This window comes from Thermus composti (genome assembly GCF_014647535.1).
GTDB classification, from domain to species: domain Bacteria; phylum Deinococcota; class Deinococci; order Deinococcales; family Thermaceae; genus Thermus; species Thermus composti.
This window is the reverse complement of sequence record NZ_BMPJ01000007.1, coordinates 1-53,712: the sequence shown is the minus strand read 5'-3', so window position 1 is coordinate 53,712 and position 53,712 is coordinate 1. Positions and strand designations below refer to the sequence as shown.

The 53,712-nt window shown below is 67.8% G+C and carries 58 protein-coding genes and 1 tRNA gene (1 of these 59 only partly in view); 25 read left to right on the top strand and 34 right to left on the bottom strand.

What is annotated here, in order from left to right:
• Positions 1–287, bottom strand: the start of a protein-coding gene (locus tag IEX93_RS03970) for a DEAD/DEAH box helicase (RefSeq protein WP_188846720.1). 1,909 nt of this gene lie to the left of the window's left edge; only the first 287 of its 2,196 coding nucleotides appear in the window; its start codon is at positions 285–287; its stop codon lies beyond the left edge, outside the window.
• Between the two features lie 17 nt (positions 288–304).
• Here IEX93_RS03970 and IEX93_RS03965 point away from each other — a divergent pair, with 17 nt between their 5' ends.
• Entirely contained in the window at positions 305–628 is a 324-nt protein-coding gene (locus IEX93_RS03965; protein ID WP_188846718.1) for a heavy metal-binding domain-containing protein, read from the top strand.
• On the opposite strand, the gene IEX93_RS03960 is transcribed toward IEX93_RS03965, so the two are convergent.
• Positions 625–1,248, bottom strand: coding sequence for a GNAT family N-acetyltransferase (locus IEX93_RS03960; RefSeq protein ID WP_188846716.1), 624 nt, complete (start codon positions 1,246–1,248; stop codon positions 625–627). The two genes, IEX93_RS03965 and IEX93_RS03960, sit on opposite strands and share 4 nt — an antisense overlap.
• Positions 1,249–1,282: 34 nt before the next feature.
• Between IEX93_RS03960 and IEX93_RS03955 the strand changes: the two genes are divergently transcribed.
• Positions 1,283–2,359, top strand: a complete 1,077-nt coding sequence (locus IEX93_RS03955; RefSeq protein WP_188846714.1) for a PIG-L deacetylase family protein — start codon at positions 1,283–1,285, stop codon at positions 2,357–2,359.
• Here IEX93_RS03955 and scpB read toward each other — a convergent pair.
• Together scpB and IEX93_RS03945 are read right to left on the bottom strand one after the other, a co-directional pair.
• Complete coding sequence (gene scpB, locus IEX93_RS03950; protein WP_188846713.1) at positions 2,306–2,833, bottom strand: SMC-Scp complex subunit ScpB; 528 nt, start codon at positions 2,831–2,833, stop codon at positions 2,306–2,308. The two genes, IEX93_RS03955 and scpB, sit on opposite strands and share 54 nt — an antisense overlap.
• On the bottom strand, positions 2,834–3,418 hold the full coding sequence (locus tag IEX93_RS03945) for an L-threonylcarbamoyladenylate synthase (RefSeq protein ID WP_188846711.1): 585 nt from the start codon (positions 3,416–3,418) through the stop codon (positions 2,834–2,836).
• Between IEX93_RS03945 and pilC the strand changes: the two genes are divergently transcribed.
• On the top strand, positions 3,417–4,637 hold the full coding sequence (pilC, locus tag IEX93_RS03940) for a type IV pilus assembly protein PilC (protein ID WP_188846709.1): 1,221 nt from the start codon (positions 3,417–3,419) through the stop codon (positions 4,635–4,637). The two genes, IEX93_RS03945 and pilC, sit on opposite strands and share 2 nt — an antisense overlap.
• On the opposite strand, the gene IEX93_RS03935 is transcribed toward pilC, so the two are convergent.
• Positions 4,612–5,064, bottom strand: coding sequence for an EVE domain-containing protein (locus IEX93_RS03935; RefSeq protein ID WP_188846707.1), 453 nt, complete (start codon positions 5,062–5,064; stop codon positions 4,612–4,614). The genes pilC and IEX93_RS03935 overlap by 26 nt on opposite strands.
• A 72-nt stretch (positions 5,065–5,136) precedes the next feature.
• Between IEX93_RS03935 and IEX93_RS03930 the strand changes: the two genes are divergently transcribed.
• The 3 genes from IEX93_RS03930 to IEX93_RS03920 are packed head-to-tail and all read left to right on the top strand — an operon-like array spanning position 5,137 to position 7,969.
• Positions 5,137–5,607 (top strand): hypothetical protein, encoded by a 471-nt coding sequence (locus IEX93_RS03930; protein WP_188846701.1) that lies wholly within the window; start codon positions 5,137–5,139, stop codon positions 5,605–5,607.
• A gap of 12 nt (positions 5,608–5,619) precedes the next feature.
• Positions 5,620–6,972: an FAD-binding oxidoreductase gene (locus tag IEX93_RS03925; RefSeq protein ID WP_188846699.1), complete on the top strand. Its 1,353-nt coding sequence runs from the start codon at positions 5,620–5,622 to the stop codon at positions 6,970–6,972.
• A 46-nt stretch (positions 6,973–7,018) separates the two neighbouring features.
• A complete protein-coding gene (locus IEX93_RS03920; protein WP_188846696.1) occupies positions 7,019–7,969 on the top strand; it encodes a GGDEF domain-containing protein in 951 nt (316 codons plus the stop codon).
• On the opposite strand, the gene IEX93_RS03915 is transcribed toward IEX93_RS03920, so the two are convergent.
• The 8 genes from IEX93_RS03915 to IEX93_RS03880 form a co-directional block, all read right to left on the bottom strand.
• The gene (locus IEX93_RS03915; protein ID WP_188846694.1) at positions 7,961–9,040 is read right to left on the bottom strand and encodes a prephenate dehydrogenase/arogenate dehydrogenase family protein; all 1,080 of its coding nucleotides are present in this window, start codon (positions 9,038–9,040) and stop codon (positions 7,961–7,963) included. The genes IEX93_RS03920 and IEX93_RS03915 overlap by 9 nt on opposite strands.
• Positions 9,037–10,071 (bottom strand): 3-deoxy-7-phosphoheptulonate synthase, encoded by a 1,035-nt coding sequence (aroF, locus tag IEX93_RS03910; protein WP_188846692.1) that lies wholly within the window; start codon positions 10,069–10,071, stop codon positions 9,037–9,039. Before aroF ends, IEX93_RS03915 begins: the two co-directional genes overlap by 4 nt.
• A gap of 135 nt (positions 10,072–10,206) precedes the next feature.
• Positions 10,207–10,986 carry a VOC family protein gene (locus IEX93_RS03905; RefSeq protein WP_188846690.1) on the bottom strand — a complete coding sequence of 260 codons (780 nt, stop codon included), beginning with the start codon at positions 10,984–10,986 and terminating at the stop codon, positions 10,207–10,209.
• A complete protein-coding gene (locus IEX93_RS03900; protein ID WP_188846688.1) occupies positions 10,986–11,516 on the bottom strand; it encodes a YceI family protein in 531 nt (176 codons plus the stop codon). The genes IEX93_RS03905 and IEX93_RS03900 overlap by 1 nt, the downstream gene beginning before the upstream one ends.
• 66 nt (positions 11,517–11,582) lie before the next feature.
• Entirely contained in the window at positions 11,583–12,395 is an 813-nt protein-coding gene (locus IEX93_RS03895; RefSeq protein ID WP_188846686.1) for a menaquinone biosynthetic enzyme MqnA/MqnD family protein, read from the bottom strand.
• On the bottom strand, positions 12,396–13,514 hold the full coding sequence (gene mqnE, locus IEX93_RS03890; RefSeq protein WP_188846684.1) for an aminofutalosine synthase MqnE: 1,119 nt from the start codon (positions 13,512–13,514) through the stop codon (positions 12,396–12,398).
• A gap of 10 nt (positions 13,515–13,524) precedes the next feature.
• A complete protein-coding gene (locus tag IEX93_RS03885; RefSeq protein ID WP_188846682.1) occupies positions 13,525–14,190 on the bottom strand; it encodes a hypothetical protein in 666 nt (221 codons plus the stop codon).
• A gap of 3 nt (positions 14,191–14,193) precedes the next feature.
• Positions 14,194–15,228: a substrate-binding domain-containing protein gene (locus IEX93_RS03880; protein ID WP_188846680.1), complete on the bottom strand. Its 1,035-nt coding sequence runs from the start codon at positions 15,226–15,228 to the stop codon at positions 14,194–14,196.
• Between the two features lie 76 nt (positions 15,229–15,304).
• Between IEX93_RS03880 and IEX93_RS03875 the strand changes: the two genes are divergently transcribed.
• From IEX93_RS03875 to purD, 5 genes are read left to right on the top strand one after another with little or no spacing between them, the layout of a single operon-like run.
• Positions 15,305–15,835 (top strand): glycerol-3-phosphate acyltransferase, encoded by a 531-nt coding sequence (locus IEX93_RS03875; protein ID WP_188846678.1) that lies wholly within the window; start codon positions 15,305–15,307, stop codon positions 15,833–15,835.
• A gap of 10 nt (positions 15,836–15,845) precedes the next feature.
• On the top strand, positions 15,846–16,640 hold the full coding sequence (locus tag IEX93_RS03870; RefSeq protein ID WP_188846676.1) for a fumarylacetoacetate hydrolase family protein: 795 nt from the start codon (positions 15,846–15,848) through the stop codon (positions 16,638–16,640).
• Entirely contained in the window at positions 16,634–17,533 is a 900-nt protein-coding gene (locus tag IEX93_RS03865) for an MBL fold metallo-hydrolase (protein WP_188846674.1), read from the top strand. The genes IEX93_RS03870 and IEX93_RS03865 overlap by 7 nt, the downstream gene beginning before the upstream one ends.
• Positions 17,534–18,409, top strand: coding sequence for a phosphoribosylglycinamide formyltransferase (gene purN / locus IEX93_RS03860; protein WP_188846672.1), 876 nt, complete (start codon positions 17,534–17,536; stop codon positions 18,407–18,409).
• Positions 18,406–19,650: a phosphoribosylamine--glycine ligase gene (gene purD, locus IEX93_RS03855; protein ID WP_188846670.1), complete on the top strand. Its 1,245-nt coding sequence runs from the start codon at positions 18,406–18,408 to the stop codon at positions 19,648–19,650. The genes purN and purD overlap by 4 nt, the downstream gene beginning before the upstream one ends.
• Here purD and IEX93_RS03850 read toward each other — a convergent pair.
• The 10 genes from IEX93_RS03850 to IEX93_RS03805 all read right to left on the bottom strand — a co-directional run bounded on the left by IEX93_RS03850 (position 19,640) and on the right by IEX93_RS03805 (position 33,156).
• Complete coding sequence (locus tag IEX93_RS03850; RefSeq protein WP_188846668.1) at positions 19,640–21,529, bottom strand: 3'-5' exonuclease; 1,890 nt, start codon at positions 21,527–21,529, stop codon at positions 19,640–19,642. The two genes, purD and IEX93_RS03850, sit on opposite strands and share 11 nt — an antisense overlap.
• Entirely contained in the window at positions 21,526–21,885 is a 360-nt protein-coding gene (locus IEX93_RS03845; RefSeq protein ID WP_188846666.1) for a response regulator transcription factor, read from the bottom strand. Before IEX93_RS03845 ends, IEX93_RS03850 begins: the two co-directional genes overlap by 4 nt.
• Positions 21,809–24,349 carry an ATP-binding protein gene (locus IEX93_RS03840; RefSeq protein WP_188846664.1) on the bottom strand — a complete coding sequence of 847 codons (2,541 nt, stop codon included), beginning with the start codon at positions 24,347–24,349 and terminating at the stop codon, positions 21,809–21,811. The genes IEX93_RS03845 and IEX93_RS03840 overlap by 77 nt, the downstream gene beginning before the upstream one ends.
• A complete protein-coding gene (locus IEX93_RS03835; protein WP_188846663.1) occupies positions 24,346–24,519 on the bottom strand; it encodes a hypothetical protein in 174 nt (57 codons plus the stop codon). The genes IEX93_RS03840 and IEX93_RS03835 overlap by 4 nt, the downstream gene beginning before the upstream one ends.
• Entirely contained in the window at positions 24,516–26,264 is a 1,749-nt protein-coding gene (locus IEX93_RS03830) for a DUF294 nucleotidyltransferase-like domain-containing protein (RefSeq protein ID WP_188846661.1), read from the bottom strand. Before IEX93_RS03830 ends, IEX93_RS03835 begins: the two co-directional genes overlap by 4 nt.
• Positions 26,218–26,589, bottom strand: a complete 372-nt coding sequence (locus tag IEX93_RS03825) for a hypothetical protein (RefSeq protein ID WP_188846652.1) — start codon at positions 26,587–26,589, stop codon at positions 26,218–26,220. Before IEX93_RS03825 ends, IEX93_RS03830 begins: the two co-directional genes overlap by 47 nt.
• A gap of 55 nt (positions 26,590–26,644) precedes the next feature.
• On the bottom strand, positions 26,645–28,315 hold the full coding sequence (locus IEX93_RS03820; RefSeq protein ID WP_188846650.1) for a sodium:solute symporter family protein: 1,671 nt from the start codon (positions 28,313–28,315) through the stop codon (positions 26,645–26,647).
• A 9-nt stretch (positions 28,316–28,324) separates the two neighbouring features.
• Positions 28,325–28,576: a DUF4212 domain-containing protein gene (locus IEX93_RS03815; protein WP_188846648.1), complete on the bottom strand. Its 252-nt coding sequence runs from the start codon at positions 28,574–28,576 to the stop codon at positions 28,325–28,327.
• A 187-nt stretch (positions 28,577–28,763) separates the two neighbouring features.
• Positions 28,764–30,647, bottom strand: coding sequence for an acetate--CoA ligase (locus IEX93_RS03810; protein ID WP_188846646.1), 1,884 nt, complete (start codon positions 30,645–30,647; stop codon positions 28,764–28,766).
• Positions 30,625–33,156 (bottom strand): AMP-binding protein, encoded by a 2,532-nt coding sequence (locus IEX93_RS03805; RefSeq protein ID WP_188846644.1) that lies wholly within the window; start codon positions 33,154–33,156, stop codon positions 30,625–30,627. The genes IEX93_RS03810 and IEX93_RS03805 overlap by 23 nt, the downstream gene beginning before the upstream one ends.
• A gap of 130 nt (positions 33,157–33,286) precedes the next feature.
• Between IEX93_RS03805 and acs the strand changes: the two genes are divergently transcribed.
• Entirely contained in the window at positions 33,287–35,233 is a 1,947-nt protein-coding gene (acs, locus tag IEX93_RS03800; RefSeq protein WP_188846642.1) for an acetate--CoA ligase, read from the top strand.
• Between the two features lie 44 nt (positions 35,234–35,277).
• Here acs and IEX93_RS03795 read toward each other — a convergent pair whose 3' ends face one another.
• From IEX93_RS03795 to IEX93_RS03785, 3 genes are read right to left on the bottom strand one after another with little or no spacing between them, the layout of a single operon-like run.
• Positions 35,278–35,664, bottom strand: coding sequence for a nuclear transport factor 2 family protein (locus IEX93_RS03795; RefSeq protein WP_188846640.1), 387 nt, complete (start codon positions 35,662–35,664; stop codon positions 35,278–35,280).
• A gap of 9 nt (positions 35,665–35,673) precedes the next feature.
• Complete coding sequence (locus IEX93_RS03790; protein WP_188846638.1) at positions 35,674–37,218, bottom strand: acyl-CoA mutase large subunit family protein; 1,545 nt, start codon at positions 37,216–37,218, stop codon at positions 35,674–35,676.
• A gap of 9 nt (positions 37,219–37,227) precedes the next feature.
• The gene (locus IEX93_RS03785) at positions 37,228–37,365 is read right to left on the bottom strand and encodes a hypothetical protein (protein ID WP_188846636.1); all 138 of its coding nucleotides are present in this window, start codon (positions 37,363–37,365) and stop codon (positions 37,228–37,230) included.
• A gap of 65 nt (positions 37,366–37,430) precedes the next feature.
• On the opposite strand from IEX93_RS03785, the gene IEX93_RS03780 reads away from it, so the two are divergent.
• From IEX93_RS03780 to IEX93_RS03740, 9 genes are all read left to right on the top strand, one after another.
• Entirely contained in the window at positions 37,431–37,739 is a 309-nt protein-coding gene (locus IEX93_RS03780; protein ID WP_188846634.1) for a winged helix-turn-helix transcriptional regulator, read from the top strand.
• The gene (minD, locus tag IEX93_RS03775) at positions 37,736–38,539 is read left to right on the top strand and encodes a septum site-determining protein MinD (protein WP_188846632.1); all 804 of its coding nucleotides are present in this window, start codon (positions 37,736–37,738) and stop codon (positions 38,537–38,539) included. Before IEX93_RS03780 ends, minD begins: the two co-directional genes overlap by 4 nt.
• Positions 38,539–38,760, top strand: a complete 222-nt coding sequence (gene minE, locus IEX93_RS03770) for a cell division topological specificity factor MinE (protein WP_188846630.1) — start codon at positions 38,539–38,541, stop codon at positions 38,758–38,760. Before minD ends, minE begins: the two co-directional genes overlap by 1 nt.
• A gap of 11 nt (positions 38,761–38,771) precedes the next feature.
• Positions 38,772–39,851 (top strand): rod shape-determining protein RodA, encoded by a 1,080-nt coding sequence (gene rodA, locus IEX93_RS03765; RefSeq protein ID WP_188846628.1) that lies wholly within the window; start codon positions 38,772–38,774, stop codon positions 39,849–39,851.
• A gap of 75 nt (positions 39,852–39,926) precedes the next feature.
• Entirely contained in the window at positions 39,927–40,991 is a 1,065-nt protein-coding gene (locus tag IEX93_RS03760; RefSeq protein ID WP_188846626.1) for an ABC transporter ATP-binding protein, read from the top strand.
• Positions 40,984–41,844 (top strand): ABC transporter permease, encoded by an 861-nt coding sequence (locus IEX93_RS03755; RefSeq protein ID WP_188846624.1) that lies wholly within the window; start codon positions 40,984–40,986, stop codon positions 41,842–41,844. The genes IEX93_RS03760 and IEX93_RS03755 overlap by 8 nt, the downstream gene beginning before the upstream one ends.
• Positions 41,841–42,620: an ABC transporter permease gene (locus IEX93_RS03750; RefSeq protein WP_188846622.1), complete on the top strand. Its 780-nt coding sequence runs from the start codon at positions 41,841–41,843 to the stop codon at positions 42,618–42,620. Before IEX93_RS03755 ends, IEX93_RS03750 begins: the two co-directional genes overlap by 4 nt.
• Positions 42,617–43,669, top strand: a complete 1,053-nt coding sequence (locus tag IEX93_RS03745) for a polyamine ABC transporter substrate-binding protein (protein ID WP_188846620.1) — start codon at positions 42,617–42,619, stop codon at positions 43,667–43,669. Before IEX93_RS03750 ends, IEX93_RS03745 begins: the two co-directional genes overlap by 4 nt.
• 35 nt (positions 43,670–43,704) lie before the next feature.
• A complete protein-coding gene (locus IEX93_RS03740) occupies positions 43,705–44,082 on the top strand; it encodes a c-type cytochrome (protein WP_188846618.1) in 378 nt (125 codons plus the stop codon).
• Here the strand turns inward: IEX93_RS03740 and ilvD are convergent.
• The 6 genes from ilvD to leuC are packed head-to-tail and all read right to left on the bottom strand — an operon-like array spanning position 44,079 to position 50,085.
• Positions 44,079–45,746 carry a dihydroxy-acid dehydratase gene (gene ilvD, locus IEX93_RS03735; protein WP_188846616.1) on the bottom strand — a complete coding sequence of 556 codons (1,668 nt, stop codon included), beginning with the start codon at positions 45,744–45,746 and terminating at the stop codon, positions 44,079–44,081. The two genes, IEX93_RS03740 and ilvD, sit on opposite strands and share 4 nt — an antisense overlap.
• Complete coding sequence (locus tag IEX93_RS03730; protein WP_188846614.1) at positions 45,743–46,477, bottom strand: SDR family NAD(P)-dependent oxidoreductase; 735 nt, start codon at positions 46,475–46,477, stop codon at positions 45,743–45,745. The genes ilvD and IEX93_RS03730 overlap by 4 nt, the downstream gene beginning before the upstream one ends.
• Entirely contained in the window at positions 46,474–47,007 is a 534-nt protein-coding gene (locus IEX93_RS03725) for a Uma2 family endonuclease (protein ID WP_188846612.1), read from the bottom strand. Before IEX93_RS03725 ends, IEX93_RS03730 begins: the two co-directional genes overlap by 4 nt.
• Positions 47,008–47,016: 9 nt before the next feature.
• The gene (gene leuB / locus IEX93_RS03720; protein ID WP_188846610.1) at positions 47,017–48,054 is read right to left on the bottom strand and encodes a 3-isopropylmalate dehydrogenase; all 1,038 of its coding nucleotides are present in this window, start codon (positions 48,052–48,054) and stop codon (positions 47,017–47,019) included.
• Positions 48,051–48,656, bottom strand: coding sequence for a 3-isopropylmalate dehydratase small subunit (leuD, locus tag IEX93_RS03715; protein ID WP_188846608.1), 606 nt, complete (start codon positions 48,654–48,656; stop codon positions 48,051–48,053). The genes leuB and leuD overlap by 4 nt, the downstream gene beginning before the upstream one ends.
• A 10-nt stretch (positions 48,657–48,666) precedes the next feature.
• Positions 48,667–50,085, bottom strand: a complete 1,419-nt coding sequence (gene leuC, locus IEX93_RS03710) for a 3-isopropylmalate dehydratase large subunit (RefSeq protein WP_188846606.1) — start codon at positions 50,083–50,085, stop codon at positions 48,667–48,669.
• Between the two features lie 192 nt (positions 50,086–50,277).
• Here leuC and IEX93_RS03705 point away from each other — a divergent pair.
• From IEX93_RS03705 to IEX93_RS03695, 3 genes are all read left to right on the top strand, one after another.
• Positions 50,278–50,364, top strand: a tRNA-Leu gene (locus tag IEX93_RS03705).
• A 44-nt stretch (positions 50,365–50,408) separates the two neighbouring features.
• Positions 50,409–51,422: a tryptophan--tRNA ligase gene (gene trpS, locus IEX93_RS03700; protein ID WP_188846604.1), complete on the top strand. Its 1,014-nt coding sequence runs from the start codon at positions 50,409–50,411 to the stop codon at positions 51,420–51,422.
• Complete coding sequence (locus tag IEX93_RS03695; RefSeq protein WP_188846602.1) at positions 51,419–52,075, top strand: chromosome segregation protein ScpA; 657 nt, start codon at positions 51,419–51,421, stop codon at positions 52,073–52,075. Before trpS ends, IEX93_RS03695 begins: the two co-directional genes overlap by 4 nt.
• Here IEX93_RS03695 and IEX93_RS03690 read toward each other — a convergent pair.
• Positions 52,072–52,548, bottom strand: coding sequence for a kinetochore Spc7 family protein (locus tag IEX93_RS03690; RefSeq protein WP_188846600.1), 477 nt, complete (start codon positions 52,546–52,548; stop codon positions 52,072–52,074). The two genes, IEX93_RS03695 and IEX93_RS03690, sit on opposite strands and share 4 nt — an antisense overlap.
• Before the next feature lie 43 nt (positions 52,549–52,591).
• Here IEX93_RS03690 and IEX93_RS03685 point away from each other — a divergent pair, with 43 nt between their 5' ends.
• A complete protein-coding gene (locus IEX93_RS03685; RefSeq protein ID WP_188846598.1) occupies positions 52,592–53,146 on the top strand; it encodes a Uma2 family endonuclease in 555 nt (184 codons plus the stop codon).
• Between the two features lie 125 nt (positions 53,147–53,271).
• Here the strand turns inward: IEX93_RS03685 and IEX93_RS11845 are convergent, their stop codons facing one another.
• Positions 53,272–53,631 (bottom strand): type II secretion system protein, encoded by a 360-nt coding sequence (locus IEX93_RS11845; RefSeq protein WP_188846596.1) that lies wholly within the window; start codon positions 53,629–53,631, stop codon positions 53,272–53,274.
• Positions 53,632–53,712: the final 81 nt, after the last annotated feature.

Genomic DNA, 53,712 nt, shown 5'->3' with positions numbered 1-53,712 from the left:
GCGGCCTTGAGGACCGGGACCTGGAAGACGAGGCTTTTCCCGGCGGCGGTGGCGTAGGCCATGACCACGTTCTTTCCCTCGGCCACCCGGTCTAAGGCCTCCTGCTGGTGGCGAAAGGGCCTAAGGCCCAAGGCCTCCAGGACCCCGGCGAAGGGCCCCCGGGGCGGGACGGGCCTGGGGGGGGTTTGGGGAAGGAGGTGGGCGAAGACGATGCGCCCCCGGAACTCGGGGTCGGCCTCGAGCCACGCCCGGTAGTTCTCCCACCCCCTTAGGGCCTCGGGCAACACGCCTTTATTATGGAGGCATGATCCTGACCACCACGCCCGAGGTGGAAGGGCGCCGGATTGAGGCCTATCTGGGCATCGTCTTCGGCGAGGCCATCGTGGGGGCGAACCTCTTTCGGGACCTCTTCGCCCAGATCCGGGACATCGTGGGGGGGCGGAGCGGGGCCTACGAGGCGGAGCTTAGGCGGGCCCGGGAGATGGCCCTAAAGGAGCTTGAGGAGGCGGCCAAAGCCCTTGGGGCCGACGCCGTGGTGGGGATTGACGTGGACTACGAGGTTTTAGGCCAGGGCAACTCCATGCTCATGGTCACCGCCAGCGGCACCGCCGTGCGCCTTTCGCCCTAAAGCTCCTTTACCCAGACCTCGTGGATCACCGGGTGGCCGTGGTAGGGGGCCCAGAAGGGGCTCGCCTTCTTGGCATAGAGACGGAAGCCCAAGCTTTGGTAGAGTCTCCGGGCCGCCTGGTTGGCCCGGGTGGTGGCGAGCTGGACTCCCGGCACCCCCTTGGCCCGCAGACAGTCCAGAAAGGCCACAAGGAGGAGCCTACCCACGCCCTTGCCCCGGGCCTCGAGGCCCACGGCGATGTGCAGGTGGGCGGGGTAGCGGCCCAGGGGGGCCTTGGGACCCGGGAAGCGAAGGAGGCGCAGGAGGTAGCGGAGGTGGGGAAGGGGGGGGCCATAAACCCCTAGGCCGATCCGCAGGAGGAGCAGGGGAAGCCGGGGCAAGAGGTCCCAAAAAAGGGCGAAACCCGAGCAGGCCCCCAGGATGTAGCCCAAAACCTTCCCTTCCTCCTCGGCCACCAGGTTGCAGCACCCCGCCCGCAGGTAAGGGGCCACGAAAACCTCCCCCCAAAGCCTTTCGCTGGGAAAGACCCAAGGGGCTTCCCGCCCCAAAAGGAGGGTGGCGTGGGAAAGGCGGGCGATGGCGGGGAGGTCCTGGAGCGTGGCTGGCCGCAGGGTGGGCACCCCTTCCAGTCTAACCCGGGTAGAATGCCCTCCCGTGAGGCGCCTTGCCCCCTGGCATTGGTTTTTGCTCCTCCTTGGGGGCTACTTTCTCCTTACGGAGGCGGTGCGGCTTTGGCTGGGCCTCCTCTGGGCCGAGCGCCTGGCGGTGGTGCTGGCCGCCTTGGGGGTCTGGGCCTTCGTCAACGGGCGGTTCCTCTTCGCCTACTACCACGCCTTCTTGGCCTCCTTGCGGGTTCGCCGCCTTCCCCCCTTGGCCTTAGGACCCGGGGAGCACCTTCTGGTGCTGGCCCCCCATCCCGACGACGAGGTTTTGGCGGCGGCGGGGCTCATGGCCCGGGTGGCCCGGGAGGGGGGGCGGGTGAGCGTGGTCTACCTCACCTCGGGGGATGCCTTTGACCTGGCTGCGGGAAGCCCCCTTCCCTCCCAGGAGGCCCTGCGCCGCCTGGCCCTAAGGCGCATGGTGGAGGCCAGGCGGGGCCTACAGGCGCTGGGGCTTTCCCAGGACTCGGCCATTTTCCTGGGCTTTCCCGACCAGGGGCTTTTTTCCCTCTTCACCACCCACTACTACCTGCCCTGGGAGAGCCCCCACACCGGGCTTAGGGCCGTGGCCTACCCGGGCGCTTACCGCCCGGGCCTACCCTACACGGGCAAGGCCCTGGAAGGGGTCTTGGGGGAGCTTTTCCGGGAGCTTGGGCCAAGCCGCATCCTCCTGCCAAGCCCCCTGGACGCCCACCGGGACCACCAGGCCACCGCCTACTTCGGCATGCAGGTGGCGGCCGCCTTGGGGATGGAGGACCGCCTCCTCTTCTACATCGTCCACGGGGGGTACCAGTACCCCCTGCCCAAGGGGCTCCACCCCCGGCTTCCCCTCTACCCGCCCCCGAGGGGCCGGGGGCTTCCTTGGCGGCGCTTTCCCCTGTGGGAGGAGGAGGTGCGGCTTAAAGAGAAAGCCATCCGGGCCCACCGGAGCCAGATGCGCCTTCTGGGCCGGTTTCTTCTAGCCTTCGTGCGCCAAAACGAGCTTTTTAGCCCCCTTCCCGTCCCGGCCAAGGAGGTGCTAGCCGCGGAGGAGGAGGGGTGGGCCCCCTTCCAGGGGCGGGAGGTCCTCTAGGCTTTCCAGGCCGAAGACCTCGAGGAAGCGCTCCGTGGTGCCGTAGAGCTTGGGGCGGCCCGGGGCCTCCTTCTCCCCCACCACCCGGATGAGCCCCCGTTCCAGGAGGCTTTCCAGGACGCCCTCCACGCTCCTGCCCCGCATGGCCTCAAGCTCCGCCCGGGCGATGGGCTGGTGGTAGGCGATGAGGGCGAGGACCTCCAGGGCCGCCTTGGAGAGCTTTGGGGGCGAGGGCTTGAGCACCTTCTCCACGGCGGGCAGGGCCTTCTCGTGCACCACGAGCCGCCACCCCCCCGCCACCCGCTCCAGGGCCACCCCCAGCGCCCCGCCTTGGAGGTCGGCCTCGAGGGCCTTCAGGGCCCTTAGCACCGCCTCCTCCGGGTGGCCCAGGGCCTTAAGCTCCTTAAGGGCCACGGGCCTTCCCGCGGCGAAAAGGACCGCCAGGATCTCCGCCTTGAGGCTAGGGCCTGCCATCTAGGCGAGGTAGGCCAGCAGGGCTTCCTTGGGGATGGCCCCTTCCCTTAAGACCTCCCCGGTGCGCAGGTCCACCACGCTGGAGGCGAGCCCTCCCGCCTCCCCGGGAAGGACCAGGTCCACGGCGAAGGCCTTGGCCTCCTCGGCGGTGCGCACCGGGGGCTCGCCGCTTTTGTTGAGGCTGGTGGCGGCGGCGTACCCCCCCACCCGGCGGAGCACCTCCCGCACCAGGGGGTGGTCGGGCATCCGGAGGCCCACGGAGCCATCCCGGCTGATCCAAGGGGGGATGCCCCACCCGGGGACTACCACGGTGAGCCCCCCGGGCCAGAAGGCCTCGGCCAGGCGCAGAAACTTTTCCTTAAGGGGTCCAAGGTCGGCGAGCCTCAGGGCGCTTTCCAGGTCCGCCACCAGGACCTGGAGGGGCTTGTCCTCGGGCCGCCCCTTGACCTCGTAGATGCGGCGGCAGGCGGCCTCGTCCTCCATCCGGGCCAAGACGCCGAAGACGGTGTCCGTGGGCAGGGCCACGAGGCCCCCCGCTTTGAGGGTTTCCGCTGCCCTTTGGGCCATCCGGTATACTTCTTCCATGCCGGTCTACCAGTATAAGGCCCGGGACCGCCAGGGCCGCCTGGTGGAGGCCACCATTGAGGCTGAGGACCTCCGCACCGCCGCGAGGCTCCTCCGCGACCGGGGCCTCTTCGTGGCCGAGATCAAAGAGCCCGGGAAGGGCCTGCAGGCGGAGGTTCGGATCCCCGTCTTGGAGCGGGGGCCAGGCCTTAAGGACCTGGCCATCTTCTCCCGGCAGCTTGCCACCATGCTGGGGGCGGGCCTCACCCTCCTCCAGTCCCTGGCCATCCTGGAAAAGCAGACCGAAAACAAGAAGTTCCGAGAGATCCTCAAGCAGGTCCGGACGGATATTGAAGGGGGCATGGCCTTTTCCGAGGCCCTGGCCAAGCACAAGCTCTTCTCCCGGCTTTACGTGAACCTGGTGCGGGCGGGGGAGACCTCGGGGGGGCTAGACCTCATCCTGGACCGGCTTGCGAGCTTCTTGGAAAAGGAGCTGGAACTAAGGGGCAAGATCCGAAGCGCCATGACCTACCCCGTCATCGTCTTCGTCTTCGCCGTGGGCGTGGCCTATTTTCTCCTCACGGGGATCGTGCCCCAGTTCGCCCAGATCCTCACCGACTTAGGCTCGGAGCTACCCCTCCTCACCCGCTTCCTCATCGCCCTTTCCGACCTCTTGAGGGCCGCCACCCTGCCCCTTCTCCTCCTCGCCGTGGTCCTCTACTTCGTCTACCGCTGGTACTACGGCACCCCCCAGGGGCGGAAGGTCATTGACCGGGTCAAGCTCCGCCTTCCCGTCTTCGGCAACCTGAACCGCAAGACCGCCGTGGCCCGCTTCTCCCGCACCCTGGCCCTCCTCCTCGCCAGCGGGGTGAACATCGTGGAGGCCTTGGACATCACCAAGGGCACGGCGGGCAACCGCGTGGTGGAGGAGATCGTGGAGGCCGCCAAGCTCAAGATCCAGCAGGGCGACCCCCTGAACCTCACCCTGGCCCAGCACCCCTTCGTCTTCCCCCCCATGGTGAGCTCCATGGTGGCCATCGGCGAGGAGACCGGGGCCCTGGACACCATGCTTTCCAAGATCGCCGACTTCTACGAGCGGGAGGTGGACGAGGCGGTGGCGAGCCTCACCGCCGCCATAGAGCCCCTCATGATCATCTTCCTGGGCGTCATCGTGGGGATGATCGTGGCGGGGATGTTCCTGCCCCTCTTCAAGATCATCGGGACCCTCTCCGTGCAATAAGGGCCTTCGCCACCTCCGGGGGAACCGGCATCACACTAAGCCGGTTCCCCCGCCTTACCAGGGGGTGGTCCCTGGGGAAGAGGGCCTTGAGCTCGGCGAGGGGGACGAGGGGCCACTTCTCCACGAAGGCCACCTCCACCGTGTACCACCGGGGCTTTTCCGGCGTGGCCTTGGGGTTAAAGTAGGGGCTTTCCGGGTCAAACTGGGTGGGGTCGGGGACCTGGGTGCGCACCACCCGGCAAAGCCCGGCGATCCCCGGGGGGGTGGTGCTGGAGTGGTAGAAGAAGCAGAGGTCGCCCTCTTGCATCTGCATCAGGTAGTTGCGGGCCTGGTAGTTCCGGACCCCGTCCCAGATCGCCTTTCCTTCCCGCTCCAGGTCGGCGATGCTGTAGACCTGGGGCTCGGATTTGAGGAGCCAGTAGGCCATGGCCTAAAGTCTAAAGCCCCCTTTAGCGGGGCGTCACCCCGGGGGATAGGGCTGGGCCTTACCTTGGGATGTATGTGGGCGCGTTTAGGGTTGTTGCTTCTTGGGGCGCTCCTTGGGGGGTGTGCGATCGTCATCACCCCCCTTCCCCCGGAGATCCGGAACCTCTGGAGCCAGGACCGCTACTGCACCTATAGGACCACCCGGGTGGACTTCGGCTTTGACTTCTCGGGGTTGATAGACCGCCTCGAGGTCTACCTCCTGGCCGAGGGCCAGCACCCTTGGGAGGCCCGCCCAGGGCAGAAGGTGGCGGACCTCAACACCTTTATCCTTGGCGAGGGCCGGGTCACGGGGTACGTGGACGTGACCCCTTCCCAGACCCAGCAGTCCCTAAGCCCTCAGGGCATCATCGTGGAGCCCGTGGACAACAAGGTGCTTTGGGTAAGGGGGTTCCACGGGGGCGCAGCCTCGGACTACGTGCGAAGCTCCGTGGTCATGGTCCCCGACAGCTCCTCGGGATGCGACCCCTACGAGACGGCGCCCTAGTAGCCTAAAGGCATGGTGGCCTCCCCCAAGGCTCTGTTGGACGAGCTCAAGCGCCTCTTCGGCCCGAGGGTTCTCCTTGCCCGCCCCGAGAAGGCGGTTTACCGCTACGACGCCATCCTGGTGGGCGAGGAGCCCTTGGCGGTGGTCCTGCCCGAGACCCGGGAGGAGGTCCAGGCCTTGGTGCGCCTTTCCCGAAATTTCGGCGTTCCCCTGGTCCCCCGGGGGGCGGGAAGCGGCCTGAGCGGGGGCTCGGTGCCCTTGGAGGAGGCCATCGCCGTGGCCTTCACCCGCATGACCCGCCTCGAGGTGGACCCCCGCACCCAGACCGCCTGGGCCGAGCCCGGGGTGACCACCGCCCGGATTTCCGAGGCGGCGAGGCCCTTCGGCCTCTTCTACCCTCCAGACCCCGCCTCCTACCGCACCAGCACCCTGGGGGGGAACCTGGGGGAAAACGCCGGGGGGCCCCTTTGCTTTAAGTACGGGGTCACGGGGGACTACCTCTTGGAGCTGGAGTGGGTGGACGCCTTTGGGGAGGTCCACCGCTTAGACCGCAAGGCCTACGACCTCCCCGGGCTTCTGGTGGGCTCCGAGGGGACCTTGGGCCTCATCACCGGGGCCAGGGTGAGGCTCCTCCCCTTTCCCAAGCACCGGGCCACCCTCATGGCCCTCTTTCCTCAGGTGGAGGCTTTGGCGGAGGCGGTCTCCCGGGCCATCGCCTTGGGGGCGGTCCCGGCCAGGCTGGAGTTTCTGGACGCTTCTTGCGTGGACGCCGTGGAGGACTACCTCCATATGGGCCTTCCCCGGGGGCACGCCCTCCTCCTCGCCGAGACGGACGGGGACGACCCCGAGCTGGTGCAGGAGGAGCTCGCCCTTCTGGAGGAGACCGCCTTGGCTCTAGGGGGAAAGGTGCGGCGGGCCCGGGACGAGGGGGAGGCGGAGGCCCTCTGGCGGGCCCGGCGGGCGGTGAGCCCCGCCTTGGGCCGGATCCGCCCCAAGCGGGTGAACGAGGACATCGCCGTGCCCCGCTCGGCCCTGCCCCAGGTGGTGCGGGAGATTGAGGCCCTGGGAAAGGCCTTCGGCCTCGTGGTGGTCCAGTTCGGCCACATCGGGGACGGGAACCTCCACCCCAACATCCTCTTTGACCCCAGGAGGGAGAGCGAGGAGAAGGTCTGGGAGCTCGCCCACGAGATCGTCCGGGTGGCCCTAAGGCACGGGGGGGTGCTTTCCGGGGAGCACGGCATCGGCTTCATGAAGCGGAAGTTCATGGGGGAGGCGGTGGACCCCGAGACCCTGGGGGCCCTCGAGGCGGTCAAGGAGGCCCTGGACCCTTGGGGGCTTCTGAACCCGGGGAAGGTCCTGCCCTAGGGTTAGCTTTCACAGCTTTTACACACCCCTCGGTAAAAATGCCTCCATGGACCGCTGGGCGAGGGGATTGTACGCGCTGGCCTGGCTTGGTCTTCCCTTGGGCGTCGGCCTTCGGCTCCTTTTTTCCCCGCCCCAGGGGCCTTGGGTTTGGGCCGCCTACGGGGTTTTCGCCCTCCTCTTCCTCCTGGCCTTGCGCCAGGGGCCGAGGCGGGCCCCCAAGCTTCTGGTCCACGCCCTTGGGGCCTACCTCCTCTTTGAGGTTGGGAGGGCCGGGGAAGACTGGCCCGTGGTGGGGTTCTGGTCTTCCGCCCTCTACCTCCTCGCCGCCTTCGCCTACCCCTGGCCCCGGTCCTTGGCGGTGGGGGGGTTTTGGGCCTCGCTCCTGGCCCTGGGGCCGGTGCTTCTGGGGAAACCCTTGGGGTTTTTCTACGGGTACTTCGCCCTAAGCCAGCCCGTGCTCCTCGCCCTCACCCTCCTCCTCGCCCGCTTCCGGGAGTTTTACGGCCAGGTGCGCTTCTGGCGGGAGCAGGCCCTCACCTGCTCCCTCACCGGGCTTCCCAACCGCAGGGCCCTGGAGATGGCCTTGGAGCGGGAGGCAGCCCGGGTGGAGCGGGGCGGGGAGCCCTTAAGCCTGGTCCTCTTGGACCTGGACGACTTCAAGAAGATAAACGACGAGAAGGGCCACCCCGAGGGGGACCGCCTCTTAAGGGAGGTGGGGCGCTACCTTATCGCCCACGTGCGCCAGCAGGACCTGGTGGGCCGGTGGGGGGGCGAGGAGTTCGCCATCCTCCTCCCCAGGACCTCCGGGGCGCAGGCGACGCACCTGGCGGAAAGGCTCCGGGAGGGGCTAAAGGCCCTGGGGATCACGGCGAGCTTTGGGGTGGCCACCTACCGGGGGGACCTTCAGGACCTCTACCGCCGGGCGGATGAGGCCCTTTACCGGGCCAAGGCGGGGGGCAAGGACCGGGTGGCCCGCGCCACGGAGGAGCTAGGGTAGCCGGTAGCCCGCTTCCCTTAGCACCGCCTTAGCCGTTTCCCGCTCCTCCCGGGTGGCGAAGGAAAGCCTTAGGGCCCCCGCCGTCTCCCGGATGGTGAGGACCTCTATGTCCTTGATGTTCACCCCGGCCTCCCCCAGGGCGGTGGCGATCCGGGCGATCTCCCCGGGGCGGTCCGGCACCTGGACCACGAGATCGTGCATCTCGGGGAGGAGGCTTCGGCGCACGATGGGGAGGCTATCCCGGGTGCGCTTGGCCTCCTCGGCGGCCTTTAGGAGGGCCTCGGGGTTTTCCAGGAGGCCTTCTAGCTCCAGGAGGACCTCCCTTAGCTCCTCTATGGCCCCTTTTAGGGCCTCCTTGTTTTCCACCACCATGTCCCGGCTCATCCTGGGGGAGCCGGAGGCCACCCGGGTGAGGTCGCGGAAGCCCCCGGCGGCCAGGAACATGAGGAGGTCCTTGTGGGGGCTATGGGCCACCAGGCGGTTTAGGGCCACGGCCAGGAGGTAGGGGAGGTGGGAGATGCGGGCCACCAGCTCGTCGTGGAGGAGGGGGGGGACCTCGAGGGGATAAGCCCCCAGGGCCTCCACCAGCCTGGGGATCCCTTCCTTGGCCTTGGGGCTCGTCCTCTCCGTGGGGGTTAGCACCCAGACGGCGTTTTGCAAAAGCCCGGCGTGGGCGTTTTCCACCCCCGCCCGCTCGCTTCCCGCCATGGGGTGCCCCCCCAGGTAGTGGGGGAGGAGGCCTTCTAGGGCGGCCACCACCTTGGCCTTAACGCTTCCCACGTCGGTCCAGAGGCTTTGGGGATGGGCCCAAGGGGCAAGGGCCTTCCCGAGCTCCGGTAAGGCCCCCACGGGGGCCGCGAGGATCCCCAGGGAAAGCTCCCCCACCCAGGGGCCTAGCTCGGTGTGCACCCGGTCCGCCACGCCGAGAAAAAGGGCCTTTTCCAGGGCCAGGGGGTCTTGGTCGTAGGCGTGGACCTCCTCGGCCAGGAAGCGCTCCTTGAGGCACAAGGCCACGCTTCCCCCTAGAAGGCCCACCCCGAAGATCCCTACCTTGCCGAAAAGGGGCTTCATCCTAAGACGGGGGCGGCGAGGTGCTTGCCCAAGGCGGCTGCCAGGCGGCGCACCTTCTCCATGAGCTCGGCGAACTCCTCCTCGTGGAGCTGCTGGGCGGCGTCGGAGAGGGCCTTTTCCGGCTCGGGGTGGGTTTCCACGATGAGGCCGTCCGCCCCCGCGGCAAGCCCCGCCAAAGCCAAGGGGATGACCCAGTCCCTTTTGCCCGCCGGGTGGGAGGGGTCTATCCAGACGGGGAGGTGGGTCCAGCTTTTTAGGACGGGCACGGCGGCCACGTCCAGGGTGAAGCGGGTGGCCTTCTCAAAGGTGCGGATCCCCCGCTCCACCAGGATCACCCGCATGTTGCCCCGGGAGAGGATGTACTCGGCGCTCATGAGGAACTCTTCCAGGGTCATGCTCATCCCCCGCTTGAGGAGGACGGGCTTCCCCGCCTCCCCCACCGCCTGGAGGAGGGGGAAGTTCTGGGCGTTGCGGGCCCCGATCTGGAGGACGTCGGCGTACTGGGCCACGAGCTCCACCTGGTCCGGGGAGAGGACCTCGGTGACGATGGGAAGGCCCGTCTCCCTCTTGGCCTCGGCCAGGATCTTCAGGCCCTCCACCCCAAGCCCCTGGAAGGCGTAGGGGCTCGTCCTGGGCTTGAAGGCCCCGCCCCGGAGCATGTGGCCCCCGTGGGCCTTCACGTAGCGGGCGGCCTTAAGGGTCTGCTCCAAGGACTCCACCCCGCAAGGCCCCGCCGCCACCATCACGTGGCCGCCCCCCGTCTTGCCCGTGGGGAACTCCAAGACGGTGGGGAAGGGCTGGACCTCGAGGCTCGCCAGCTTCCAGGGCTTGGAGATGGGGATGACCTCGGCCACCCCGGGAAGCGCCCGGAAGTGCTCCATGAGTTCCGGGGTGGGCCCCCGGCCGATGGCCCCCACCAGGGTGGTCTCCACCCCTCGGGAGACGTGGGGCCGGTAGCCCACCTTCTCAATCTCCCGGATGACCTCCTCTAGCTCCGCCTCCGTGTGGCCCCGCTTCATCACGATCAGCATGGCTTCCCTCCCAAAAACCTCGGGCGCCCCCTTTTTGGGGGCGCCCTTTTTGCGGTACGGGCCTACGCAGACCGCAGGGCGCCCCCGGCGGGATAATAAAAGCCGAAGTAGCGCCCTAGGGTCCGCATAGTTGGGTTAGAGTCTAAGGGGAAGGGGGGCTTCCGTCAAGACCTCCGCCAAGGCCCCGGTGGGGTCCCGAAAGGCCCCGGGGGCCACGCCGGGAGGGGCGAGGAGGGTGTAGCCCAAAAGCCCCGTGGCCCCTTCCTCCGCCTTGCGCCTCCCCGCCCAGGTGTTCGCCCCCACGTGGTGGTGGTAGCGATCCCAGGCGAAGAAGAGGGCCCCGGGGTAGGTGCGCAAGGTGACCTCCATGCCAAGCCTCCCGGCGAAGAAGGCCTCCGCCGCCGCCAGGTCCTCCACGTGGAGGTGGAGGTGGCCGAGGAGGGTTTCGGGGGGAAGGGGGGCGGGCCTAGGGTTTTCCCGAAGGAGCTTCTCCAGGTCCAGGGGTGCCGTGAACATCAGGGGCCCTTTGGGCCATTCCCCCTGGGGGCGGTCTCGGTAGAGCTCGAGGCCGTTTCCCTCGGGGTCGCGGAAGTAAAGGGCCTCCGAGACCCCGTGGTCCGCCGCCCCCTCAAAGTGGGCCCCCGCCTCCAGAAGCCTGCGGAAGACCCCGGCCAGGGCCTCACGGTTCGGCAGGAGAAGGGCGAAGTGGTAGAGCCCCACCGAGGGGTAGGGCCTTAGGGGGGCCTGAGGGTCGTGGATTAGGTCTAGGAAAAATCCCTTCCCCTCCGGGAAAAGCCGGTAGCGGGGTGGGTCCGCCTCCACCTTTAGGCCCAGGAGGTCCCGGTAGAAGAAAAGGGCGGCCCCGAGCTCCTTCACCCTAAGGCTTAGGCCGAGGAGCCGCCGGGGAAAGGCCATTACTGGGCCACCGCCTCCTTCACCGCCTGGGTGTCCACGCTGAAGCGGACCTCCTCCCCCACGAGAAGCCCCCCGGCCTCCAGGGGCATGTTCCAGGTGAGGCCGAAGTCCTTCCGGTTCAGCTTCCCCTCAAAGTGGGCGGCGATGCGCTCGTTCCCCCAGGGGTCCTTGGCGGGGCCATAGGTCTCCACCTCAAAGGAAAGGGGCCGGGTCACGCCCCGGATGGTCACCTCCCCTTCCACCCGGTAGCGGCCCTCCCCCAGGGGGGTGATCTTCTCGCTCTTGAACACGATCTCCGGGTGGTTGGCCACGTCCAGGAAGTCGGGGGAGCGCAGGTGGTTGTCCCGGTCGGCCACGCCGGTGTGGATGCTGGCCGCGTCCAGCCGGGCCTCCACCCGGATAGGCTTCCCGGTCTCGTCGGTTTCCACATAGCCTTCCTTGAGGTTGATCGTCCCCTTCACCGTGGCGATCATCATGTGGCGCACGGCGAACTCCACACTGGTGTGGGTCGGGTCCAGCTTCCAACGCACGGCGCACCTCCTTTGGGCCAGAGGCCCAGGGGGCATGATAACCAAAGCGCTATAAAAAGTCAAGCGCTATCCAGGGTAATAGACCGGCCGGAAGGGGAGGCCCAAGGCCTCGGCGAAGGCCTGGAGGCCCAGGCGGTCGGGCTCCTCCAGGTGGTAGCGGAAGTTCCAGAGGTAGTGCTGGAGGAGGGCTGGGTGGACGCCAAGCCTTTGGGCCTCGGCCTCGGCCACCTCCCTAAGCCGTCCCAGGCCCTCCCGTCGGGCTTCCCTAAGGGCTTGCACCAGGGGCTTGGGGGGTGGGTTTTCCCGCCTATAGGCCCAGACGGCGAAGACGAAGGGGAGGCGGGTCCTTTGAAACCACAAGGTGGAGAGGTCCGCCACCTCTACCTCCCCGAAGCGGGTGGGGAGGGTGTGGGGCGTTTCGGGGACTTTTGGGAGAAGGGCGGCGTAGGCCCTGATGGCCCGGTCGCCGATGAGGAGAACGCCGTCGTAAGCGGAAAGGAGCTCCAGCTCTCCCTCGGCCCGCTCGTAGGTGGGTTCCAACCCCCTTTCCTTTAGGAGGAGCTTTAGGAGGGCCACGCTGGTGGCGCTTTCCGTGGTGAGGGCGATGCGCTTTAGGTCCTCTAACCGCCCCTTGTGGAAGAGGTTCACCGAGTAGACCCTCCCCAGAACCGCCACGGAGAAGTCGGGAAGGAGCCCCAGGGCCTCCTGGTGCTTGAGGTAAAAGTAGCTGGACACCAGGGAAAGCCCCACCTCTCCCGATAGGAGAAGGCGGTTGAGCTCGGCGGGGACGGCGTAGCGCACCTGGAAGCCCTCGGGTTTAAGGAAGTGGTGGAGGGGGGAGACGTTGGCGTAGCGGGGAAGGCCGAGGACGTAGCCCATCTAGGCCTCCACCCGGTCCCAGATGCGGATCTCCCGGTAGAGGGCGTCCCGCTCCACGGGAAGGCGCCCCGCCTTGAGGATGATCCGGGCCAGCTCCCGCTTGGTGAGGCCCTGGGGGGTGGGGCTTCCCGCCATGTGGACGATCCTTTCCTCAATGAGGGTCCCGTCTATGTCCGTCACCCCCCAGTCCAGGGAAACCTGGGCGAGCTCGGGGGTCAGGGTGGCCCAGTACCCCTTGATGTGGGGGATGTTGTCCAGGTAAAGCCGGGCCACCGCCAGGTTCCTAAGGTCGTCCAGCCCCGTGGTGAACTCCCTTTTGCCCAGTTCCCGGGCGAGCTGGTTCCCGTCGGGCTGGAAGGCCAGGGGGATGAAGCTCATGAACCCCCCGGTCTCGTCCTGGAGGCGGCGCAGGCGGTCCATGTGGTCCAGGCGCTCCTCGAGGGTCTCTATGTGCCCGTAGAGCATGGTGGCGTTGGTGGGGATCCCGAGCTCGTGGGCGATGCGGTGGATCTCCAGCCACCCTTCCGCCGAGACCTTGGCCCGGGCGATCTTTTTACGCACCCGCTCGGCGAAGATCTCCGCCCCGCCCCCGGGCATGGCGTCCAGGCCCGCTTCCTTTAGCGCCTGCAGCACCTCCCGGTAGGGCAGGCGGGCGATCTTGGAGAAGTGGTGGATCTCCGCCGCCGTCCAGGCCTTCACCTGGACCCCGGGGAAGTTCTCCTTGAGGGCCCGCACCAGGTCCAGGTAGTAGGAGAAGGGCCTTTTGGGGTGGTGCCCGGCGGTGAGGTGGATCTCCGTGAGGCCCGGCTGGTAGCGCTCCTTCACCCAGGCCACCACCTCCTCCACGTCAAAGTCCCAGGCCCCTTCCTCCCCGAAGCGCCTTTGGAAGGCGCAGAAGGTGCACCCCACGTAGCAGATGTTGGTCTGGGAGACGCGGATGGAGTGGACGAAGTAGGTCTTGTGCCCGTGCTTTCTCTCCCGCACCCGGTTGGCGAGGCGCATGAGGGTGGGGAGGTCCTGGGTCTCGTAGAGGACGAGGCCGTCCTCAAAGGAAAGCCTTTCCCCCGCCTCCACCTTCTCGGCGATGGGGATAAGCCTTGGGTCCCGGATCCCCTTCACAAGGGGGAGTCTACTCCCCGCCTAGGCGCCTGACCAGGGCCTCCACCTCTTTTTGCCGCCCGCCCACGCTCCTTTCGGGGAGGAGGTTTCGCAGGTAGCGGTCGGTGAGGAGGAGGTCCACGTAGGGGTAGACCGTGGCCGCCATGACCGCGTCCAGGAGGTCCGAGGGGCGGGGCTTGCGGGTGAGGTCGCTTTGCATCCGGGCGAGGAGGTGGGCCAAAAGGCGGGTGAAGGGGACCTCCTTAAGCCCCGTGCGCCCTTGGATCTCCCGGATAGCCCTTTCCCGGGCTTCCGGGTAGGGAAGCCCCCGGAGCTTTTCGGGAAGCCCCAGGAAAGGGGAGAGGTCGGCCGGGGTCTCCCAGTCCCCTCCCCGCCAGAGGAGGTCCTCCCGGTAGAGGCCCCGCCCCTGCCGCCAGGCCACCTCCTGCCAGGGGCGGACCCAGTACCCTTCCGAGAGGGCGGCGAAGACCTCCTTGAGGGCGGGGAGGAGGTAGCCCGCCTTCTCCTCGGGGCCCCTTTGGGGGTAAAGGGTCTCCAGGACGTGGAAGGGGCTTGGCGGGGCGAGGGCTTTACCCTTTAGGGCCTGGAAGAGCTTGCCGAAGGCCTCGTGCCCCCTTTGCCCTAGGAGGTGCTTGGCCATGCGGCTTGCGTGGTTTTGGTCCAGGTAGACCAGCACCCTCTAGGGCACGTAGGGGGCGGAGGGGGGGGTCGCCGTGGAGGCGCGTTCTATGAGGAGGGGCTCAAAGCGCACCTCCCGGGGCGGGCCCTTGTACCCCTCCATCCGCTCCAAAAGGAGCTGGGCCGCCCGGGCCCCCATGGCCTCCACGGGCTGGGCGATGGTGGAAAGCCCCACCTCCTCGGCGAAAGGGTGGCCGTCAAATCCTAAAACCCGCACCTCCTTCCCCGGGGTGAGGCCCAGGCGCTCCGCCTCCTCCAAGACCCCTAAGGCCACCTGGTCCGCCCCGGCGAAGACGTTCAAGGGGGGCGAGGCCTTCTCCAGGAAGTACCGCAGGGCAAGTCTTCCTCCCTCCGGGGAAAGCCGGGTGACGAAAAGGTGCTCCTTGGGGAAGGGGCGCCCCTGGGCCGCCAGGGCCTCGAGGAAGCCCGCCATCCTTTCGCTGAAGACCGTGTGGCGGAAGGCCTTGTCGGGCTCCTCCTCCACCTTGATGGCGAAGATGGCCCCCGGGAAGCGGGCCAGGTACTCCCCGGCAAGCCGCCCTCCCAGGTGGTTGTCCAGGTAGACGGAGTCGTAGCGGGGGCTTTTGGCGTCCACCAGGACCACGGGCCGGTCGGTGGGGAGGCGCCCCCCCTCAAAGTGCTCCGTGAGGTCGTAGGAGGCGAGGATGAGCCCGTCGGTGAGGTAGGCTAAGGTGGTGCTTTCCAGGTAGCGCTTAAGCCGCGCCTGGGAGAGGATGGGGAAGAGGGCTAGGTCGTAGCGCTTTTCCAAAAGCACCCCCTCCACCCCTTCAATGAGCCTTCGGTAGAACTCCGTGGCCACGAAGGGGAGGAGGACGCTCACCGTGTAGCTCCGCCCCCCGGCGATCCGGCGGGCGTGGGGGTTGGGGGTGTAGCCCAGCTCCTCAATGGCCCGGAGCACCCGGACCCGGGTCTCGGGGCGCACCGCCGGGTGGTTGTTCAGGACCCGGCTCACCGTGCCCAGGCCCACCCCGGCCCGGGCGGCGACCTCGTGGATGGTGGGTTTCTTCCTCTTCATGGCTTGTGGAAGCGCTTCATGGAAACTTCCATTCTCAGGATACGCCACCCGGGGGGTTTTCTGCAAGAATGGGGGCGTGGCCTACCTGGTCCTGGCCTACCTCCTGGGCTCCTTGGTGGGAGGACTTCTCTTTTTCCCCGAGGTTCAGAAGAAAGACCTCCCCGGGGGCTCCGGGGTCTTCCGCCGCAAGGGGCCCTGGGCCGCCTTGGCGGTGGTCCTTTGGGACGTGGGGAAGGGGGCCCTTGCCGCCTGGCTCACCCCCTGGGCCTTGCGGCCTTGGGCGGGGGTGGCGGTGGTGGCGGGGCACTGCTGGCCCCTTTTTTTTCGCTTCCGGGGGGGTGGGGGCATCGCCCCTTCCCTAGGGTTTTTCCTGGTGTGGCTCCCTAGGGAAACCCTTCTGGCAAGCGCCCTGGCCCTCTTGGTGGCGGGGCTATACCACCTCCTTTGGTGGCGGAGGCGGGGGGGGATCTACCCCATTCCCTTCGGGGCGGTCTTCGGCTACCTCTACCTCCTCCTCGCCGCCCCTCCGGAGGGGCAGCTTGGGGCCTTGGGGGTGGCGGGGGTGGTGGCCTTGCGGGGCCTGCAAATTCTAAGGGGAAGGTGGTAGCCTTTAGGGCATGAAGATCCTGCGGTTTAACCAGGGAAGCTGGGGCGTTTTGGAGGGAGAGGTGGTCCTGGAGACGGACGGCCCCGGGGGCAACCCCACGGGGAGGCGCTACGATCTCGCCTCGGTGCGCCTTTTGGCCCCCGCCGTGCCCAGCAAGATCGTCTGCGTGGGGCGGAACTACCGGGAGCACATCCGGGAGATGGGGCACGACTTCGGCCAAGACCTGCCCCAGGAGCCCGGGCTTTTCCTGAAGGCCCCCAACGCCTTGGCCCACCCGGGCAACCCCATGGACCCTTGGAACACGGGGGATGCGGTGCCCTACCCCTTCTTCACCCAGGAGCTCCACTACGAGGGGGAGCTGGCCGTGGTCATCGGCGACCGGATGCGGAACGTTCCCCCCGAGAAGGCCTTGGACCACGTCCTGGGCTACACCGTGGCCGTGGACATCACCGCCCGGGACGTCCAGAAGAAGGACCTGCAGTGGACCCGGGCCAAGAGCGCCGACAAGTTCCTGCCCCTGGGCCCCTGGCTGGAGACGGACCTGAACCCCCAGGACACCTGGGTGCGCACCTACGTGAACGGGGAGCTCCGCCAGGAGGGGCACACCTCCCAGATGATCTTCAGCGTGGCGGAGATCCTCTCCTATATCTCCACCTTCATGACCCTCGAGCCTTTGGACGTGGTCCTCACCGGAACCCCGGAAGGGGTGGGGGCCTTGAAGCCCGGGGACCGGATTGAGGTGGCGGTGGAGGGCATCGGCACCCTCCACACCCGCATCGGCCCCAAGGAGGAGAGGCCGTGGTAAAGGTTTTGGACCTCCGCTTCCAGGGGGCCCCCCGGGTCATCGCCAGCTTCCTCCTCAAGACGGAGGCGGGGCCCATCCTCATTGAGACGGGGCCGGAAAGCTGCTACCCCCGCCTGGTGGAGGCCTTGGGGGAAGAGGGGGTGGCCCCCGAGGAGGTGCGCCACGTCTTCGTCACCCACATCCACCTGGACCACGCGGGGGCCGCCTGGCGCTTCGCCGAGCTTGGGGCCACGGTCTACGTCCACCCCAAGGGGGCGCCCCACCTGGTGGACCCCTCGAGGCTTTTGGCCTCGGCGGAGCGCATCTACGGGAACCTCCTCAAGCCCCTCTGGGGAGAGCTTAAGGGGATCCCCCAGGAGCGGGTCCGGGCCCTGGCGGACGGGGAGACGGTGACGGTGGGGGGGGTGCGGGTCCAGGCGGTGGAGACCCTGGGCCACGCCATCCACCACCACGCCTACCGGGTGGAGGGCCTCCTCTTCACCGGGGACGTCGCCGGGGTGCGCATCGCCCCGGGGCCCGTCCTGCCCCCCACGCCCCCGCCCGACATCCACCTGGAAAGCTGGTACCTCTCCTTGGACCGGATCCGCGCCTTGGCCCCGGAGGCCCTCTACCTCACCCACTTCGGGGCCTTCGGGGACGTGGAGGACCACCTAAGGGCCTTGCGGGAGGCCCTCGAGGCCTGGGCGGGCTGGACCCTAAGCCGCCTCAAGGAGGGCCTTTCCCTCGAGGAGATGACCCGGCGGTTTGAAGCCTACTGGCGGGAAGGCCTCCTTAGGGCGGGGGTGGGGGAGGAGGTCTTGCGCCTTTACGAGCTTGCCGACCCTCCCTACATGAACCTCCAGGGCCTTGTCCGCTACTGGCAGAAGCACCACCCCGAGGCGCTGGAGGGCTAGATGGCCTGGCCTTTTCCCTTGGGCCGGAGGGCCCGCCTGGCGGTCCTGGCCTCGGGGCGGGGGACGAACCTGGAGGCCCTCCTCCAGGCCTTCCCCCCGGGAAACCCCTTGGGGGAGGTGGTCCTGGTCCTCTCCGACAACCCCGAGGCCCTGGCCCTGGAGCGGGCCAGGCGGCGGGGCGTGGAGGCTTTCGCCCTCCCCTGGCGGGGGCGGAAGGCCTTTGAGGGGGAGGCCTTGGGCCTCCTTCGGGCCCGAGGGGTGGACGCCGTCCTCCTGGCGGGGTTCATGCGCCTCCTCTCCCCCTCCTTTGTGGAGGCCTGGTACGGCCGCCTCCTCAACATCCACCCCTCCCTCCTCCCCGACTACCCGGGGCTAAACGTCCACCAGAGGGTCCTGGCGGCGGGGGAGAAGGAGACAGGCTCCACCGTCCACTTCGTGGACCAGGGGATGGACACGGGGCCTATCCTCCTCCAGGGGCGGGTGCCCGTCCTCCCCGGGGACACCCCGGAGGCCCTCGAGGCCCGGGTCCTCCGCCTGGAGCACCGCCTCTACCCCAAGGCGGTCCGCCTTCTCCTCCTGGGCCTCGCCCGCCCCCCCGAGGCCTTCGGGCCCCTGGCGGAACCCCTAAGGGCCCTCCCCCCCCGGGAAAGGCCCCTCTACGCCCGGGCCCTAAGCGCCCTGGCCCTTTGGGGCAAGGAGGCCCTCTGGCCCAAGGCCTTTTCCGAGCCCCAGGACCCCTGGGTGCGGGGGGCCTTACTCCTCGCCCACCTCCTCGCCTGCCCCCACCCGGCCCTAAGGGAGGAGCTTTCCACCTTGCCCGAGGGGGTGCGGGAGGCGGCCTTGGGGCTTTGGACCCGGGTAGAATCCCCCTTATGAAGGTCTTGGTGGTGGGGAGCGGGGGGCGGGAGCACGCCCTCCTCTGGAAGGCGGCGCAAAGCCCCCTGGTGGAAAGGCTCTACGCCGCCCCCGGCAACGCCGGCATGGCGGCCCTGGCGGAGCTCGTCCCCTGGAACGGGGACGTGGAGGCCCTGGCGGACTGGGCCCTGGCCGAGGGGATTGACCTCACCCTGGTGGGGCCGGAAGCCCCCCTGGTGGAGGGGATCGCCGACGCCTTCTTGGAAAGGGGGCTAAGGATCTTCGGTCCCACCCAGAGGGCGGCCATGATTGAGGGCTCCAAGGCCTTCGCCAAGGGCCTCATGGAGCGCCACGGCATCCCCACGGCCCGCTACCGGGCCTTCCAGGACCCCCTTCTGGCCCTGGAGTACCTGGAGGAGGTGGGGGTGCCCGTGGTGGTCAAGGACTCGGGGCTCGCCGCCGGCAAGGGGGTGACGGTGGCCTTTGACCTGCACCAGGCCAAGCAGGCGGTGGCCAACATCCTGAACCGGGCCGAGGGGGGGGAGGTGGTCATAGAGGAGTACCTGGAAGGGGAGGAGGCCACGGTCCTCGCCCTCACCGATGGGGAGACCATCCTCCCCCTCCTCCCCTCCCAGGACCACAAGCGCCTTCTGGACGGGGACCAGGGCCCCATGACCGGGGGGATGGGGGCCATCGCCCCCTACCCCATGGACGCGGCCACCCTAAGGCGGGTGGAGGAGGAGATCCTAAAGCCCCTGGTCCGGGGCCTAAGGGCGGAAGGGGTGGTCTACCGGGGGGTGGTCTACGCCGGGCTCATGCTTACCCGGGAAGGCCCCAAGGTCCTGGAGTTCAACGCCCGCTTCGGCGACCCCGAGGCCCAGGCCATCCTTCCCCTTCTGGAAAACGACCTGGTGGACCTGGCCCTAAGGGTGGCCGAGGGAAGGCTTGCGGGGACGGAGCTTTCCTGGAAGGAGGGGGCTTCGGCCTGCGTGGTCCTGGCCGCCCCCGGCTACCCCGAAAGCCCCAAAAAGGGGATCCCCCTCCACATCCCCGAGCCCCCGGAAGGGGTTCTGGTCTTCCACGCGGGGACCCGGCGGGAAGGGGGGCACCTGGTGAGCGCCGGGGGCAGGGTCCTCAACGTGGTGGGCCTGGGGAAGGACCTGAAGGAGGCCCTGGAGCGGGCCTACGCCTTCATCCCGCAGGTGGGCTTCCCCGGGGCGGTCTACCGGAAGGACATCGGCAGGAAGGCCCTCAGTAGCTAAGCCGGGCCAGGGGGAGTTCTTGGCAGGCCTTGAGCACCTCCCCCAGGGTGCGGTACCCCTTTTGCCGGAGGAGGGGGAGCATCCGGGCGAAGACCTCGGCGGTCATGAGGGCGTCCCCTAAGGCGGTGTGCCGCCCCAGGATGGGCACGCCGAAGCGCTCCGCCAGGGTCTCCAGGCGGTGGTCCTTGAGGTCGGGGAAGAGGAGGTGGGCGAGGAGGAGGGTGTCCACCAAGGGGGCGGCCTCGAGGCCCGCCCTTCGCAAGAAGGCGAGGTCAAAGGCCCCGTTGTGGGCCAGGGGCACGGTGTCCGCCAGGAAGGCCCGGAAGGCGGGGAGGATTTCTTCCAGGCGGGGCTTTCCCTTGAGCATCTCCCAGGTGAGGCCGTGGACCTCCGTGGCGGCCTTGGGGATGGGGCGGCCGGGGTCCACCAGGGCCTCAAAGGTCTCGTGGTGCAAGACCTTCCCCCCCAGGAGGTGGACCGCTCCTAAGGCGATGATGGCGTCCTTGGCCGGGTCTAGGCCCGTGGTTTCCAGGTCAAAGGCGGTGTAGAGGAGCCCTTCCAGGGGGGCTTCCTCCAGGGCCTCGGGGACCTGGAGGAGGGCGGGGTCCACCATCTCCGCCCTGGGCGGGGGGGCCTGGGGGGCCCGGAGCCGGGCGGCCTTCCTGGCGGGGAGGAGGAGAAGAAGCCGCCTTCCCTCCACCCAGAGGCTCCCCGAGGCGCTTTCCACCGCCTGGACCAGGTCCTTGGGCGGGGAGGGCGCGGGTCCGGGCAGCTCCACAACCAGGCGGAAGAGCCCTCCTTCCGCCTCGGCCCGGAAGAAGGCCTCCTCCGTCTCGGAAAGGAGGGCGGCCAGGCCCCGGGCCAGGGCGTAGGTGTCCGCCCGGACGAGAAGCCCCCGGGCCTCCTCTTCCAGGGCGAACCCGGGGGAGACCCCGGCCTCCCGCTCCAAGGCCCCGGCCAGGAGGGAAAGGAGGTCCTCCGCCACCACCTCCGCCGCCCTGGGTTCGGGGGCCAGGGTTTGGACGAGGTCGGCAAGCTCCTTGGCGGTGGTCTGGGCGGTCTTTGCCAGGGGCTTTAAGGGTTCCGGGACCTCCCTTTCCAGGGTCTCCACCAAGGCCTTCAGGCCCGAGAGCTTGTCCTTTAGGCGGAAGTAGAGGGCCTCCTTGGCCTTGCCCCCCTCTTGGGCCTCCTCCAGGAGGACCACAAACCCCCCCTCCCCTTCCAAGGGCACCACCCGGAGGGCCAGGGGGCCTTTAGGGCCTTGGGTCAGGAAGCGCTCCCCGGGAAGCCCCAGGGCGTGGGCCAGAAGCCCCCGGTCCAAAAGGCCAAAGAGGCTTTTCCCCGCCCCCAGGCCCTCCCCCAAAAGCCGCCGCGCCGGAGGGTTGTAGAGGAGAACCTGGCCTTTGGGGTTGGCCAGCACCACCCCTTGGGGCAGGTGGCCGATGAGGGCGGAAAGCTTCCGCCTTTCCTCCTCCAGGAGGGCCTTGGCCTGGGCGATGCGGGCCTCCACCTCCTTTTCCAAGGCCTCCTTCTCCTCCGCTAAGCGGTTGATGAGTTCCGCCAGGGACTGGAGCTCTAAGGGCCCACGGGGCCTCAGGCGGTGGCGGGGGTGGCTAAGGAGGACCTGGGCCTCCTGCCCCAAGGCCCGGGTGGCCGCCAGGTAGCCCAGGAAGAGGGGATGGAGGAGGGCGGCGAGGACCAAAAGGAAGAGCGCCCCCACGAAAAGGAGGAGGGGGAGCTTTTCCTGGGCGAGCCGGAGGAGGGCTTGGGCCAGTTCCCGTTCCCCTTGGAGGAGGAGGAAAAGCCCCAGGGCCCAGGTGCCCCCCACCAGCAGGGCCCCCAGGAGGAGGGCCCCGGCGAAGCGAAAGGCCTCCCTCATCCTTTCCCCAGGAGGGCCCGGATCTCCTCGAGGAGCTCCCGGGTGCCGAAGGGCTTGGCCACGAAGGCCTCGGCCCCCAAGGCCTCCGCCTTGGCCCGGTCCGCTTCCCGGCCCCTTGCGGTGAGGACCAGGACCTTGGGGGGGCGGGGAAGGGCTTTGAGCTTTTCCAGGACGGCAAAACCATCTATCCCCGGGAGCATCAGGTCCAGGACCACCAGGTCAAAGGGTTGCTCCTGGGCCGCCTCCAGGGCCTCTTCCCCTGTCTGGGCCAGGGCCACCTCATGCCCCTCCTTCCTCAGGAGGAACTCCAGGGGAACCAGGATGCTTTCCTCGTCGTCCACCACCAGGATCCGCATCGTCCACCTCCAAGGGCAGGGTAAAGGCGAAGCGGCCGCCTGGGCCTTCTTCCAGGAAGATGCGCCCGCCTAGGGCCTCGAGGATCCGCCGCGCCAGGTAGAGCCCAAGCCCGGTGCCGCCCGAAAGGCTCCGGAAGGGCTCAAAGATCAGGGGGCGGAGGGCATCGGGGACCCCGGGACCGTCGTCTTCCACCCGGAAGAGGGCCTCTTTGCCCGCGGGGGTGAGGGTGAGGCGCACCCGGGTGCGGGCGTGGCGAAGGGCGTTTTGCAGCAGGTTGAGGAGGACCTGTTTGAGGCGGTCGCCGTGGGTTCGGGCCCACACCTCTTCCAGGTGCGCTTCCAGTCTAATCTCCCGGGCCTCGGCCAGGGGCCGGACCAGGTCCAGGGCCTCCTGGGCCAGGGCCTTCAGGTTCACCGCCTCCCTTAAGGGGGCTTGGGCCTCGAGGGCGGCGAAGGCCAGGACCTCCTCCACCAGGCGGGCGAGCCTCTGAGCCTCCTTGGCCAAAAGAGCCGCGAAGCGCTCCCGCTCCTCGGGGGAAAGCCCGGGGTTGTCCCGGAGGATCTCCGCCAAGGCCCGGACCGCCGTGAGGGGGATCTTGAACTCGTGGGCCAGGGCGGCCAGCATCTCGTCCTTGGCCTGGTCCAGGGCCTTGAGGCGCTCGTAGGCCTCGGCGAGCTCCCGCCGGGCCCGTTCCAGGGCCTCGGCGTAGGCCCGGACCTCCCGGCTCTCCCGGGCCGCCGCCTCGAGGAGGGCCTCCGGCGGGGGCTCCCGGGTGGCGGCGTGGAGGAGGAGGCAGGCGGTGGCGGGCCCCACCGCCGCCGAGAGGAGGCCCTCGGCCAGGAGGGTGGCCTCCTGGGGGGGAAGGTCCTTGGCCCTTTCCAGGAAGGTCCTTTGGGCCTCCTCCCCCAGGGCCCGGCCCAAGACCTCGGCCAGGGCTTCCTTCTCCCCGAGCCGGTGGGGGGCCTGGGGCGCCGGGTTTAGGAAGAGGGAAACCCCTAGGGTCAGGGCCAGGTTGACCCCAAGGCTCGCCAGAAAGCCGTGGGTCACGGGGTCCAGGCCCTCCACCCCCAGAAGCCCCTCGGGCCTTAGGAGGGGGTGGGGACCCTGGAGGAAGCCCTCGGGCAGGACCCCGGAGCGGGCCAGGGCCGGGAGGAAGAGGGTGTAGAGCCAGACCAGGGCCCCCCCCAGAAGCCCCGCCAGGGCCCCTTCCCGGGTGGTCCCCTTCCAGAAAAGGCCCAGAAGGACCGCCGGGGCCAGCTGGGCCACGGCCACGAAGGAGATGAGGCCCATCCCCACCAGGGCGTAGGCCTCTCCCGCCAGGCGGAAGTAGAGGTAGGCGAGGAGCATCACCCCCAGGATGGCCACCCGCCGCCAGAGGAGGAGGCTTCCTAGGGCCTGAAAGCGGAGGAGGAGGGGGGAGAGGAGGTGGTTGGAGATCAGGATGGAAAGGGCGAGCCCTTCCACCACCACCATGGCCGTGGCCGCCGAGACCCCGCCCAAAAAGGCCAAGAAGGCGAGCCCGGGGCTTCCCAGGGCTAGGGGAAGGCCCAGGACGTAGAGGTCGGGGTTCTCCCCGGGGAGGAGGATCCGGCCCCAAAGGGCCAGGGGCACCGTGGGCAGGGTGATGAGGAGGAGGTAGAGGGGAAAGGCCCAGGCGGCGTGGGGGAGGTGGCGGGGGTCTTGGTTCTCCACCACGCTCACGTGGAACTGCCGGGGCAGGAGGAGGAAGGCCAGGCCCGAGAGGGCCACCAGGCTCACCCAGGCCACGTGGCCGGTAAGCCCCTCCGGGGGGAGGAGGAGGGGGTGGAGTTCCGGGCGGCTTGGGGCCTCGAGGAAAGGATTCCCCAGCCGGGAAAGGGCGTACCCTCCCACCAGGAGAAGGGCCAGGAGCTTCACCGAGGACTCAAAGGCCACCGCCAGCACCAGCCCCGGGTGCCTCTCCGAGGGGTCCAGGCGCCGGGTGCCGAAGAGGATGGCGAAGAAGCCCAAAAGGAGGGCGGTGAAGAGGGCCACATCCGCCAGGGGCTCCTTCTTTTCGCTTAGGTAGAGGAAGCTTTGGGCGATGGCCTTGAGCTGCAGGGCCAGGTAGGGGAGGAGGCCCACCACCAAAAACCCCACGGCCAGGGGGGCTAGGGGGCCTGGCCCGTAGCGCAGGAAGAGGTAGTCGGCCCAGGAGGTGAGGCGGTGGGTCCGGGCTAAGGCGAGGATCCGGCCGTGGAGCCAGGGCCAAAGGAGGAGGACCAGGGTGGGGCCCAGGTAGATGGGCAGGAAGGTGGCCCCCTCGGTGGCCGCCCGGCCCACGCTTCCCAAAAAGGTCCAGGCGGTGGCGTAGACGGCCAGGGAGAGGGCGTAGGTCCAGGGGCTATGGGCCAGGGCCTTCCCCCGGCCCTCCCCGAAAAGGGCCACCAGGAAGAGGAGGCCTAGGTAGAGGAGGAGTCCCAGGAAGAGTGCCCAAGGGTTCATGGCCTTCGCCCCAGGCGGTGGGCCAGGAGGATCACCAGCCCCCAGGCCCCGTAGAGGTAGAGGTAAAGGGGGGGAAACCCCCAGGCCACGGGCTCCTTTGGGAACAGGTCCAAGGGAAGGGTGAAGAGGCCAAACCCAAGGAGGAAGAGGGAAAAGGCGCGGGCCTTCATCGCAGGGAGAACCGGACGGCCGTGCTCTCCTGGATCTCCTGGAGGAGCCTAAACCCCTCCAGGGCCTCCTTCCTTTCCCTAGGGGAGAGGGCGGCCCAGAGGACGCGGTTTTCCACGGGGCGGCCCTCCTCCAGGGCCTGGAGCTGGTGGCGGAGGCGGAGGGCGAAGAAGAAGCGGAAGGCGGCCTCGAGGCCCTCGGCCCCTTCCCGGCTCAAAGCCCCTCCTTCCGCCGCCGCCCTAAGCCTTTCCACCGTTCCCTTGGCGAGGCTACCCACCTGGAGGGCGTAAAGCCGGGCCAGGGCCACGATGGGGGCTAGGGCCGAGCGCTTGAGGTCCACGAAGCCTTCCTCCGTGCGCACCCGGCCGAAGAGGCCCAAGGGGGGCCGGAAGGCCAGGGCCGCCTGGGCCAGGTGGTAGAGGAACACCCCCTTCCGGCTTCCTTCCAGGAAGGTCTCCTCCAGGGGCCTTAGGGAGAGGGCCCCCGCCACGCCCCTCAGGTCAAAGAAGATCTGGGTCTCCAGGAGGGCCTTGGGCTCGGGGGCCTCCATCCACCTGCGGAAGGTGGCCACCCACTCGGGGAGGCTCTTGCGCCAGCGGGTGGCCATGTACCCCCCCTTGCACGCGGGAATGCCCGCTTCCAAAAGCCCCCCCACCACCCGCTCCGCCAGGGCTTGGAAGTAGCCCTCCTCTCCTTCCTTCTCCAGGACCAGGGCGTTGTCCTGGTCGGTGAGGAGGGCCTGCTCCTTCCGCCCTTCCGAGCCGAAGACCATGAAGGCGTAGGGCGCAGGGGGCTTTCCCAAGGCGGCCTCCGCCTCCTTCACCAGGCGGCGGATTAGGGCGTCGTTCAAGGAGGCCACCACCCTGCCGATCTCCAGCCCCCCAAGGCCCCTTTGGAAGAGGCCTTCCACCAGACGGGCCACCTCGAGGCTATACCGGGAAAGCTCCAGCCGTTCTATGCGCCTTAGGAGAAGAAGGGGGCTTTGCGCCTGGTGGAGGAGGAGGTCGGTGTGGGTCACCACCCCCACGATCCTTTCCCCTTCCGTGAGGGGCAGGTGGTGGATGCCCCGTTCCACCATGGCCGCCACCGCCTCGTAAAGGGGGGTGCTGGCGGGAAGGGTGAAGAGGGGGGCGGTCATCACCTCCGCCACCGGGGTGGAGGGGGGGCGGTTCTCCGCCAGGACCCGGTTCCTCAGGTCCCGGTCGGTGAGGATGCCCGGGGGCTCCGAGGCCACCAGGAGGCTGGAGACCCCCGCCTCCCGCATCCTCCGGGCCGCTTCCGCCGCGCTGGCGGAAGGGGGGATGAAAAGAGGTTCGCGCCGGATGAGCCTTCCCACCGGGGCGAAAAGGGAGAGGTCGGGCAAGGCCCTAAGCCTCACCCGCTCCGCCAGGCCTTGGCCGAAGAACCGGGCCGCCTCGGGGTAGGCCAAAAGCTTTCGGAAGGCCTCCTCGGGAAAGCGGAGGATCCTTACCGGCGTCTTGGCCACCACGCTGAAGGCGGGGGGCTCCCCGGAAAGGAGGGAAGGGTACCCGAAGAACTCCCCGGGGCCCAAGACCCCCACCTCCTGTTCCCCGTCCAGGAGGGCCACCTCCCCCTCCAGGACCAGGTGGAGGGCCCGGGCGGGTTCCCCCCCCTGCTCCAGGAAGCGGGTGCCCGGGGGGTGGCGCTCCTCTTTCGCCTCCCCCAAGAGGGCTTCCCGTTCAGCCTCGGGGAGGGTGTTCAGGGGGGGCACTTCTTTGGGGTCCATAGTCCGGGGTGAGCCAGGCGAGGAGGGGCACCAGGAAGGGGAGGGCTACCTGGGCCTGGAAGAGGACGAGGAGGCCGATGCCCAACATGAAGGCGGGAGGGAGGAGGACGAAAAGCCGCACCACCCGGCCAAGCCCGGGTGGGGGCAGGGGCCAGAGGCGGTGGTAAAGGGCCCCAAGCCCCACCCCCACCCCCGCCCCCAGGGCCAGGTGGAGGAGGGTGGTGGGGGTGGGGAAGGGGAAGCCCAAAAGGTAGTGGCCGAGGAGGTAGAAGGCAAAGAGGGCGGAGAGGCTTCCCAGGTAAAACCTAAGGTAAAGGAGGAGCATGGCTTCAGTTTAGGGCCCCATCCCGGGAAGCCGGGATGGGACCTTTCCCCAGGGCTTAGTGCTCCAGGGCCGCCCCGCTTCCCTTGGGCACGCGGATTTCGTCCACCAGTTTTTGGACCTCCGCAGGGGGAGGGGGAGTGGCCCGGGAGACCAGGTAGGCCACCAGGAAGTTGAGGAGCATGCCGATGGCCCCGATGCCCTCGGCGGTGATCCCGAAGATGAAGTTGGGCCAGCCCAGGTACTTGGTGCCGATGATGTAGGTGGCGGTGAAGACGAGGCCCACCAGCATCCCGGCCACCGCCCCTTGCATGTTCATCCGCCGGTCAAAGATGCCCAGGAGGATGGAGGGGAAGAAGGTGCTGGCGGCGAGGCCGAAGGCGAAGGCCACCAACTGGGCGATGAAGGCGGGCGGGTTGATGCCAAAAGGCGCCGCCAGGACCACCACCAGGAAGATGACCACCCGGGCGATGAGGAGCTTGGTGGCCTCGGAGGCCCCCGGGTTGATGAGCCGGGTGTAGAGGTCGTGGCTGATGGCGCTGGCGATGACGATGAGAAGCCCCGCCGCCGTGGAAAGGGCCGCCGCCAGGCCTCCCGCGGCCACCAGGCCCACGATGAAGGGGGCCAGCTTGGCCACCTCGGGGGTGGAGAGGACGATGATGTCCTGGTCTATGGTGACCTCGTTGACCTCGGGGTTCCCGCTCATCTGCAGGATCCCGTCGCCGTTCTTGTCCTGGAATTTCAGGAGGCCCGTCTGTTCCCACTTCTGCACCCAGTCAATCTGGCGCACCTCCTCCAGGGGCTTGTTGACCAGGGTGTTGAGGAGGTTGTACTTGGAGAAGACGGCCACGGCGGGGGCGGTGGTGTAGAGGAGGCCGATGAAGAGCAGGGCCCAGCCCGCGCTCCAGCGGGCGTCGGAGGCCTTGGGCACCGTGTAGAAGCGGATGATCACGTGGGGCAGGCCCGCCGTCCCCACCATCAGGGTCAGGGTGATGAGGAAGACGTTGAGGGCGGAAAGGTTCTGGAAGGGGGCCACGTACTCCTTGTAGCCAAGCTCCACCTGGAGCTGGCTCAGCCGCACGGCGAAGTCGCTGAAGGTGAAGGCGAGCTGGGGGATGGGGTTGCCGGTGAGGAGGTTGGCGAGGGCGATCCCCATGATGAGGTAGGCGGTGATGAGCACCACGTACTGGACCACCTGGGTCCAGGTGATCCCCTTCATGCCCCCCAGCACGGCGATGAAGGCGGTGACCAAGACCGCCGCCCAGATCCCCGTGGCCACGTCCACCCCCAGGTAGCGGGAGAGCACGATGCCCACACCCCGGATCTGGGGCACGGCGTAGACGAAGGAGACGAAGATGGCGGCGATCACCGCCACCACCCGCGCCAGGTTGGAGTAGTACCGGTCCCCGATGAACTCGGGCACCGTGTACTTCCCGTACTTCCGGAGGTAGGGGGCGAGGAGGAGGGCGAGGAGCACATACCCCCCCGTCCAGCCCATGAGGTAGACCGCCCCGTCAAAGCCCAGGAAGCTGATGAGGCCCGCCATGGAGATGTAGCTCGCCCCCGACATCCAGTCGGCGGCGGTGGCGGCCCCGTTGGCCACGGGGGGGACCCCACGCCCGGCCACGTAAAACCCGGCGGTTTCCCGCACCCGGGCCCAGTAGCCGATGCCCAGGTAGAGGGCGAAGCTTAGGATGACGATGGCCCAGGTCCAAGCCTCAACGCTCATGGTTCCCTCCTAGTCTTCAACGCCGTACTCCCGGTCCAAGGCCTGCATCCGCGCCGCGTAGATGAAGATCAGCACGATGAAGACCCAGATGCTCCCCTGCTGGGCGATCCAGAACCCTAAAGGGGGCCCGCCAAAGAGCCGGATGCCGTTTAGGGCCGGGGCCAGGATGATGCCTAGAAGGTAGGCCACCACGGCCCATACCACCAGCAGGTTGCGGATCAGGGATAGGTTCTTCTGCCAGTACTCCTCTAGCCGTTCCATAACTCCCTCCCCCGCCAAGGAAAGCGCTTTGGGACGCCTCCTATAGGCCTTTTCCCTGGCGGTTAGGGGCAATCTTAGGGAAGCATGAGGGGTATGTCAAGAAACCCTGGGTTTGCGATCATGCGCAAAAGGCGGTGTTTCCCAAAGGAAAATCCCCGCCCTTGGGTGGGGGAGGAGGGGAAGGAGGTTACTCCTCGAGGGTGGACAAATCCCCTGGGTCCAGGCCCAGCTCTTTGGCCTTGAGAAGCCGCCTCAAGATCTTGCCCGAGCGGGTCTTCGGAAGCTTATCTAGAAAGACCACCTCCTGGGGCGTGGCAATGGGGCCCAGCTCCCGGCGCACGTGCTGGATCAGGCTTTCTTTTAGCTCCTCCGAGGGGGCGTGCCCGGCCCTCAGCACCACGAAGGCCTTGATGGCCTCCCCCTTGAGGGGGTCGGGAATGCCGATCACCGCCGCCTCGGCCACGGCGGGGTGGGAGACCAGGGCGCTTTCCACGTCGGCGGTGCCGATGCGGTGCCCCGCCACGTTCAAGACGTCGTCCGCCCGGCCCAAAACGCTGAAGTAGCCCTCCTCGTCCTGGCTCGCCACGTCCCCGGCGGCGTAGACGCCTCCCGGGACCTCCCGCCAGTACTGGAGGTAGCGCTCACGGTTCCCCCAGACGGTGCGCATCATGTGGGGGAAGGGCCGCTTGAGGACGAGGAGGCCGCCCTGTCCTGGGGGAACGGGCCTGCCCTCCTCGTCCACCACCTCCGCCTCCACCCCAGGGAGGGCCACCCCGGCGAAGCCAGGCTTGGCGGGAAGCACCAAAGGCGTGCCCAGGGTGGGTCCTCCCAGCTCCGTCTGCCACCAGTTGTCGGCCACGAAGCCCCGCCTCCCCCCGTCCGCCAGGTGCTGGTAGGCCCACCTTAGGGCCTCGGGGTTTAGGGGCTCCCCGGCCACGGCGATGAGGCGCAAGGAGGAGAGATCGTGCTTCTTCGGCCACTCGGGCCCGTACTTCATGAACATGCGCACCGCGGTGGGGGCGGTGAACATGACGTTCACCCGGTACCGCTCCACCACCTGCCAGAAGGCCCCGGGGTCGGGGTGGTCGGGGGCGCCTTCCCGGAGGACGGAGGTGATCCCCTCCAGAAGGGGGGCGTAGACGATGTAGGAGTGGCCCACGATCCAGCCGATGTCGCTGGTGGCCCAGAAGAGGTCCTCGTCCTTGGCGTCAAAGAAGGTGCGGAGGTGGTAGGTGGTCCCCACCATGTACCCTCCGTGGACGTGGACCACCCCCTTGGGCTTCCCGGTGGAGCCCGAGGTGTAGAGGATGAAGAGGGGGTGCTCGGCCTCCACCATCTCCGCCCGGGCCTCAGGGGGGTGGCTCCAGAGGAGCTCCTCAAAATCGTAGTGCCCCTCGGGAAGCTCCGCCTTGTAGGCCCTCTGGAACCAGACCACCTTTAAGGGAAGGTCCCGGAGGGCCTCCTCCGCGATGCTCCGCAGGTCCACCCCCTTGCCCCGCCGAAAGCCCACGTCCCCGGCGATGAGGAGCTTGGCCTGGGCGTCCAGGATGCGCTCCCGGAGGGCAGAGACCCCAAGCCCGGCGTAGACCACGCTGTGGATGGCCCCCAGGTAGGCGGTGGCCAGCATGGCGAGGACCCCTTCCAGGGTGAGGGGCATGTAGATCACCACCCGGTCCCCCTTGCCCACGCCCAAGGCCTTTAGGCCCGTGGCCAGGCGGCGGACGCGGTCCAGGAGTTCCCCGTAGGTGAGCTTCTGCTCCTGGCCGTCCTCGGAGAGGTAGAGGAGGGCCACCTTGTGGCGCAACCCCCTTTCCACGTTGCGCTCCAGGGCGTTGTAGACGGCGTTGGTGGTGCCGCCCAGGAACCAGCGGTGCTCGGGGAGGTTCCACTCGTAGACCTTCGCGAAAGGTTTCTCCCAGTAGAAGCGCCGGGCCCACGTCCCCCAGAAGCCCTCGGGGTCTTCCAGGCTCCTTCGGTACTCCGCGGCGAAGTCCCGCAGGTTGGCCTGCTGCCGAAGGCTTTCCGGTGCCCAAAGCCTCTCCTCTGTCTTAAGCAGTTTCTCCAGGGACATCCTCCACCTCCATGCCCGAGGTATCCCCCGGGTCTAGGCCCAAAAGCCGGGCCTTTAGGAGCCGCCTTAAGATCTTGCCGCTGCGGGTGCGGGGGAGGCTTTCTGCGAAAAAGATCTTGGGCGGACGCACCGGCCCCAGGTACCGCAAAAGATGCCCTTTGAGCTTCTCCGCCAGGAGGGGTTTGAGCTCCTCGGGCACCTCCTTTCTGGGCACCACGAAGACGGCGATCTCCTCCCCCTCCTCCCCGGGGATTCCGATGGCGGCGGCCTCCGCCACCTGGGGGTGGGTGAGGGCGGCGGCCTCCACCTCGGCGGTGCCGAGGCGGGCCTCCCCCACCTTGATCACCTCATCGGTGCGGCCCAGGATGCGGAAGTACCCTTCTTCGTCCATCACCGCCAGGTCCCCGGTCCAGTAGAGGCCCCCTTGCCAGGGGTCCTTTCCCCCCAGGAGGTCCACCATCTGGGCCGGGCCCGCCCGCACCAGGACCAGGTGGCCCTTTTCTCCCGGGGGGAGGATCTGGCCCCTTGGGTCCACCACCCGGGCCTCCACCCCGGGTAGGGGCACCCCCACGAAGCCCGGCTTGGCGGGCAGGGTGAGGGGGGTGGCCAGGGCCGGGGCCCCCAGCTCCGTCTGCCACCAGTTGTCCAGGGGCCAGGCCAGGCGCTCCCGGGCCCAGCGCCACACCTCGGGGGCTAAGGCCTCCCCCACGCTCCCCACCAGCCTAAGGGCCGTGGGCCTTGTCTCCCCGTGCCGCCTTAGGGCGCGGAGCACCGTGGGGGAGGTGAGGAGGACATCCACCCCCAGGCGGGCGAGCCGCTCGTAGAAGGCGGCGGGGCTTGGGTGGTCGGGGGTGTCCTCCACCAGGAGGCTCGTCCCCCCTAGGAAGAGGGGAGCGTAGAGGCCGAAGGAGTGCCCCACCACCCAGAAGAGGTCGGCGGTGGTGTGGAAGACCTCCCCCGGCTTCAGGTCAAAGAGGTAGCGCAGGGCCCAGGCCACCCCCACCATGTACCCCCCGTGGCCGTGGACCACCCCCTTGGGCCTTCCCGTGGAGCCCGAGGTGTGGAGGAGAAAAAGGGGGTGGTGGGCGGGGAGGGGTTCCGCCTCGAGGGCCTTCCCCTCCAGGGCCCGCTCCAAGAACTCCGTGGTGCCCCGGGTGTGCCACAAGACGGGGATCCCCAGGCCCTTTAGGGCCGCCTCCACCACGGGCCGAAGGGGGATAAGCCGCCCCCGGCGGTAATGGCCGTCGGCGGCGATGAGGAGCTTGGCCCCGGTCTGGATCAGCCGCTCCCTCAGGGCCTCGGGGCCCAGGCCCACGGGCAGGGCCACGTGGACCGCCCCCAGCCGGGCCAGGGCCAGAAGGGCCAAGGCGGCCTCCGCCCCTGTGGGCAGGTACAGGGCCACCCGGTCGCCCTTTTGCACCCCCAGGCCTTTTAAGAGGCCTGCCAGCCTCCGGGAGGCTTCCCACAGCTCCTTGTAGGTCCACTTCTCCAGGTGCCCTTCCCCGTCTAGGGCGAGGAGGGCCACCTGCTGGGCCTTCTCGGGAAGGTGGCGGTCTAGGGCGTTCAGGGCGGCGTTGGTGGTGCCTCCCAGGAACCAGCGCCTTCCTTCGGGGTCGGCCACCGCCCGCCAGGGCTTTTCCCAGAGGAACTCCCGGGCGAAGCCTCCCCAGAAGGCCTCGGGGTCCTTGAGGCTTGCGGCGTAGGCCTCCTGGTAGTCCTGGAGGTTGGCCTTTTGGGCCAGGGTCTTGGGAGGGAGGACTGGCCGCACCTCCACCCGGGCCTCCGACGGGGGTGGAGGGGGCGGGGGGTCTTCGGCCTTGAGGTGGGGAGGGATCTGGGCGATCTCGGAAAGGGCCCGGGCCAGGCGGCCGAAGGCGAAGGGGAAGCGGCGGGCGGGAACCTTCACGCCCAAGGCCCCAAGGAGCCGCCCCTCGGCGTCCAGAAGGGGCACCGCCAGGCCCGAGATGCCCAGGGCGTACTCCTCCATCTCCACGGCGAGGCCTGAGGCCCGCACCCGCTTAAGCTCCTCTTCCAAGGCTAGGGGGTCGGTGAGGGTGTAAGGGGTCTTGGGGGTGAGGGGGGGGAGGGGAAAGGCGCCGAAGGCCAGGAGCACCTTGCCTAGGGCCAGGGCGTGCCACTCCGGGGGGAAGGTCTCCCCTAGGGGGTGGGGCTGGCCCTGGCGCCCCCGGGTTTTGAGCCGCACCCCTTCGGGGGTGAGGAGGACCAGGTAGCACCGCTCCCGGGTGCGGAGGTAAAGCTCCTCCAGGGCTTCTTCCAAAGGGGCAGGCTCCGGGGGCACGGGTTTGGCGCTCCCTAAGCGGTAGCCCCGTCCTCCCTTGACGGCGAAGCCTTCCTCCACCAGGCTGTTGAGGAGAGCGTAGGCGGTGGAGAGGCTTTTCCCAAGAAGCCGGGCCACCTCCTTCACCTCCACCCCCTCCGGGTGCTCCGCCAGGTAGGCCAGGGTGCGCAAGGCCGCCTGGACGGTGGAGAGGCTTCGCTTATGGGCCATTTAGGTCTATGATGCCCTTGGGTAAGCGGTGTTTGTCAAGAAAGGGCCCCTTTGGCAAATGGTGAAAAACCCCCTTTTTCTTGACCCCGCCCCCGGCTCCTCCTATTCTCTAGGAACAAAAGGAGGGAGCATGGACCGGATTGAAGGCGTTCTCAAGGAGGAGCGGGTCTTCTACCCCAGCGAGGAGTTCCGGAAGCAGGCCCACATCCAAAGCGAGGAGGAGTACGAAAGGCTCTACCGGGAAAGCCTCGAGGACCCCGAGGGCTTCTGGGGACGGGTGGCCTCGGAGCTCCACTGGTTTGCACCCTGGCAGAAGGTCCTGGAAGGGGACCTTCCCCACCCCAAGTGGTTCGTGGGCGGCAAGACCAACCTCGCCTACAACGCCCTGGACCGCCACGTGAAGACCTGGCGCCGCAACAAGGCGGCTATCGTCTGGGAGGGGGAGCCCGGGGAGGAGCGGGTCCTCACCTATTACGATCTCTGGCGCGAGGTACAGAAGTTCGCCAACGTCCTCAAGCGCCTGGGGGTGAGGAAGGGCGACCGGGTCACCATCTACCTCCCCATGATCCCCGAGGCGGCCATCGCCATGCTGGCCTGCACCCGGATCGGGGCGGTGCACTCCGTGGTCTTCGGGGGGTTCTCCGCCAACGCCCTAGCCGAGCGCATCAAGGACGCCGAGGCCAAGGTCCTCATCACCGCCGACGGGGGCTTCCGCCGAGGCGGGATCGTGCCCCTGAAGCAGAACGCCGATGAGGCCCTCAAGGACGCCAAGAGCGTGGAGCACGTGGTGGTGGTGCGCCGCACCGGGGAGGAGGTCCCCTGGACCCCAGGCCGGGACCACTGGTGGCACGAGCTCATGGACTCGGTGCCCGATCGGTGCGAGGCCGAGCCTATGGAGGCGGAGGAGCCCCTTTTCATCCTCTACACCTCCGGCTCCACGGGGAAGCCCAAGGGGGTGTTGCACACCACGGGCGGCTACATGACCTACGTCTACTACACCACCAAGCTGGTCTTTGACCTGAAGGACGAGGACGTTTACTGGTGCACCGCCGACGTGGGCTGGATCACCGGCCACTCCTACGTGGTCTACGGGCCTCTCCTCAACGGGGCCACCACGGTGATGTACGAGGGGGCCCCCAACTGGCCCGAGCCCGACCGCTTCTGGCAGATCGTGGACAAGTACGGGGTCACCATCCTCTACACCGCCCCCACCGCCATCCGCAGCTTCATGAAGTGGGGCGAGGGCTGGCCCAACCGGCACCGCCTGGACACCTTGAGGCTCCTTGGAAGCGTGGGCGAGCCCATCAACCCCGAGGCCTGGCTCTGGTACTACCACGTGATCGGCAAGGGGCGCTGCCCCATCGTGGACACCTGGTGGCAGACGGAGACGGGGGGCATCATGATCACCACCCTCCCCGGGGCCCACGCCATGAAGCCGGGGCACGCCGGGAAGCCCTTCTTCGGGGTGAAGCCCGAGATCCTGGACAGCGAGCACCGGCCCGTGGAGAACCCCGAGGAGGGCGGGCACCTCTGCATCACCCGTCCCTGGCCCAGCATGCTCCGCACCGTCTGGGGGGACCCGGAGCGCTTCATCCAGCAGTACTTCAGCCAGCACCCCGGGGTCTACTTCACCGGGGACGGGGCCCGGCGGGATAAGGACGGCTACTACCTGATCCAGGGCCGGGTGGACGATGTCCTTAACGTGGCCGGGCACCGCCTGGGCACCATGGAGATTGAGTCCGCCCTGGTGGCCCACCCGGCGGTGGCCGAGGCGGCGGTGGTGGGCCGGCCAGACCCCGTCAAGGGGGAGGCCATCGTGGCCTTCGTGACCCTGAAGGAGGGGCACGTCCCCTCGGACGCCCTCAAGGACGAGCTCAAGGCCCACGTGGCCAAGGTGATCGGCCCCATCGCCCGCCCTGACGAGATCCGCTTCACCGACGCCCTACCCAAGACCCGCTCCGGCAAGATCATGCGCCGCCTCCTGCGGCAGATCGCCGCCGGGGAGAAGGAGATCAAGGGGGACACCTCCACCCTCGAGGACCGCTCGGTGGTGGAGCGCCTCAAGGAAGAGGCTTAGGGAGCTCCTTAGCCCCGTGCCGGGCTAGGTCCGGCACGGGGGCTTTATCCTGCCGGGCTTTTGTGGACGTGGACCACCTTCCAGCCCTCGGGGAAGCGCACCGCCACCCGGCTTTCGTTCACCGCTTGGTGCCGTAAGCCCTCCTCCTCTTCCACGGTGAGGAGGAGGGTGTAGCTGAAGATGGCCACGTCCCCATACCGCTGGAGGCGCTTTTCCAGGAGGTCCAGCCGGTAGGGCCTTCCCCTCGTGGCCCAGTTCTTCTCCACCATGAAGCGGTGGAAGTCTAGGCCGTCCAAGCGGTGGGGGGTCACGAACCATTCATAAAGGGAAAGCTCCTCGTGGGTGGTGGCCTCGTAGGTGGCCCAGTCGCCCTCGTAGATGCTCTTAAGGTGCCTCTCCAAAAACCCCCAAAGCTCGGCTTCGCCCTCCATAAACCCCTCCTAGCGGGAAGGCTGGTACTCCCCCCATTCCTCCCTCAAGACCCCGCAGACCTCCCCCAGGGTGGCCCGGCGGCGGAAGGCCTCCAGCACGTGGGGGAAAAGGTTTTCCTGGCCCCTGGCCGCCTCCCTTAGCCGTTCCAGGCCTACCCTTACGCTCTCCCCGTCCCGGTTCGCCTTGAACCGGGCGAGCTCCCGCTTGCGCCTTTCGTGGAGCTCGGGGTCAATCCGCTGCACGGGGACGGGCTCGTTGAGGGGGCTATTGGGGTCAAAGAAGCGGTTCACCCCCACGATCACCCGCTTCCCCTCCTCCACCTCCTTCTGGAACTGCCAGGCGGACTCCTCAATGGCCCGCTGGAAGTAGCCCGCCTCCACCGCCGCCACCGCCCCCCCGAGGGCGTCTATCTCGGCGATGAGCCGCTCCGCCTCCTTTTCCAGCTTGTCCGTGAGGTGCTCCACGTAGAAGCTTCCCCCTAAAGGGTCTACGGCCCGGGTCACCCCGCTCTCGTAGGCCAGGATCTGCTGGGTGCGGAGGGCCAGGAGGGCGCTCTTTTCCGTGGGCAGGCCCAAGGCCTCATCGTAGGCGTTGGTGTGGAGGCTTTGCGTCCCCCCGAGGACCGCCGCCAGGGCCTGGTAGGCGGTGCGCACCACGTTGTTGAGGGGCTCCTGGGCGGTGAGGGTGGAGCCCCCGGTCTGGGTGTGGAAGCGGAGCATCCAACTTTTCGGGTCCTTGGCCCCGAACTCCTCCCGCATGATCCTTGCCCAAAGGCGCCTCGCTGCCCGGAACTTGGCGGCTTCCTCAAAGATGTCCCCGTGGGCGGTGAAGAAGAAGCTTAGCCTTGGGGCGAAGCGGTCCACGTCCAGGCCCCGCTCCAAGGCAGCCCGCACGTAGGCCTTGGCGTCCGCCAGGGTGAAGGCGATCTCCTGGGCGGCGGTGGCCCCCGCCTCCCGGATGTGGTAGCCGGAGATGCTGATGGTGTTCCACTTGGGCACGTGCTGGGCGCAGAACTCAAAGATATCCGTCACGAGGCGCATGGAGGGGCCGGGCGGGTAGATGTAGGTGCCCCGGGCGAAGTATTCCTTGAGGATGTCGTTTTGCACCGTGCCCGAGACCTTGTCCCAGGAGACCCCCTGTTCCTCCGCCACCAGGAGGTAAAGGGCGAGGAGCATCATGGCGGGGGCGTTGATGGTCATGCTGGTGGAGACCTTGTCCAGGGGGATGCCTTCAAAGAGCTTTCGCATGTCCTCGAGGGTGGCGATGGACACCCCCACCCGCCCCACCTCCCCCACGCTCATGGGGTGGTCGGGGTCTAGGCCGAGCTGCGTGGGGAGGTCAAAGGCCACGCTTAGCCCCGTCTGGCCCTGGGAGAGGAGGTAGCGGTAGCGGGCGTTGGACTCCTCGGCGGTGGAGAAGCCCGCGTACTGGCGCATGGTCCAAAGCCTTTCCAGGTACATCCGGGGGTAGATGCCCCGGGTGAAGGGGTACTCCCCGGGGCGGCCGAGCTTCTCCCGGTACCCCTCGGGGAGGGACTCAAAGAGGCCTTCCATAGCTTAGTTTTACAGGAAAAGCCGGAGGAGCAAGAGGAAGAGAAAGAGGACCCCCAGAATCCCCAGGAGGGGTGGGAGGAGGAGGCTGTAGGCGGCCAGAACCAGGGCCAGAAAGTCCTTCCATTCGGGCTTAGGCTCCTTCTCCACGCCCTTTAGGATACGCCTTGGCTTCCCGGCTTCCTAGCAACATCGCCTTTTGATAGCATTAGGCCATGGCCCTATCCAAGAACGCCCGCAAGGTGCTCAAGGTCCTGGCAAGGCGGGGGGCGCCGGAAGTGCTTTTCGCCTTAAGCCGGGGGGCTTCCCGCTTCTCTGACCTGGAAAGCCTTCTGATCCTCTCCCCCAGGACCCTGGCGGAGCGGCTTCGGGAGTTCCACCTTCTGGGCTTCGTGGAGCGGCGGGCCTACCCCGAGGTGCCGCCCCGGGTAGAATACACCCTGACCCCGCGGGGCAAGCGGGTGCTGGATTTCCTGCGTGGATTGGAGGAAGTATTGGAGGCCAAGCAGGAGGGGGTGACGTGAAGGCAAAAGCCATCGTGGTGACATCGGGCAAGGGGGGCGTGGGGAAGACCACCACCACCGCCAACCTGGGGGCGGCCTTGGCTAAGCTGGGCGAGAAGGTAGCGGTCATCGACGTGGATGTGGGCCTACGCAACCTGGACGTGGTTATGGGCCTCGAGGGCCGGGTGGTCTTTGACCTCATTGACGTCCTCGAGGGCCGGGCCAGGCTCCGGCAGGCCCTCATCCGAGATAAACGGGTGGAGAACCTCTTCCTCCTTCCCGCCTCCCAGACCAAGGACAAGGAGGCCCTGGACCCCGAGCGCTTCAAGGAGGTGGTGCAGGTCCTTTTGGAGGAGGAGGGGTTTGACCGGGTGCTCATTGACTCTCCGGCCGGGATAGAGAAGGGCTTCCAGACCGCCGTCGCCCCGGCGGAAGGGGCTTTGGTGGTGGTGAACCCCGAGGTTTCCAGCGTCCGGGACGCCGACCGGATCATCGGCCTTTTGGAGGCCCGGGAGGTGCGGGAGAACTTCCTGGTCATCAACCGCCTGCGCCCCAGGATGGTGGCCCGGGGGGATATGCTCTCCGTGGAGGACGTGGTGGAGATCCTGGGCCTGAAGCCCATCGGCATCATTCCCGAGGACGAACAGGTGATCGTCTCCACCAACCAGGGGGAGCCCCTGGTCCTCAAGGGGACGGGTCCCGCCGCCCAGGCCTATATGGACACGGCGCGGCGCATCCGAGGAGAAGAGGTGCCCTTCCGTGCCCTCGAGGACGCCCAGGGCTTTCTCGGGGTGCTGAAGCGCCTCTTTGGGGGTCGGTGATGTGGTGGCGCAGGAGGAGCAAGGAGAAGGCCAAGGAAAGGCTCAAGCTCGTGCTGGCCTACGACCGGGCCAGGCTTTCCCCGGGGATGGTGGAGAGCTTGAAGCGGGACCTCCTGGAGGTCCTCCGCCGCTACTTCCCCGCCCAGGAGGAGGGGCTTTCCGTGGCCCTGGAGGAGCGGGGGGAGAAGGTGGTCCTGATGGCGGACATCCCCTTGCGCTAGCGGGGTAGGCTGTGGCGCCCGCGCGGCCCAACTGGCTGGCCTACGACTGGGGCCTCGTTTTCCTGGTGGCGGCCATCGTCGCTTTGGGCTTCGTCAACCTGGGAAGCGCTGCCCCAGATCCGGTCCTCCTCTACCGCCAGAGCGTGGCCCTGGGGTTAGGGCTCCTCCTCGCCTTGGGCCTCCAGTTTCTCTCCCGCCGCCGCCTCTTCGCCCTGGCCTATCCCCTCTACGGGGCCTCCCTCCTCCTCCTGGCCTTGGTCCTCGTGGCGGGCCGGGAGATCAACGGGGCCAAGGCCTGGTTCGTGCTGGGGCCCTTGCAGTTCCAGCCCTTGGAGCTCGCCAAGCTCGGCCTCCTCCTCGCCCTGGCCAAGGCCCTCGAGGAAAGGCCCATCGTCCGGGTCTGGGACTACGCCCTTCCCGCCCTCCTCACCCTCCCCGTGGTGGGCCTCCTCCTCCTCCAGCCGGACCTGGGCGGGGCGCTGGTGGTGCTCTTCGGCGCCTTCGTGGTGGTCTTCGTTCGCGGGCTTCCCTGGCGCCACCTCCTCGTGGGCCTGCTGGCCCTCGCCCTCCTCGTGCCCACGGCGGTGTGGCCCAACCTCAAGCCCTACCAGAGGGAACGCGTTCTCATCGTCCTGGACCCTTACCGGGACCCTTTGGGCCAGGGCTTCCAGGTCATCCAGTCCACCATCGCCATCGGCTCGGGGGGGCTTTTCGGCAAGGGCTACGGCCAGGGCACCCAGGCCCAGCTGGGCTTCATCCCCTTCCGCCACACGGACTTCGTCTTCGCCGTCTGGGCGGAGGAGTGGGGGTTCGTGGGCGTGGTGGGGCTTCTGGGGCTTTACGGCCTCCTTCTCGCCCGCCTCTTCGCCCTGGCCCTCGCCTGCCCGAGGCTTTCCGACCGGCTTTTCCTCTCGGGGTTCGCAGGGATGCTGGGCTTTCAGGTGGTGGTGAACCTGGGGGTGGCCCTGGGGGTGATGCCCGTCACCGGCCTCACCCTTCCCCTCTTCTCCTACGGCGGGTCCAGCCTCATCGCCACCCTGGCGGGCTTGGGCCTCGCCCTCCTCGTGCACCGGGACCGCTACCAGGACTGAGTTTTGGGCAGGGGTTCTTTCCAGGTGCCGGGTTTGGGGTTGCCCTCCAAGGCGGTGCGCCCTAAACTGGGCGCCGTGGCCGAGGTACTGGTGCGTCTCCAGGGGGTGCAGAAGCGCTACGAAACCACCGTGGCCCTGGATGGGGTGGACCTCGAGGTCCATAGGGGCGAGTTCTTCAGCCTCCTCGGGCCCTCGGGGTGCGGCAAGACCACGCTTTTGAGGCTCCTCGCCGGGTTTGAGACCCCGGACGCGGGCCGGATTGAGATCGGCGGCCGGGACATGGCCCGGGTCCCCCCCTACGAGCGCCCGGTGAACACCGTCTTCCAGAACTACGCCCTCTTCCCCCACATGACCGTGGAGGCCAACGTGGCTTTCGGCCTCCGGATGAAGGGCCTTCCCTCGGAGGTCATCCGAAAGAAGGTGGCCTGGGCTTTGGAGCTCGTGGACCTTCTGGGCCTGGAAAAGCGCTACCCCAGGGAGCTTTCCGGGGGGCAGAAGCAGCGGGTAGCCCTGGCCCGGGCCTTGGTGCTAGAACCCCAGGTCCTCCTCCTGGACGAGCCCCTTTCCGCCCTGGACGCCAGGCTCCGCCAGGACCTCCGGGTGGAGCTCATGCAGCTTCAGAGGCGGCTTGGCACCACCTTCATCTTCGTCACCCACGACCAGGAGGAGGCCTTGGTCATGTCGGACCGCATCGCCGTGATGCGCGCGGGGCGGATTGAACAGGTGGGGCTTCCCGACGAGGTTTACGAGCGCCCTAAGAACCGCTTTGTGGCGGCTTTTCTGGGCCGTTCCAACTTCCTTCCCGCAAGGCCCCACCCCTTGGGGGCCGAGACCCCTTTGGGCCTCTTGCGCCTGAAGGAGCCCCTGGGGGAGGCGGGGCTTTTGGCCATCCGCCCGGAGAAGATCCGCCTCTACAAGAAGGACGGGGCCCCGGCCCGGGACAACCTGGTGCGGGCGGTGGTGGAGGAGATCGTCTACACGGGGGCGGAGAACCAGTACTACCTCCGGGCGGGGGAGGTGAGGCTTCTGGCCTACACCCTGAACCAGGACCTGCAGGAGCCCGGGGCGGAGGAGTTCGGCTATGGGGAGGAGGTCCTCTGCTACCTCCCCCCGGAGAACCTGGTGGTGGTCCATGAATGAGGCGGCGACACCCCTACAGCGGCTTTTCCGCATCCTGGTCACCGTGGGCCCGGGGGCCCTTTGGCTTTTCCTCTTCGTCCTCTTGCCCACCTTTCTCGTCCTCCTCGCCTCCTTCATGAGCCGGGGGCCTTACGGGGAGCTTTCCGGCCCCTTGGGCTTCCACAACTACCTCCGGCTCCTCGAGGCCCCCTACCTCAAGGCCTTCGCGCAAAGCCTCCTCCTCGGGGCCCTCACCACCTTGCTCGCCGCCCTCCTGGGCTACCCCCTCGCCTTCTACCTTGCGGGCCACCCCCGGCGGGACCTGCTCCTCCTCCTTCTCCTCCTGCCCTTCTTCACCAACTTTCTCATCCGGGTCTACGCCTGGCTCGTCCTCCTGCAGCGGGAGGGCCTGGTGAACGCCTTCCTTCAGGCCTTTGGCCTCGGGCCCCTTAGCCTTTATCCTTCCTTCCTGGCGGTTCTCCTCGCGAGCCTCTACACCTTCCTGCCCTTCTTCGTCCTCCCCGTCTACGCCAGCGTGGAGCGGATTGACTGGCAGCTTCTGGAAGCCGCCTACGACCTCGGGGCGAGGCCCTTTAGGGCCTTCCTCCACGCCGTCTTTCCCCAGACCTACCCGGGGCTTTTTGCGGGAAGCGTCCTCGTCTTCATCCCCGCCATGGGCACCTTCGTGGTGGCGGACCTTTTGGGGGCGGGGCGGGTGGTCCTCATCGGCAACCTCATCCAGCAGCAGTTCGGCCTCACCCGGGACTGGGCCTTTGGGGCCGCCCTAAGCGTCTTCCTCATGGGGTTTGTGCTTCTTAGCCTCTACTTCTACGCCCGGCTTCAGGGGGAAAGGGGGCTTGAGGACCTGGTATGAGGCGGCTTCTTTCCTTCCACGCCCTTTTGGTCTACCTCTTCCTCTACCTGCCCATCCTGGTCATCGTGGCCCTCTCCTTCAACGAGAGCCGCAGGGGGGTCCACTTTACCGGCTTCACCCTGAAGTGGTACCAGGGCCTCTTCCAAGACCCAAGGGTCCTGGAGTACTTCCTGAACACCCTCACGGTGGCCCTGGTCTCCACTTTGGTCTCCACGGTCCTCGGGACCCTGCTCGCCCTGGGCCTTGTGCGCTACCGCTTCCCCGGCAAGGGGTTTTTGCGCTACCTCCTCTACGTCCCCGTGGTGGTGCCCGACGTGGTCATGGGGATCTCCCTTTTGCTCCTCTTCGCCTTTTCCCGTGAGCTTTTGGGCTTCCCCCGGCTTTCCCTCCTCACGGTGATCCTGGGGCACATCACCTTCCAGATGGCCTTCGTCACCCTGGTGGTGCGCTCCAGGCTTCTCCTCCTGGACCCCGCCCTCGAGGAGGCGGCCCGGGACCTGGGGGCGAGGGGCTTTCAGACCTTCCTTTACGTGACCCTCCCCCTGGCCTGGCCCGGGGTGGCGGCGGGGGCCCTCCTCGCCCTCACCCTTTCCCTGGACGACTTCGTGGTCACCTTCTTCACCGCTGGGCCCGGGGCCACCACCCTGCCCCTTTACATCTACTCCAGCGTGAAGCTGGGGGTGAGCCCCAAGGTCCACGCCCTCTCCACCCTCATCATCGGCCTTAGCGCCTTCTTCCTGGCTTTGGGGTATGCTCTTACGCGGAGGAAGGTATGAGGCGGATCGGGATTCTTCTGCTTCTGGTGGCGCTTGTGCTTCTAGGCGTGCTCCTCTTCCGGCCCAAAGGCCAAGGGGCGGATACCCTTTACCTCCTCAACTGGGCGGACTACATCCCCGAGGAGCTGATCCAGAAGTTTGAGGCGGAAACCGGGGCCAAGGTGGTCCTGGACACCTTTGAGTCCCCCGAGGCCATGCTGGCCAAGCTCAAGGCGGGGGCGGACCAGGAGTTCTCCCTGGTGGTGGCCCCCGACTACTACGTGTTGCAGATGGCCCGGGACGGCCTCCTCGCTCCCCTGGACAAGGGGAAGCTGAGGAACCTGGCCAACCTAGACCCCTTCTTCCTGGACCCTCCCTACGACCCCGGCCTGCAGTACTCCGTGCCCTACCTCTGGGGCACCACGGGGATCGCCTACCGGGAGGACCTGGTGACGGGCCCCGTGGACTCCTACGCCGTCCTCTTTGACCCCGAGGCCCAGGTGGGGCCCTTCCTCCTCCTGGACGAGATGCGGGAGACCATCGGGGCCGCCCTCAAGTACCTGGGCTACTCCGTGAACACCACCGACCCCGAGGCCTTGGAACGGGCCAAGGAGCTTCTCCTCGCCGCCAAAAGGCGCTCTGTGGGCTTCGCCGGGGGCCTCGAGGCCCTGAACCGGATCCTGGCGGGGGACGCCGCCCTAAGCCTCGCCTACTCGGGGGACGTCCTCCAGGCCCGGGGAGAGGATGAGCGCCTCCGCTACACCCTGGCCAAGGAGGGGGGGACGCTTTGGACGGACGCCATGGTGGTCCTGAAGCGGGGCCCCGCCCAGGAGCTGGCCTACCGCTTCATTGACTTCCTCCTGGAGCCGGAAAACGCCGCGGCCTTGGCGGAGTACACCCGCTACGCCACCCCCGTGGCCAAGGCCATCCCCCTTCTCCCCGAGGAGATGCGGAACGACCCCACGGTCTTCCCCCCGGAGGAGGTGCGGGCCAAGCTTGAGTACCTCAAGGACCTGGGTCCGGACATCGCCCTATTTGATCGCATCTGGACCGAGATTAAGGCCCAGTAAAGCCTAGGGGATGCGGGGTAGGCTATACTGCTTACATGAAGCGGAGCCTGGCGCTCCTCCTCCTCTTGGCCTCCTTGGCCTTGGGCCAGGGGGAGGTCCTCTGGAAGCGCCTCTGCGCCCAGTGCCACGGGGATCGGGCCCAAGGGGTTAGGCCTTATCCCGGCCTCGAGGGGGTGGCCCCCTTCTTCGCCACGCCGGAGGGACGCCGCTACCTGGTCTTGGTGGTCCTCTACGGCAAGAAGGGAGAAGGGGGCCTCATGCCGGGGTTTTCCCAGCTTAAGGACGAGGAGCTCGCCCTCCTCCTCAACCACCTCCGCGCCCTGCTTGGGGCCAAGGGGGAGGCCTTTACCCCGGAAGAGGTCCGGCGGGAGCGAGGCTTGAACCTCACCCCCGACCAGGTGAAGCGCCCCTAGAAGGGGTCTTCCAGGACCGCCCCCTCGTCCGCCTGGCGCACCAGGGCGGCGTAGCGGGCGAAAAGCCCGTGGGTGAAGGCGGGGGGGCGGGGCTTCCAGCGGGCCTTGCGCTTTTCCAGCTCCTCCTCGGAGAGGAGGACCTCTAGAAGGCGGTTTTCCACGTCAATCCGGATCCGATCCCCCTCCTCCAAAAGGGCGATGGGGCCGCCCACGAAGGCCTCGGGGGCGATGTGGCCGATCATGAGGCCCCGGGTGCCCCCGGAGAAGCGGCCGTCGGTGAGGAGGGCCACCTCGGGGCCTAAGCCCTCCCCCACGAGGGCGCTCGTCACCGAGAGCATCTCGGGCATCCCCGGGGCCCCCTTGGGCCCCACGTAGCGGATCACCACCACGTCCCCGGGGCGGATCTCCCCTTGGAGGACCTTCTCCATGGCCGCCTCCTCCGAGTCAAAGACCCGGGCCGGGCCCTCAAAGTAGGTGCGCTCCGTTCCGGCAAGCTTGAGGACCGCTCCTTGGGGCGCCAGGTTACCCTTAAGGATCACGAGCCCCCCGTGGGGCTTCAGGGCCTTCTCCACGGGGAAGACCACCTGCTGTCCCTCCTGTTCCCGGTAGGCCTGCTCCACCTCCTCCGCCAGGGTGCGGCCCGTCAAGGTCTTCTCCTCCCCGTAGAGGAGCCCCGCCTCCAAAAGCCGCTTGAAGACCAGGGCGGTGCCCCCGGCCTCGTAGAGCTCCCAGGCGGTGTAGGTGCCCCAGGGCCTCAGGTCGGCGATCACCGGGGTCTTGCGGGAGACCTGGTCAAAGTCGTCTAGGCTTAGCTCCACCCCCGCCTCCTTGGCCATTGCCAGGAGGTGGAGGACGGCGTTGGTGCTCCCCCCCGTGGCGGCCACGGCGGCGATGGCGTTGAGGAAGCTTCTCCGGGTGAGGAAGTCTTTGGGCTTCCAGTCGTGTTCTATGGCCCAGGCGAGGATCCGCCCCGCCTCCTTGGTGGCCCTTGCCTTCTCGGGGTGGACGGCGGGGATGGCGTTGTAGCCCATGGGGGAGAGGCCCAAGGCCTCCAGGGCCATGGCCATGGTGTTGGCGGTGTACTGGCCGCCGCAGGCCCCGGGGCCGGGGATGGCCCGGCGCTCAATCTCCAAAAGCTCCTCGTCGCCGATCTTTCCCGCCGCCCTTTGCCCCACCGCCTCAAAGACCTCCACGATGGTGAGCTTCCGGCCCCGCCACTCCCCGGGGGCGATGGTCCCCCCGTAGAGGACCATGCCGGGGACCCCGCTCCGGATCACCCCCATGGCGGTCCCGGGGATGGTTTTGTCGCAGGCGGAAAGCCCCACCATGGCGTCGTAGAGGTAGCCTTGGGCGATGAGCTCCACGCTGTCGGCGATGACCTCCCGGCTCACGAGGCTTGCCCGCATCCCCGGGGTGCCCATGCTGATCCCGTCGGAGATGGCGGGGGCCCCGAACTCAAAGGGAAAAAGCCCCGCCTCCTTGAGCCCGGCCTTGAGGTAAAGGGCCAGCTCCCGCAGGTGGAAGTTGCAGGGCATCCCGTCGGTGAAGGTGTTCACCACCCCCACGAAGGGCTTCCCGAAGTCCTCGTCCCCCACCCCCACCGCCCGGAGCATGCTGCGGGCGGGGGCCTGCTTGAGTCCCTTCTTGATCTGGTCCGATCTCATGCGTCCCTCCAGGTGGCGATCTTGCCGTGGAAGGCCCTGGCCTTGGAAAGAAGCCGCACCAGGGCCTTGGCCGCTTCCTCCGGCGTGAGCAAAAGGCCTTCTTCCTTGTAGCCCCTAAAGACTCGGTGGAGCACGGCCGCGGCGCTTCCCTGGGCCTCCCGGGCCTGGCGCTGCATGGCCGTCTCCACCACCCCGGGCCGGTAGACGAAGCAGGTCACTTCCGGTGCCTCGGCGGCGAGCTGCCTGGCCAGGTGCTCCTCCGCCGCCTTGGCCACGGCGTAGGCCCCGATGCCCGGGAGGTTGGTCTCCGCCGCCCCCGAGCCCACGTAGACGGCGAGGCCCTCCCCTTTGCGCCTAAGGGCGGGGTAGGCGAAGCGGGCCAATTGGTAGCCTGCGAGGAGGTTGGCCTCGAGGACCTCCATAAAAAGCTCCTCCGCAAGCTCAAAGAGGAGAGGCCCCGGGTGGAGGACCCCGGCGTTATGGATGTAGCCGTGGAAGTTCCCGAGAGCCTCGGCCCTCTCCACCAGGGCCCGGGCCACCTCCCCCTTCCCGACGCTTCCCGCCACGTGGGCGGCCTTGGCCCCCAGGGCCTCCACCGCCTGGGCCACCTCCCTTAGGGGGCCTTCCGAGCGGGCGTTTAGGACCAGGTCGTAGCCCGCCTTGGCCAGCTCCAGGGCCAGGGCCCTTCCGATGCCCCGGCTTGCCCCGGTGAGGATCAGGGTCTTTCTCATAGGAGTTCCTCCGCGGGGATCTCCACCCCCAGGAAGGAAAGCCTCGCCCCAGGCCCCAGGGTCTCCACCTCCCGGTAGGCCCCGCCCTCCGGCTTCCGGTGGACGAGGACCCTCTTCCCCTCGAGGTCCACCACCCAGACCTCGGGGATGCCCGCCTTGGCGTAGAGGGGGAGCTTCACCTCGAGGTCGTAGCGGAGGGAGGTCTCGGCCACCTCCACCACCAAAAGGGCGTCCTTTCCCTCGGGCAAGCGGTCCCGGTACTGGTTTCTTGGGGGCTTTAGGAGGACCAGGTCCGGGTAGACCTCGGTATCCGGAGAGAGCACCAGGGGGTTTTGCACCGAGAGCACGGCCCTTCCCGCAAGGGAGCTCAAAAGGTCCACGAGAGCGTTCACCACGTAGGCGTGCCGCTTGCCGATGGGGCTCAGCTCCACCACCTCCCCCCGGATGAGCTCCACCCGGTCGTCCTCCCCCAAAATCCCCGCCTCGGCCATCTTGTGGAAGTCCTCGGCGCTGAAGCGGTGCCGGATCATGTTCCCATCTTAGGCCAGGTGGCGGAGGACCTCCCCGGTGAAGGCCTCCGTCCCCGCGCTTCCCCCGAGGTCGGGGGGCGGGGTCTCCACCAGGGCCTTGGCCACGGCGGCCTCCACCTTCCTTGCCAGCTCCACCAGGCCGAAGGCGTGCTCCAGCATCATGGCCGCGGAGAGGATGGCGGCGGTGGGGTTGGCGATGCCCTTGCCGGCGATGTCCGGGGCGGAGCCGTGCACCGGCTCAAAGACCGGGGTGCCCCGCCCCAAGGAGGCGGAGGGGAGAAGGCCCAAAGAGCCCGGGAGGACGCTCGCCAGGTCCGAGAGGATGTCCCCGAAGATGTTCCCCGTGACCACCACGTCAAAGCGGGCGGGGTTTTTCACCAGGTGCATGGCCATGGCGTCCACGTACTGGTGCTCCAGGGCGATGTCGGGGTAGCCCCGCCCCACCTCCTCCACGGTCTTGCGCCAGAACTCCCCCACCTCGAGGACGTTGGCCTTGTCCACGCTCACCACGTGCTTCCGGCGCTTCCTCGCCGCCTCAAAGGCCACCCTGGCCACCCGCTCCACCTCGGGCTTGCTGTAGCGCTCCGTGTTCCAGGCCTCGGCCTCGGACATCCCCCTGGGCTCGCCGAAATAAATCCCCCCGGTGAGCTCCCGCACGATGAGGACGTCCACCCCCCGGGCTACCTCCTCCTTCAAGGGGGAAAGCCTTTCCAGCCCGGGGAAGACCTTGGCCGGGCGGAGGTTGGCGAAGAGGTCCTGGCTTTTCCGTAGGGCGAGAAGCCCCGTCTCCGGGCGGATTTTGCGGGGGAGGTGGTCCCACTTGGGCCCCCCCACGCTCCCCAAAAGCACCGCCTCCGCCGCCTCCACGCCCTTTCGGGTGGGCTCGGGGAAGGGCTCGCCGAAGGCGTCTATGGCCGCGCCGCCAAAGGGGAAGACCTCGTAGGCGAGGCCAAGCCCATGGGCCTCGTCCAGGGCTTTGAGGACCCTTAGGGCGGCCTCCGTGACCTCGGGGCCGATCCCGTCCCCCGGGAGCACGGCCACCCTCATTCCGCCCTCCTGGGGTAGGGGAGCTTCTGGTCAAACTGGTCCAAAAGCTCCCCGGCTTCCAAAAGCTCCCCGATGGGGTCCCAAAGCCCTTCCACCAGGGCCTCCCGGGCCTCTTCCCGGAGGAAAAGGGGCGCCACCCGGTCCCCGAAGCGCACCTCCTTGTTGACCAGGTCTATCTCAATCTCCAGGCTGGGGTCTTCCTCCACCCTTTGGAAGAGGACGCCCAGGTCCTCTGGGGCGAGGGTCACGCAGGGGAGGCCGATGGCGGTGGCGTTGCCGAAGAAGATCTCGGCGAAGCTTTCCCCGATGATGGCCCTAAACCCCGCCCGCTTGATGGCCTGGGGGGCGTGCTCGCGGCTACTTCCAGAGCCGAAGCCCGACTCCACCAGAAGGATCGTGGCCCCCTGGTAGCGGGGGTCGTTCAAGGGGTGGGGCTTGGGGTTCCCCTTTTCGTCAAAGCGCTCGTCGTAGAAGAGGTACTGGCCCAGGCCCTCAAAGGTGAGGACCTTCATGAAGCGGGCCGGGATGATGCGGTCCGTGTCAATGTCCTCGCCCCTCAGGGGCACCGCCCTGCCGCGGATCACGGTGAACTTCTCCAGCATGCTTACCTCCTTAACGGGCACCCACCACGCCGAAGACCTCCCGGGCGTCGGCGATCTCCCCGGCCACCGCTGCCGCCGCCACCATGAGGGGGCTCATGAGGACGGTGCGGCCCCTTGGGCTTCCCATGCGGCCCTTGTAGTTGCGGTTGGAGCTAGAGGCGCAAAGCTCGTCCCCCTCGAGGCGGTCTGGGTTCATGGCCAGGCACATGGAGCACCCCGGCATCCGCCACTCAAACCCCGCCTCCCGGAAGACCTCGGCGATCCCCTCCTCCTCGGCCTTCTTCGCCACCCACTCCGAGCCCGGCACCACGAGGGCCCTTACCCCCTTCTTCACCTTGTGCCCCTTGAGGTAGCGGGCCACCTCGCGGAGGTCGGAAAGCCTAGCGTTGGTGCAGCTTCCGATGAAGGCCACCTGGATGGGCACCCCCTTGATGGGCTGCCCCGGCTTGAAGCCCATGTAGGCCAGGGCCTCCTCGGCCACGGGGCGCTCCTCCTCGGGGAGTTCCTCCAGGAGGGGGATCCTTCCGTCAATGGGGATGGCCTGCCCTGGGGTGATGCCCCAGGTCACCGTGGGGGCGATCTCCTCGGCCCGGAAGGTGACCACGTCGTCGTAATGGGCGTCGGGGTCGGAACGGAAGGAAAGCCACCGCTTCTTGGCCTCCTCCCACTCAGGCCCCTTGGGGGCGTAGGGGCGGCCCTCGAGGTACTGGAAGGTGGTCTCGTCGGGGTTCACGTACCCCACCCGGGCCCCGCCCTCAATGGACATGTTGCAAAGGGTCATGCGGCTTTCCATGTCCATGGCCTCCACGGCGCTTCCCCCGTACTCGTAGGCGTAGCCCAGGCCCCCCTTGACCCCCAGGTGCCGGATGATGTGCAGGATCACGTCCTTGGCGTAGACCCCGGGGGAAAGCTTGCCCTCCACGTTGATGCGCCGCACCTTGAGCTTTTGCGCCGCCAGGGTCTGGGTGGCCAGCACGTCCCGCACCTGGCTCGTGCCGATGCCGAAGGCCACCGCCCCGAAGGCCCCGTGGGTGGAGGTGTGGGAGTCCCCGCAGGCGATGGTCATCCCGGGCTGGGTGAGGCCAAGCTGGGGCCCGATCACGTGGACGATCCCCTGGTTGCCGCTTCCTAAGTCAAAGAAGGTGATCCCGTGCTCCCTGGTGTTCGCCCTGAGGGCTTCCAGCATGCTTTGGGCCAGGGGGTCCTGGAAGGGCTCGGTGCGGTCGTGGGTGGGGACGATGTGGTCCACGGTGGCGAAGGTGCGGTGGGGGTAGCGTACCCGAAGGCCCAGGTCCTTAAGCATCCCGAAGGCCTGGGGGCTCGTGACCTCGTGGAGGAGGTGGAGGTCAATGAAAAGCTGGCTTTGGCCGTTTCGGAGCTTCCGCACCTCGTGGGCTTCCCAAACCTTCTCGTAAAGCGTTTTCCCCATGGCTCCCTCCCTATAAAAATCCCCCCGGGTCTTTGGGGCCCGGGGGAAAGCGGAAAGGCCTCCCTAGACCGGGCCCGCCCGGCCTAGGTCTAGCAGGATGCCCCGCCGCATTGCCCCTTAGCCTAAGGGGTTTGGCCCTTGGGGTCAAGCTTGACGGAAAGCCTTGGCCCCCCTACAATAACCCTTGCGTCTGCCGGGGTGGCGGAATTGGTAGACGCGCATGATTCAGGGTCATGTGCCCGCAAGGGCGTGCGGGTTCAAGTCCCGCCCCCGGCACCAAAGGGCCCCCGCAAGGGGGCCTTGGCTTTTGCTACACTTAGGCCATGAAACGGGTGCTTTCCGGCATCCAGCCCTCGGGGGAAATCCATATCGGCAACTACCTGGGGGCCATCAAGCAGTGGGTGGCCATCGGGGAGAAGCTGGGCCGGGACGCCTTCTTCTGCATCGTGGACTACCACGCCCTCACCAACCCCCTGGCCTACGACCCCAAGACCTTGGCCCAGCGCACCTTTGAGGCCGCCCTGGTGAACATCGCGGCCGGGCTTGACCCGGAGCGGGTCACCCTCTTCGTCCAGTCCCACGTGCCCGAGCACACGGAACTTTCCTGGGTCTTCACCACCCTGACCCCTTTGGGGGACCTCACCCGCATGACCCAGTTCAAGGACAAGGCCAGCAAGCAGGAGACCGTCTGGTCCGGCCTCCTCATGTACCCCGTCTTGCAGGCGGCGGACATCCTCATCTACAAGGCGGACACCGTTCCCGTGGGGGAGGACCAGGTGCAGCATATTGAGCTCACCCGGGAGATCGCCCGCCGCTTCAACCACCTCTTCGGGGAAACCTTTCCCGAACCCCAGGCCCTCCTAAACCCCGAGGCCCCCCGGGTGCCGGGCATTGACGGCAAGGCCAAGATGAGCAAGTCCTTGGGCAACACCATCGGCCTTCTGGAGCCCGAGGAGAGCATCTGGCAGAAGATCCAGCACCTCCCCGACGACCCCCAGAGGATCCGCCTTTCCGACCCCGGGGACCCCGAGCGCACCATCGTCTTCACCTACCTTTCCTACTTTGCCCCCAAGGACCTGGTGGAGGCCCTGAAGGAGGAGTACCGGAAGGCGGGGGTGGGGACCTACGTGGTGAAGCGGATCCTCTTTGACCACCTCATGGAGACCCTGCGCCCCATCCGGGAAAGGGCCGAGGCCCTGAGGAAGGACCCGGACTACGTGATGGACGCCCTCCTCGAGGGGGCCAAGCGGGCCAGGGCCGTGGCCCAGGCCACCATGGAGGAGGTGCGGGAGAAGGTGGGCCTTCTTTTGCCCAGGAAGCGGCCGGTGCTCTCGTGATCCATCTGGAGTTCCCCGGTTTTTCCGGCACGCCGGAGGCCCTTAGGGAGGCTTTGCGCCGGGGAAGGCTTTCCCCGAGAGGCCTACCCGTCCTCCTCATCGTGGAGCAGGCCCTGGCCCAGGTGCCCGAGGACCTGCGGGCGAAAAGCGAGCTCCTTCCCCTTTTGGCCGAGCTTTTGGTGCTGAAGCTTTCCCCGGAAAAGGCCCTTACCCCAAAGGAGGAAGGGGAGGAGGCCCCCCTGGTCCAGGTCCTTTTGGACCTTTCCGAGACCGTGGCCTTCCTCGAGGCCCGCCTTAAGCGGCGGGCCCGCCTCCTTCCCGTCTCCCCACCCCCTTTGCCCAAGCCTTCCTTGAGGCTTTCCCCAAGGGCCCTGGCCGAGGCGGCCCGGGGCTTCCGCAAGGCCGTCCTCCACCTGCCCCCTGAGGCCTTTGGCCTAAGGGAGGCCTGGGAAAGGATAAGGGCCTTCCTCAAAGGGCGCGTGGCCTTCCACGCCCTCCCCCTCGCCACCTGGTCGGAGAAGGCCGTGGGCTTCGCCGCCCTCCTCGAGGCCTCCCGCTTGGGCCGGGTGCGCCTCTACCAGGAGGCTCCCTTCGCTCCCCTTTACGTGGAGCCGGGGGAGGGGCTCGAGGGGGAGCTGGAGCGCACGGCTTAGCGGAGGAGGGTGAGGAGGGCAAGCCCCGCCGCCAGGGCGGTGAAGTAGAGCATGAGGCGGTTGAGGGCGGTGTTGATCTCGGCCTTTACTTCCTGGCGTAGGCCCGCCATCACCTGCCGGAGGTCTGCGATCTCGGCCTTCACCTCCTGGCGCAGGCCTGTCATCTCCTGGCGTAGGTCTGCGATCTCGGCCTTCACCTCCTGGCGCAGGCCTGTCATCTCCTGGCGCAGGTCCGTGATCTCGGCCTTTACTTCCTGGCGCAGGCCTACCATCTCCTGGCGTAGGTCTGCGATCTCGGCCTTCACCTCCTGGCGCAGGCCTTCTATCTTGGCCTCTAGCCTGGCCATCTCCTCCCGCACTTCCTGGCGGAGGAGGTCCATACGGTGCTCCAAGGAAGAGACCCGGTCGGGAAGGGTGGCCATGACCCCTTCCACGATCCCCTCCAGCTTGTAGAGGCGCTCCTCCGTGGTCATTGCCCTTAGGGTAGCACAGGGCCTGGGGCGTAGAATGGGCCTTATGGGAGAGGCAGCCGAGAGGCTAAAGCTCCTTTCCCCCGAGGAGTACCTGGCCTGGGAGGAGAGGCAGGCCGTGCGGCACGAGCTTTTGGAGGGCGTGCCCCACGCCATGGCCGGGGCAAGCCGGGTGCATAACCTTCTGGTGGGCAACCTCTACGTCCTCCTCAGGCCCCTGGCCAGGGCCAAGGGGTGCCGCATCTACACGGAGACGGTGAAGCTCCGCATCGGGAGGGCCACCTTTTACTACCCCGACCTCATGGTGGTCTGCCAGGGGGAGCCTCCCCACAGCCACTACGAGGAGAACCCCTGTTTGCTGGTGGAGGTCCTTTCCGAGGCCACCGAGGCCATAGACCGGCGGGAGAAGCTTTGGCGCTACCGGGAGATCCCTACCCTCCAGGGCTACCTCCTGGTGGATAGCCGCGCCCGGAGGGTGGAGGCCTACACCCGGGAGGGGGAGGAATGGCTTTACCGGGTGGCGGAGGCGGGGGAGCTGGAGGTGCCCTGCCTGGGGGGGAGGCTTTCCCTGGAGGCGGTCTACGAGGGGGTGGGGGTCTAGCTGACCGGGTGGCTTCAGGCGGGGCCAGCAGGGCGAGTGCCAAAAGGAGTTCTAAAAGACTCAGGCCAGCTTGGGATAAAAGACCGCCCCTCCTAGGAGGGGCGGTACGTTTAGCCTCTAGATCTTTAAGGGAAAGTTAGACCTTCGTCAGTAGCGCCGCCCCAGCTAATGGTCACAGTCTGGGTAGCGGGGTCGTAGTCAACGGTACAATCCGTGAGGGTTGCCGGTGCGGTCCCGGCATCGTAGTTGCCTACCGTGTAGCCGGGCTTGCAGTCAAGGTCAACTTCTTTCTCATCAATGTTAGGATCCTCGGCGATTGCAGCGTTGGCCACCTTGTAGACGTTTTGGATGTAGGCCTGTTCGGCCCGGATCTGGGCCGTGCGGCGGGCGTTGAGCAGGTTGGGCACCAGCACCGCCGCCAGGATGCCGATGATGGCGATGACGATCAGAAGCTCAATCAGGGTGAAGCCTTTAGCGTTCCGCATACTTCTTTCCTCCTAACCCCCCTTTCGGATATTCACCCGCATATCCATTGACACGCCAATAAAGAAGGGGGCTTGGGTAAA

Bases quoted from the DNA above. Each gene is read 5' to 3' on its own strand.
- IEX93_RS03965 (WP_188846718.1), top strand. From the start codon at position 305: ATGATCCTGACCACCACGCCCGAGGTGGAAGGGCGCCGGATTGAGGCC.
- scpB (WP_188846713.1), bottom strand. From the start codon at position 2,833: ATGGCAGGCCCTAGCCTCAAGGCGGAGATCCTGGCGGTCCTTTTCGCC.
- pilC (WP_188846709.1), top strand. From the start codon at position 3,417: ATGCCGGTCTACCAGTATAAGGCCCGGGACCGCCAGGGCCGCCTGGTG.
- IEX93_RS03945 (WP_188846711.1), bottom strand. From the start codon at position 3,418: ATGGAAGAAGTATACCGGATGGCCCAAAGGGCAGCGGAAACCCTCAAA.
- IEX93_RS03935 (WP_188846707.1), bottom strand. From the start codon at position 5,064: ATGGCCTACTGGCTCCTCAAATCCGAGCCCCAGGTCTACAGCATCGCC.
- IEX93_RS03930 (WP_188846701.1), top strand. From the start codon at position 5,137: ATGTGGGCGCGTTTAGGGTTGTTGCTTCTTGGGGCGCTCCTTGGGGGG.
- IEX93_RS03925 (WP_188846699.1), top strand. From the start codon at position 5,620: ATGGTGGCCTCCCCCAAGGCTCTGTTGGACGAGCTCAAGCGCCTCTTC.
- IEX93_RS03920 (WP_188846696.1), top strand. From the start codon at position 7,019: ATGGACCGCTGGGCGAGGGGATTGTACGCGCTGGCCTGGCTTGGTCTT.
- IEX93_RS03915 (WP_188846694.1), bottom strand. From the start codon at position 9,040: ATGAAGCCCCTTTTCGGCAAGGTAGGGATCTTCGGGGTGGGCCTTCTA.
- aroF (WP_188846692.1), bottom strand. From the start codon at position 10,071: ATGCTGATCGTGATGAAGCGGGGCCACACGGAGGCGGAGCTAGAGGAG.
- IEX93_RS03905 (WP_188846690.1), bottom strand. From the start codon at position 10,986: ATGGCCTTTCCCCGGCGGCTCCTCGGCCTAAGCCTTAGGGTGAAGGAG.
- IEX93_RS03895 (WP_188846686.1), bottom strand. From the start codon at position 12,395: ATGGGCTACGTCCTCGGCCTTCCCCGCTACGCCAACGTCTCCCCCCTC.
- IEX93_RS03880 (WP_188846680.1), bottom strand. From the start codon at position 15,228: ATGAAGAGGAAGAAACCCACCATCCACGAGGTCGCCGCCCGGGCCGGG.
- IEX93_RS03870 (WP_188846676.1), top strand. From the start codon at position 15,846: ATGAAGATCCTGCGGTTTAACCAGGGAAGCTGGGGCGTTTTGGAGGGA.
- purN (WP_188846672.1), top strand. From the start codon at position 17,534: ATGGCCTGGCCTTTTCCCTTGGGCCGGAGGGCCCGCCTGGCGGTCCTG.
- purD (WP_188846670.1), top strand. From the start codon at position 18,406: ATGAAGGTCTTGGTGGTGGGGAGCGGGGGGCGGGAGCACGCCCTCCTC.
- IEX93_RS03850 (WP_188846668.1), bottom strand. From the start codon at position 21,529: ATGAGGGAGGCCTTTCGCTTCGCCGGGGCCCTCCTCCTGGGGGCCCTG.
- IEX93_RS03845 (WP_188846666.1), bottom strand. From the start codon at position 21,885: ATGCGGATCCTGGTGGTGGACGACGAGGAAAGCATCCTGGTTCCCCTG.
- IEX93_RS03840 (WP_188846664.1), bottom strand. From the start codon at position 24,349: ATGAACCCTTGGGCACTCTTCCTGGGACTCCTCCTCTACCTAGGCCTC.
- IEX93_RS03835 (WP_188846663.1), bottom strand. From the start codon at position 24,519: ATGAAGGCCCGCGCCTTTTCCCTCTTCCTCCTTGGGTTTGGCCTCTTC.
- IEX93_RS03830 (WP_188846661.1), bottom strand. From the start codon at position 26,264: ATGGACCCCAAAGAAGTGCCCCCCCTGAACACCCTCCCCGAGGCTGAA.
- IEX93_RS03825 (WP_188846652.1), bottom strand. From the start codon at position 26,589: ATGCTCCTCCTTTACCTTAGGTTTTACCTGGGAAGCCTCTCCGCCCTC.
- IEX93_RS03820 (WP_188846650.1), bottom strand. From the start codon at position 28,315: ATGAGCGTTGAGGCTTGGACCTGGGCCATCGTCATCCTAAGCTTCGCC.
- IEX93_RS03815 (WP_188846648.1), bottom strand. From the start codon at position 28,576: ATGGAACGGCTAGAGGAGTACTGGCAGAAGAACCTATCCCTGATCCGC.
- IEX93_RS03810 (WP_188846646.1), bottom strand. From the start codon at position 30,647: ATGTCCCTGGAGAAACTGCTTAAGACAGAGGAGAGGCTTTGGGCACCG.
- IEX93_RS03805 (WP_188846644.1), bottom strand. From the start codon at position 33,156: ATGGCCCATAAGCGAAGCCTCTCCACCGTCCAGGCGGCCTTGCGCACC.
- acs (WP_188846642.1), top strand. From the start codon at position 33,287: ATGGACCGGATTGAAGGCGTTCTCAAGGAGGAGCGGGTCTTCTACCCC.
- IEX93_RS03795 (WP_188846640.1), bottom strand. From the start codon at position 35,664: ATGGAGGGCGAAGCCGAGCTTTGGGGGTTTTTGGAGAGGCACCTTAAG.
- IEX93_RS03790 (WP_188846638.1), bottom strand. From the start codon at position 37,218: ATGGAAGGCCTCTTTGAGTCCCTCCCCGAGGGGTACCGGGAGAAGCTC.
- IEX93_RS03780 (WP_188846634.1), top strand. From the start codon at position 37,431: ATGGCCCTATCCAAGAACGCCCGCAAGGTGCTCAAGGTCCTGGCAAGG.
- minE (WP_188846630.1), top strand. From the start codon at position 38,539: ATGTGGTGGCGCAGGAGGAGCAAGGAGAAGGCCAAGGAAAGGCTCAAG.
- IEX93_RS03755 (WP_188846624.1), top strand. From the start codon at position 40,984: ATGAATGAGGCGGCGACACCCCTACAGCGGCTTTTCCGCATCCTGGTC.
- IEX93_RS03750 (WP_188846622.1), top strand. From the start codon at position 41,841: ATGAGGCGGCTTCTTTCCTTCCACGCCCTTTTGGTCTACCTCTTCCTC.
- IEX93_RS03745 (WP_188846620.1), top strand. From the start codon at position 42,617: ATGAGGCGGATCGGGATTCTTCTGCTTCTGGTGGCGCTTGTGCTTCTA.
- IEX93_RS03740 (WP_188846618.1), top strand. From the start codon at position 43,705: ATGAAGCGGAGCCTGGCGCTCCTCCTCCTCTTGGCCTCCTTGGCCTTG.
- ilvD (WP_188846616.1), bottom strand. From the start codon at position 45,746: ATGAGATCGGACCAGATCAAGAAGGGACTCAAGCAGGCCCCCGCCCGC.
- IEX93_RS03730 (WP_188846614.1), bottom strand. From the start codon at position 46,477: ATGAGAAAGACCCTGATCCTCACCGGGGCAAGCCGGGGCATCGGAAGG.
- IEX93_RS03725 (WP_188846612.1), bottom strand. From the start codon at position 47,007: ATGATCCGGCACCGCTTCAGCGCCGAGGACTTCCACAAGATGGCCGAG.
- leuB (WP_188846610.1), bottom strand. From the start codon at position 48,054: ATGAGGGTGGCCGTGCTCCCGGGGGACGGGATCGGCCCCGAGGTCACG.
- leuD (WP_188846608.1), bottom strand. From the start codon at position 48,656: ATGCTGGAGAAGTTCACCGTGATCCGCGGCAGGGCGGTGCCCCTGAGG.
- leuC (WP_188846606.1), bottom strand. From the start codon at position 50,085: ATGGGGAAAACGCTTTACGAGAAGGTTTGGGAAGCCCACGAGGTGCGG.
- trpS (WP_188846604.1), top strand. From the start codon at position 50,409: ATGAAACGGGTGCTTTCCGGCATCCAGCCCTCGGGGGAAATCCATATC.
- IEX93_RS03690 (WP_188846600.1), bottom strand. From the start codon at position 52,548: ATGACCACGGAGGAGCGCCTCTACAAGCTGGAGGGGATCGTGGAAGGG.
- IEX93_RS03685 (WP_188846598.1), top strand. From the start codon at position 52,592: ATGGGAGAGGCAGCCGAGAGGCTAAAGCTCCTTTCCCCCGAGGAGTAC.
- IEX93_RS11845 (WP_188846596.1), bottom strand. From the start codon at position 53,631: ATGCGGAACGCTAAAGGCTTCACCCTGATTGAGCTTCTGATCGTCATC.